Origin of the sequence: Clostridium sp. FP1 (assembly GCF_011065975.2) — a bacterium.
Lineage (GTDB): Bacteria > Bacillota > Clostridia > Clostridiales > Clostridiaceae > Clostridium_AD > Clostridium_AD tagluense.
The window spans coordinates 2,965,901-3,023,571 of sequence record NZ_JAAMNJ020000001.1; the positions used below are offsets into that span (position 1 = coordinate 2,965,901).

The following is a 57,671-nucleotide window of genomic DNA, read 5'->3' on the forward strand; positions in this document are numbered from 1 at the left end:
CCTTATAATAAATAGGTACAAAGGCTCTTGTTGCCGAAATCAAAACATTTCTGTCCCTAGCCACATAAGATTCACCCTTTGTTAGCACCTGCTCTTCTCCACCGTCAGCATATTTCCTGCCTAGAGAATTCCCATTTGGATAGGAATATTTTATTCCTTTCATATCCATAACAATAATATATTGAAATCTAGTTTTTTCTCTAAAACTTTCTATAGTTTTTTGAACAGTGTCATAATCTTTAGAAGTTGCTAAAGTTTTTTCGATTATATCAATAGATGCAATAGTTACGGCTAAATCCATAGCATTATTACCCATTTGAGTTTCCACAGAATTTTGCACTTGATAATAAGTAACAATTCCTATTCCACCAATGACCATAAATATTATAATGCTTATAAATATTGTTAATTTATACTGCAATTTCAATAGCACTTCACCTCATATTATGGTTATTCTATTTTTGCTTTATTTAACCCATCCTTAATAGCTTTAATAAGTCCATTGCTTGTATATGTAGCTCCTGCAACAACTTGAACCTCTGAACTATTAGCTTTTATTACTTTTGGTGGAATTTTTTTATATACTATTTCAGCTATCACTGGAGTTTCTTGTTGCGATAATATCACAATTTCCTTTATTTCATATTGATCCGTTACTATTTTAACCTTTATGGGTCCTATATGCCCTTCTGCGTTTCCCTCATAGGTTCCTTGCTTATAAATAACATTTTTGGAACCACAAGCCACCAGTCCAGTTGCTAAAACTATCCATAATGCTAATATAACTAATTTTCTCAAGTAAGTCTCCTCCTTGTCATTCGCGTTAGTTTTTCTGGAGTCAATAGCAATTAATATGATTATATCATTTTTCTACTTTTGTGTCATTTTAAGTATACATTTTAATAAAGTATTATAAAACTTTTAAAATCAGTGGGGGTATCTTATCTCCAGGGACAAAAAATCCCCTCTAAAATATCAGTTATAATAAAGAAAAATAGGCCGATTAAACTTAAGATTAAGATACCTGAATACATTTGAATATAGTTAACCCTCATCCAAGAGTCCATAATAAAATACCCCATACCATATTCTGTGCCAAAGTTTTCAGTAAAGAATAAAACAGATATGGCGGTACCTATACCTATTCGAAGAGATGTTAATAAGGCTTTAAGTATTCCTGGAAAAATAATCTCTTTCATTATTTGATAATTCGTTGCTCCTAATGAATACATAGGGTAAAAAACCTCTTCAGGGATATTTTTTACTTCATCTCGTATATTAACTACTACAGGAAAAAATGTAATTAAAAAAATCATAACTATTTTTGTTAAATCGCCTAAGCCAAAAATAAGCATTACCATAGGAAGTAATGCTATCTTAGGTATAGGATAATTAAAATATATAATTGGTGAAAATATTAAATCGATTTTTTTAAAATAGCCCATTAAAATACCTACAGGTACACCTATTACCAAAGTAAATAGCAGACCTACTATAATTCTATTAAAACTGTAAACAACATGGATTGCTATGTCACTTTTAAAAGTTGTAATTATATTTATTATTATTGCATAAGGGGGTGGAAACAATGGCTTATTAATAATCATTGCTATTATTTGCCACAAACCAAAAATAATAAAAAAAGCAATTGCGAAGTTAACTAGTTTATATTCTTTAAGTCTCATTCCAACTCGTCCCCTTTAAGAATTTTTCTAAGTTTATTGTTTATATGTATATACTCCAAATCAACTTCCCCATTTATTTTTCCAAATAAGGGATTGCTTATAACTTCAACTATTTTTCCTGGGGAGGAGGATATTACAGCTATGTTCTTTGCTAAATATATTGCTTCTTTAATATCATGGGTTACAAGTATAGTAGTAACCTTATTTGCCTGCCAAACCTCTAAAAACATTTTTTGAACGTCTTCCCTGGTCATAGCATCTAATGCAGAAAAAGATTCATCCATTAAAAGTACATTTGGTTTTAATAATAAAGCTCTAGCCATGGATACTCTTTGCATTTGTCCCCCACTTAGCTGACTCGGATATCTTTTAACAAAGTCTTTAAGCTTTAACTCCACTAGCAGTTTTTCATAAAATTCCATATCAATATGCTCTTTACCATCTTTGATTTTCGCGGATAGAAATATGTTCTGCTCTACTGTTTTCCATTTAACTAGTCCGTAATTTTGAGGTATTAATCCAATTCTATGTATTTTAGGATTCACTGCTTTTCCATCTATCAAAACTTCACCGGTATAGTCTACAATTATTCCTGCTAGAACCTTTAATAAAGTTGATTTTCCACCACCAGAGGGTCCAATTATAGCACAAATATCCCCTTTTTTTACTGTTAAATTTACATTTTCTATGACTTTGGCATGTTTGTCCACATTTTTATAACAAACACTTAAATCGCTTATTTCTATCATTTATTTATGCCCCACTCATGGTACATTTCATTATCTACATTTAAGCTTGAAAGAATTCTCCCTACTGTGATATTTACCATATCTTCAATAGTTTTTGGTTTTTCATAAAAAGCTGGCATAGGAGGTATTATCAAAACATTCAAATTGCTTAAAAAAAGCATGTTCTGAAGATGAATAGAACTAAGAGGAGTTTCCCTTGGAATCAAAATCAACTTTCTTTTTTCTTTAATCATTACGTCTGCAGCTCTTATTAGTAAATTATCGGAAGTTCCGCTACTTATTTTTGAAAGAGTTCCCATGGAACAGGGCACAATTACCATTCCATCAGTCTTAAAGGAACCACTTGCTATAGACGAAAACATATCATCTATATCACATAAATTAAGCCTTCCTTTAGAATTACTAAGATTTTTAAGCCATCCATCAAAATCAATTTCAAGCTCATATTCCAAAACCCTTCTACCGTTATTTGTAATAACTAAATAAACTTCATTATCACCTTTTATTAACTCTTCTATAAGCCGTACACCGTAGATACTTCCACTGGCTCCGGTAATCCCTACTATATATCTTCCCAAACAAATCACCTCTTAGTTATAATATAAAAAAATCTAATACAGTAAAAATAAATATACAAACACTTACAACTTGATTTATGTTATAAGAAGCGATTTTCATCTTCTTTGTGTTTGTTGGAGACACAATATAATGCTCTAAGATTAACAAAATGGCGCTGATAAATATGCCAAATAAATATATCCAGCCTCTATGCATGATAAAATATAAACTAATTAAAAGCAAAACCGTAATAAAGTGAAACAGAGAGGATATGTATAATGCACCCTTTAACCCAAATTTAGCGGGTATAGAAAACAAACCGGTTTTCCTATCAAATTCAATATCTTGAGTTGCATAAATTATATCAAAACCAGCTACCCACAATGTCACAACAGCACCTAAAACAATTGGTGCTATCGCAAATTTCCCTGTTACTGCAAGCCATGCTCCTACAGGAGCGCCACCACAGGTAATACCTAGAATGATATGACATACCCATGTAAATCTTTTAGTATAAGAGTAAATTATAAATAGAAAAAGTGCCACTGGCGATAACATAAAACATAGAGGATTTAATTTATAGGCTGCTATTATAAAAATAAAGAAACACAGTAGCACTATTCCTAATGCTTCATAACCCTTTACTAGACCCTTTGGCAAATGTCTATTTGCAGTCCTAGGATTCTTTTTATCAATATCCTTATCTACAATTCTATTAAGAGCATTAGCGCCATTTCGAGCTCCAACAAGTGCAATTAATATCCAAAATACTGTAGCAGTGGTCGGTAACCCATTAGCTGCCCAAATCATTGATATTAAAGCGAAAGGAAGAGAAAATAATGTATGGGAAAACATAACTAACTCTCCATAGCTTTTAAGTTTCTTTAATACCATATTCACTCCACCTCTTATCTACCATTTTTTTAATTTCCTCAGACATTTCTATATCATCTGGCCAAGGCCTTGAATGTCCTTCTGATGGCCATTTTTTTGTAGCATCTATACCTAGTCTTGAACCATAAAAAGGAGTATTTGATGCATGATCAAGTGCATCTAAAGGACCTTCTGAAATTACTATATCTCTACTGGGATCTATATTATTAAATACTTTCCAAGCTACGGTTGAGATATCCTGAGGATCAATATTTTCATCTACAACTATAATCATTTTTGTATACATCATCTGCCCAAGTCCCCATAGTGAATTCATAATTTTGTGAGCATGCTTTGGATAAGCCTTTTTAATTGAAACTATTACACAATTATGAAATACACCTTCTAGCGGAAAATTTATGTCTATTATTTCAGGACATTGAACCTTCATTAAGGGTAAAAAAATCCGTTCTGTAGCTTTTCCTAAGTAACAATCTTCCATAGGGGGCTTACCTACAATTGTTGTAGGATATACTGGATGCTTTTTCCTTGTAATCTTTTCAATGTGAAACACTGGGTACATATCTTCAAGAGAATAATATCCTGTATGGTCACCAAAGGGACCTTCTAATCTCTTTTCATCTAAGTCTACATATCCTTCTAGTATAAATTCAGCATTAGCAGGTACATAAATATCATTGGTTATTGATTTAACAATTTCTACAGGTGATTTTCTAAGAAATCCAGCAAAAATCATTTCATCTATCATTTTTGGTAGTGGTGCAGTGGCGGCATATATAGTTGCTGGGTCGCAGCCTAATGCTACTGATACAGGCATTTTCAATCCAAGCTTCCTATATTTTTCATATATCTCTTTTCCGTCTTTATGTAGATGCCAATGCATACCAGTAGTATTTTTATCATATACCTGAAGCCTGTACATTCCAACATTTTGCTGATTAGTTTCTGGATCTACTGTTATTACTAGGGGAAGTGTTATGTAGCGCCCTCCATCTTTAGGCCAACACTTTAATATTGGAAGCTTACTTAAGTCTGCATCTTCTATTACCTCTTGGCAAGGGGCGTTTTTTACTTTTTTAGGAAATACCCTTGCAAGTCTTGCAAGTTTGGGAATAGATTTAACCTTATTAATTAAGGTTATATAATTTGTTACATCCATAAAATCCATTATAGTTGCTGCAATATCATCAAGATCCTCTACTTCTAGCCCGTAATTCATTCGCTCGTAGGTTCCTAGTGAATTAATTAATACTGGGTATTCTGAATCTTTTACATTTTTAAAAAGCAAGGCATGACCATACTTTTTTGAAACTCTATCAGCTATTTCCGTAATTTCAAGCTCACTATCCACTTCGATTTCAATTTCATCTAAAAGTTTTTTATCTCTTAAATGATTTATAAAATCCTGCAAATCTTTATAAGCCATATAACCATCCCTTTCTATATTTTATTAGGAATTACGATTTAATAATTTTTGTGTTACAACTTTAATTATTTCTTTGCTTTCGCAGTCAGGTAATTTTTCAATATAATCAAAGGCTTTTTTTGTATATTTATCCGCTAAGTTTTGAGCTTTATCTATTCCATTATATTTTTTAATTAATATAGTTATTTGTTTTACATCTTCATCATTTAATGAAGTATTATCTAATATAATAGAAATTTTATTTTCTGGATCCTCTGCCATAGCATATATTAGTGGTAGTGTATAATAACCTTTTACTAAATCACTTTGAGCATTTTTACCTAGTTTACTAGCATCTCCACTGTAATCAAGCAAATCATCTATGATTTGAAAAGCCATTCCAATATAGTAACCAACCCTTGCTAATAATTTTGAAGTTTTCTCACTACATTTAGATTCCTTTGCACCAGTATAAAAGCTAATAGCAAATAGTGCTGCTGTTTTTCCAGATATAATTTTTATGTATTTTCTAAGGCTTGTGTTTCTTAGGTATCTAATATTATATTGCCTTATTTCTCCCATACATATTTTAGATATCGCTTTTGATATATCTCTTAAATTTTCAGTGGAATAATCAAATCCAGATAGCATTATAAAGCATTGACAAAATAAATAATCACCTATATACACTGCATATTCTTTGCTGTATTTGTGTTGCACCGTTTCCACACCACGTCTAAGTTTAGATTCATCTACAACGTCATCATGAACTAATGTTGCCATATGCATCATTTCAATGGCTGCACCTAAATTATGCATTTTGTCCTTATCATACTCTCCAAATTTTGCGGCCAGTAGTAAAAAGGCTGGCCTTAACATCTTTCCACCTGCATTAACCAGTGGAGAAATAGCTTCATCAAACTCTTTTTCACTAGATTTTACATTAGTTACAATTATCTTTTTTATACTTTCTAATTCATCTGCAATATCAGGATAACATTCCCAAAATTTACTCATTTTATCACCTTGTCCAATTATTTTTTGAGTTTCCAATAAATATTACTTATTAATTAATATTCCACTATAAAACCAAATGTCCTTTTAATTATTTTTAAAAGGACATTAGATTTAAAAAAATTCAGTTTTTAATTACAGAACTATTGTATAAATATATATTAATCAACATATAAATAAGATTTTTTAACCCATCCAATACTCTTCCAGTACTTTTTAAGTATTGGTAGCACATAGTAATCCATACCAAAAGTACTTCCAGATCCACCTATAAGAGCAATTCCTGCTGATAAGTACCATAACATTTCAGTAGGAGCCATTCCTGAAGTCCAAATCATAATACCCATAGCAACTGACATAATAGAAGCTAATGCGCTAAATAATCCAACGATAAGCATTATTCCTACTAATATTTCTGCAATCACCATACCGGTTTGGAAAATTGTAGCTAAAACTGTATATCCACCATCACCTGTATAAAAGAAAGTATCCATAGACCATTTAACTATTTTTTCTATAAACCCTGGTACTGGTAATGCAACCCATGTTGCTACTGGTGCTGCTCCCGCTGCTGGTGCTGCAGCTGTTGCTGCTGTTGCTCCATCAACTACTGGTGCAGGTATTAAGAAAATTTTTGAAGGATCAGCTATTATTTTAGGTAATTTTTCCAGTCCTTCTGTTAGCCATTTGTAGCCAACGAACATTCTAAGTACTAATAGCCAGAAGTTTGGAGATGATTTTGAAAAATAGCCACCTACAAAACTTCTATTATCTTTAACATGGAAAAATTCATGTAATAAGTATGACCAGCATTTATTAAACCCAGCGACCTGGATAAAGTAAACAATATTTATAAAGTGTTTAACAAATAGTGCAAAGAATCCAGATAATGCAAAAAAGTTTTTCCCAGCTCCAACATTTGCTACACCATATTTTCCGCCAACGCATACCATTGCACCATGGAATGAAGGTTTATAGGATTTCTTTTCTCCACCCTTTATCTCTGTATAAACATTATGCGCAATTAATGCAGCAGACTCTTCTGCATTTTCTACCATTTGCGGGAGAGGTCTTTCTTCACCTTCAGGAATAAAGAAAATGTTATCACCAACAACATAAACGTTTTTATAATCTAAAGACCGCAATTTATCGTCAGTTACTATTCTTTTTCTACCCTTTTGCTGAATGTCCATTTTACCAATAATATCAGAGCCTTCAACGCCAGCAGTCCAAATTACTGTATAGGTATTAACAATACCATTATTTCTTATTGTAGCAGTGTCCCCTGTAACTTCTGTAACACCAGCATTAGTTAGTACTGTAACCCCTAATTTATTAAGTCTTTTTTTAGTTTTTGCTATTAACTTATCAGGGAAATTAGGTAATATTTTAGGTAAGTCATCTACTAATATTAAAGTTACTTCCTCTTGTTCTATGTAAAAATCCTTACATAACCTCTCTTTCCACTCACCGAGTTCCCCCATCATTTCAACACCTGTGAATCCACCACCAACAACAATAAAGGTTAGAAGTTTTTTTCTTTCTTCTTTGTTTTTTTCTTTTACAGCTTTTCTAAACATTTTAAGAATATGTTCTTTAAGTGCTACAGCATCTTCAAAAGACCATAATTTATGGCAAAATTCTTCTGCTCCCTTTACGCCAAAGTAAGTGGGCTTACATCCAGCACCAATTACTAGATAATCATATTCATAGGTATTGTTTTCGGATTTTAGTACATTATTTTTAAAATCCAAATCAGTAATTTCATCAAGTACAACTTTTACTTTTCTTTTTGCAAATATTTTTTTGAAATCAATCCTAATAGCATCCTCCGAAACACGTCCTGCAGCTACTTCATGAAGTTCAGTAAGTAGTGTGTGGTATGGATTTTGGTCTATAAGAGTGATTTCAACTTCTTCATCTTTTTTGAATTTTTTAGCAAGCTTCTTTGCCGTTAATACTCCACCATACCCTCCGCCAAGTATAGCTATTCTTTTCTTTTCACTCATACTATATCCCCCTCAGTTTGAGAATTGTAATTATAGGACTATTTTTACCAAAAATATAGTTTATAATGCCTAAAATATAAAATTATTAACCTAGAATAAATTATATACGTTATTTACATATTTACTTAGTCTTTATTTCTTTCAACTTTACTAGTTAAAATTTTATCACAATACCTTTAGCTCTGCAAATAAAGAAGCGATTTGGTCATTAATAATATGTTTTGTTAATTTAGTTCATAGATATATTCCAAAGGTTGAGTTGCCAGTATTTACACTGAGTTAAATAAGTGTTATGATAACTGCGTTATTTACATTTCATTACAGGGCTTTATATTATTTTATCTACTTTCTTTCGACTTTTCAAAAAATATAATTGTTAGAAAGCTATTTGTGGACAAAATAAATTTTTATTGGAGGTACATATTGAAAAAAAAATTTTTAGCACTTACCTTAGTATTTATAATGGGTATAAGTATTGTTGGATGCACAAGCAAGGTGAAAGAAGATGCGGGACTAAAGTCAACAAAAACTCTAACTATTGGTGCTATGCCAGATTTAGACTCTGTTCCAGTTATTATAGCAGAGCACAATGGATATTTTAAAGAAGAAGGTATAGAGGTAAAAATAGAGCATTTTAAAAGTGCAACAGATAGGGATACAGCACTTCAAACGGGTAAAATTGATGGAGCAATATCTGATATGCTTGCGGCAGTATTTTTTAACGATAATAAATTTGATGTTAAAATCACTTCAAAAACAAATGGTAGCTATAAACTAATTTCTGGAGTGAATTCTAATATTTCTAAAATTGAACAATCTGCTGGAAAATCCATAGGGATTTCTAAAAATACTATTATTGAATATCTAACAGATAGAATTATGGAAAATTCAAACATAGATGTTAACTCACCAAAAAAAGTAGTAATACCGAAAATACCTACTAGACTTGAAATGCTAACCAATGGTAAATTAGATATGGCTACATTGCCAGAGCCTCTGGCAAGCACTGCAATTTCTTCTGGTGGAAAAGTTTTAAGTAGTTCTGATAAACTAGGTATAAACCCTGGTGTAATTCTATTCACAAAAGATGCAATAGCATCAAAATCCGACGAAATAAAAGCATTTTATAAAGCCTATAATAAATCTGTAAAGTTTTTAAAAGAAGCAAAACAGGAAAGTTATATTGATTTTGTAATTAAGGAAGCTGGTTTTCCTGAAATTGCGAAAAAAACATTGATTTTCCCAACTTATTCAAAGGCTACTATGCCCCCTGAAAAAGAGCTCCAGGAAGTTTTAATTTGGCTTAAAGCAAAAAAATTAACTACTAATAGCTATACACTAAAAGACCTATCAAATAGCTCCTTTATTAAATAATATTTAATAACAATAAAAAGAAACCACTACAATTCTTAATGATTGTAGTGGTTTCTTGCTTTTATGTAATATCTTATAAACTAACAACTTCCTTTGTATCTCTTGCTATCATTAACTCTTCATTGGTTGGTATTACAAAAACTTTTACTGTTGAATCTGATGTACTTATCTCTGCCGCAATGCCAGCAACATTATTTTTTTCACTATCTATTTTAACGCCTAAAAATTCTAATCCTGTGCAACAAGCTTCTCTAGCTTTTGCAGAGTTTTCGCCAACTCCAGCAGTAAATATGATACAATCTACGCCACCTAATGCACCTGCATAACTACAAATAAACTTTTTAACTTCATAATGAAAAACATCTAAAGCGAGTTGTGCTCTTTTATTGTTCTTAGCTACATCCCAAAGATCTCTAAAATCACTACTTATTCCAGAAATTCCTAGAACGCCTGATTTTTTATTCAATAGATCTGCTAGTTCTTCTGAAGACAAAGATAGTTCTTCCATCAAGAAAGTTATAATTGAAGGGTCTATATCTCCAGATCTTGTGCCCATAGCAAGCCCTGCAAGAGGTGTAAATCCCATACTTGTATCAATGGATTTACCTCCTTTAATGGCAGCAATACTTGCTCCATTTCCTAAATGGCAGGAAATGATTTTTAAATCTTTAATATCTTTGTTCATCATTTCTGCCGCTACTTGAGAGACATATTTATGAGAAGTTCCGTGGAATCCGTATTTTCTTATTTTGTGTTCTTGATATAATTCATATGGTAGTGCATAAATATATGCATGTTCTGGCATATTCTGATGAAAGGCTGTATCAAATACTGCCACCATTGGGGTGCTCGGCATAAGTGCCTTGCAGCTGTTAATTCCAATAATGTTTGGTGGATTATGAAGTGGTGCGAGTTTTGAACAATCCTCTAGAGCCTTCATTACTTTTTCATCGATTAATACAGATTTAGAATAGTATTCTCCACCATGAACAACTCTATGACCTACTGCTGAGATTTCATCTACACTTTTAATTACTCCATTAGTTCCATCTATAAGAGTTGAAAGAACTAATTTTATTGCATCTTTATGATCCTGCATAATTTGTTTTACTATATATTTTTCTCTGCCTTGTACCTTTTGAGTTAAAACAGATCCTTCGCTGCCAATCCTCTCAATCAATCCTTGAGCTAAACAAGTTTCATCCTCCATATTGATAAGTTGATATTTTAGAGAAGAACTACCACAGTTAATAACTAATATTTTCATAAAAAACTCTCCTTCCAGCATATTATTTACTTCTTTGAATTCTGACAAATATTACAGCTACAAGATTTATAATCTTGTTATTTTCTATTTCTTTTTACCATTTTTGTATAGCACATTTTCTATATAGTATATCATATAGTATATCATATACTATATATATTATATAAATAACTACATGTTTGCAAGTAGTTTTGAATTTTTAATGATATAACCACTATAAAAACTAAGTCTTAAAAGTTAATACTTAGTTTTTATAGTGGTTATGTGATTGTATCCATGAAAAACAAATTATAAAAATTACATATCTCTAGGGTCTATATCACTAATCATTTTCATAGTACCTGATATATACCATTTAGTTTCTTTTTTTTCTACTATATATACTTTTCCAAGTATTTTAAACTTAGACATAACTCCCGCAAGTGAACCTATAAATGAAGGTGTATTCAATTGGGCTTTCTTGTTTTTCTTCACATTATCTATGTTTTCAACAGTAAGCTCTTTAGGAAGATTACTGTTTATTTCCTTACTATTTTTAGCCGTCTCTTTATTTTTAGCTCCTAATGCCTCTAGTGTTTTATAAATCTCTTCCATCTTGCGTTTTTTTCTTTCAATACTTATACTAGGACTTTCAACTTGAGTGTATTCTACTAATTTTTTCATAATCATCTTTCCTTCCTTTAAATAACAATAATCTAATAAATGCATTTATATCTATTATATCATGATTTCTAGCATTTTTAAGAATAAATGTTGAAATATAAAAAAGTATTCATTATAAAACGGTGATCACTTTTTCACTTCAGTTAAATTATTCCAATATTTCTTTGGCATATGTTGCATTTGTAACCTTTCATTAGATCTTTCTTCTATGGATATACTTTTATGAAAGGCCTTCCAAAGATTTTGATAGAACAACTCTTCCTCCTCATGACTTTCTAATTTTTCAAATTTTAAATCCCTAAGTATCATTTCATTATTTTCATAAACTATGCCAATTTTTCTTTTTACATCATGAATTACCCACTTTTCATTTTTGAGTCTTAAACTAAAGTGACTTCCTATAAGTTCAACAATATTGTGAGTAGGCTCTATTGCTGCATACAATATTCCCTTAAATTCTTGAAATCTAACTAGTCCTAAAAATCTATGTGCTTCAAAACCTACTTTTCTAGAAATTTTCTGTACTTCATTCACAGTTTCCTCTGTTAGAAAGTCATTTACTTTACTACCCAGCTTAAATCCTAATTGTATATACCTAAATAAATTTAATTCTATGCCATGTTCCTCAGATAAAAAGGCCTGATACACATAAACTAGTGTATCTTGTGAAATCTTTTCTAATATAGCCCTGTATACCTTGCCCGATTTTGCCATATCAGTTCCAATAACTATGTCCTCGTATAATATATTGAAGTTATAATCACTTTCTCTCTCAATACTTTCAGGAACTCTACTATAATAGCAATCATATATAACAGATAAAAATCCATCAAAGCTTCCATCATAAATGTATCTAACCAAATAAATCGCCCCTTTGGGTAAATAAACTAAGTTGCTCCGGTTTATCAAAGCTTTCAAAGTCCAATAAATAATTTTTAAGCCTTCCTCTTTCCATTGTCTTATCTCCATAAAATTTACCGCTGCAGGTTAAAAAAAATCTAGCTCTTTTAAGCACAACTCCTATTTTTTTTAAATTGTCATAGGAAAGATTACAAAGTCTTCTTGTTCTTATGATTCTTAAAGCTGATGTTACTCCTATTCCTGGTACTCTAAGCAATATTTCATAGGTCGCACTATTTATCTCCACGGGGAACTTGTCTAAATTATTTAATGCCCAAAAAGCTTTAGGATCTAAATCTACATCAAAATTAGGATTTTTCTCATCTAATAATTCCTTTGCCTTAAAACCATAATACCTTAAAAGCCAATCTGCTTGATACATTCTATGTTCTTTTAGAAGTGGTGGTGTAGTTTGAATAGCTGGTAAATTTATGTTCTCTACCACTGGAACATAAGCTGAATAATAAACTCGCTTAAGTCCAAAGGTATTATATAATCCTTCTGTAAGACTAATTACTCTTAAGTCACTTTCATTGGTTGCACCAACCATTATCTGCGTACTTTGGCCACCAGGAATAAATTTTGGTGCTTTAAACCCTTTTTTCTTATATTCACTGGACTCAAGTATACTGTGCTTAATAAGTCCCATAGGTTTTAATATATCTTCCTTATTCTTTTGCGGTGCTAAGAGCTTTAAGCTTTTTTCAGAAGGCAGCTCAATATTTACACTCATTCTATCTGCATACAATCCTGCCTCATATATAAATTTTGGATCAGCACCTGGAATAGCCTTTACATGAATATAACCATTAAATTTGTGAATCAATCTTAAATCTTTTAAAATTCTAACTAAATTTTCCATTGTGTAATCTGGACTTCTCTCTACCCCAGAGCTTAAGAATAATCCTTCTATATAATTTCTTCTGTAGAAATTCATAGTTAAATCTACTACTTCACTAGGAGTAAAGCTTGTCCTTTCTAAATCATTGCTAGCTCTATTAATGCAATATTTACAATCATATATGCATTTATTAGTATATAAGATTTTAAGTAGTGAAATGCATCTACCATCCTGTGACCAAGAATGGCAAATGCCTGAGGTCGAAGCATTTCCTATACCCTCCGCCGTATTCTTTCTATTAGAACCACTAGAAGAGCAAGAAGCATCATACTTTGCTGAATTAGATAATATTTCAAGTTTTCTCATTACATCCACTTTTAACACCCCACAAACGTTTGTTCTCATTTTATCATATTTTGCACAAGATTGGAACACTTATTTACTGGAAATAGTCATTAAAATAAGCCACTTCTAAAGATATTTAACTATCTTTAGAAGTGGCTTATTTTTAAACTATATTTCTTATCCTAATATTTGTTTTAAATCATCCTGAGGTGTACTTATAGGTTTAATATCAAAATTATCAACTAGGAATTGTAATACATTAGGACTTACGAATGCTGGAAGTGTAGGTCCTAGATAAATTCCTTTTACTCCCAGTGAAAGTAATGCTAATAAGTCGGCAACAGCTTTTTGCTCATACCAAGTTATAATCATCGCTAGTGGTAAATCATTAATCCCACATTTAAATGCATCAGCTAGTGCTAGAGCTATTCTAACAGCGGAATATGCATCGTTACATTGACCTATATCGAGTAATCTTGGAAGTCCTGCTACTGTGCCAAACTCCAATTTATTAAAACGGTATTTTCCACAGGCTAAAGTAAGAATAATACAGTCTTCTGGAACTAATTGAGCGAATTCAGTGTAATAATTTCTTCCTGTCTTTGCTCCATCACATCCTCCAATTAAGAAAAAGTGCCTGATTTTTCCTTCTTTCACTGCATTAATTATTGTTTCAGCATGACTTAAAGTAGCTTTATGCCCAAACCCTACTAAAATTTCTTTAACTTCTTCATCTTTTTCGAAGCCGCCAAGTTCTAGAGCTTTGTTTATTATTTCAGAGAAATCCTTATGACCATTCTCACCCGCCGCTATATGTTTTATGCCATCCCACCCAACAACACTTGTTGAGTAGATTCTATCTTTATATGAATCTTTTGGTTTCATTAAACAGTTTGTTGTCATTAAAATGCAACCAGGGATACCATCAAATTCCTTTTGTTGATTTTGCCATGCCCCTCCAAAATTACCTACTAAATGAGCATATTTATTCAACTTAGGATATCCATGGGAAGGAAGCATTTCGCCGTGAGTATAAATATTTATGCCCTTACCTTCAGTTTGCTCTAGTAGCATTTCGAGATCTCTTAAATCATGACCAGAAATTACGATAAATGGTCCTTTTTTAATGTTTACATTAACCTTTTGAGGTGAAGGAGAGCTATATTTTTCATTATTAGCTGTATCTAATACCTCCATAACTTTAACACTCATCTCTCCAGTTTTAAGTAAGTACTTTATAAGATCTTGAAGATTTAAACTATCATCAGTTAATGCTGCAAGAGCTATAAAATAAAATTCATCTACTTCTTCACTATTATATTTTATAAATCTAGCTTGGTGTGCATAAGCTGCTATTCCTTTTAATCCGTATTTTATAGTTTCTCTTACAGAACGTATATCTGCATCTAATTCTTGGTCGTACATAACTCCTGCTTTTTTAGCATCTTCAAGCATTTGCTCCTTAGAATCGCTTAAATTATATAGAGCCTCTTCACCATTTATTTTTTCATTTCCTAATTTTTTTCTAACCTCTTCTTTGATTACTTGAGATTTTTTAAGCATATTAATATGAGATTCAGGATCAAAATTTACATTGGTTAACGTCATAAACAATGAATTTTCAACAAATGAAATCCATGACTTATCAAGTTTTTCACCTTTTTCTAAAAGTTTAGTAGCATAACAACTTATTCCTTTTAACTGGTAAATTAATAGATCCTGCATTGCTGCAATTTCTGGAGTTTTCCCACAGACTCCTATGTTAGTACAACCTTTTCCACCTGCAGTTTGTTCGCATTGAAAACAAAACATTTTTCCTTGCATATGTAACCCTCCCAAATTTTCAAAATATTCTAACACCATCTTACACTTATTATAGGTGAATATGCAAGAGAACAGATAACATTCGTGTACTTATATTGAGAACTTTATTTAATATAACAATAAAATGTATTTAAACTAGACAGGTTCGAAATCTTATGATACATTTTATTTACATAGGTAAATATATGATTGAGGAGGGATTTTGTGAAAATTGGTTATGATATTTATGATTCTCCTATTGGTCTTATCCATGTAGTTGTGGATGAAATAGGTGCTCGGAAAGTAGAAATTTTTGAGGAAGATTGGATAGAATACAAAAACAAACATGAATTTATTCTTAAAGATGTAGAGCTTTGCAAAGATGTTATACTTCAGCTAGATGAATATTTTAAAGGAAAAAGGAAAAATTTTAGCATACCCTTATCTATAGAAGGTACGCAGTTCAGAAAAAAAGTATGGGAAGCCCTTCAAGATATCCCTTACGGTGAAACCCGAAATTATTTGCAGATTGCAGAAGCCATAGGAAACCCTAAAGCTGTAAGGGCTGTAGGGCAAGCTAATAGATTTAATCAATTACCTATAATTATACCATGTCATAGAGTTATCGGTAAAAGTGGCAATTTGGTAGGTTTTGCAGGTAATAGAACTCCAACACAAAAACTACTATTGGAAATTGAAGGAGTAAATGTTGATAAATGATTTTCACTAATGATCATGGGCATGATGCATATCAGGAGTATGATTATGTTCATGTTCAGTGCTTTCATGAACATGAACATGGTTGTGTTCCCCATTCTCAAAGTTTTCATGTACATGATTATGATGACTATCATTATGATCATGGCGATGCTCATGTTTGACCATTTCGTGAATATGTTTATGATTGTGTTTTTCTACAGTAGCATAATAGGCTCCGAAAAGCATTAAAATAACTGCTATAACAAAGTTTACTGTTATTTGTTCGTTATACAATATTAGAGATAATCCTACACCTATAAAAGGAGCAACAGCATAATATGCACTTGTTCTTGCAGCCCCTAACTGCCTCTGTGCAGTTACATAAAAAAATATACTTAATCCGTATGCAAAGAACCCTAAAATCATAGCTATAAGTATATATCTTATATCACTTGCATATTCATTCATTAAAACTGCTATTAAAAGTGAACCTGCCCCAGACCCAAGTCCTTTAACAATCACTATCTGCATTGGGTCTTTTAAAGACATCATTCTTGTACAATTATTTTCAAAGCCCCAGCAAATGCATGCAAACAAAACAAAAATCGAACCTACAGAAAACGAAAAACTGCTAAAGTCACTTATGGACAAAGCAATGCTAGATGCCGTTATAAAAAAAATAGCTACCCATAACCTTTTTCCAATTGACTCTTTAAAAATTAGTAGTGCAACAAGAGCTGTAGCAACAATTTCAAAATTGTTTAGTAAAGAAGCATTAGATGCTGTAGTCATAGTAAGTCCAATCATTAAAAATATTGGCGCCGCAATGTCTAAAACTATCATACCTATAACAAATGGAAGTTCTGCTTTGCTAATCTTAGCTTCTTTTGCTTTAGTGTTCTTTGACCACTTTATAAGTCCTAAGAATAACATTCCAATGCCTGCTCCTAAATACAGGAGCGAAGCCATAAGCATAGGAGGTATCTTTTCTAATAATAACTTTGAAACTGGTGAACTTATTCCAAACAATGCAGCTGCAAGTATTGCTTGAAATACTGCCAAATGTTGCTTTGATTTTATCATAAAGTTTTCCTCCCTCTAAAATAGTAATTAGCGCCTATAATTAGAAATTTATTATTACTGATACTTCACAGCTTTAATTTAGAATTTTTATTAGATACAAGTCATGATCTAAAATGCTTTGTTCACAACTAAATTTAACACCCTCATCAATAAATTCAAAGCACACGTCTCTTGTACTATTTATATCAAATAGACACTTTCCCTTTTCATCTAAGGATTTTACAGCATCCTCATGAATTCCTTCTCTAAGTAAACTTTCTTTAATTTCGTTATTTAACACATCCATACCTCCATTATCATCTAGAATTCCCCTTGTATTGAAATCATTATTTACTCTATTATATTACCATACACTTTCTATTTTTTCTAATCCTTAAAAGATAAAGTCTTCACAAGTCTATCAAAGCCAATAATAGTATTTTTGAAAATGCTCTCTGCGTTATCTTTATATTCTTCAGGAATATGCATAGAAGGACTAAAATGTGTCAATAGGAGTTCTTGCACTTCACCCTTCAACGCAAGCTTCGCCGCCTCGCTAAAGGTCATATGTTTATTCTTTATGGCTTTTTCAATATCATTTCCATTACCATAAGTGCCCTCACAAATAAACAAGTCACTTTCTTTAATAAAACTCTCTATTTCAGGTATTGGCCTTGTATCTGTGGTGAAACTAAGCTTTATTCCAGTTCTTTCTTTTCCTAGCACCACACTAGGTAAATATGTTTTCCCCTGGTTAATTACAGTTTCATTTTTTTGAAGTCTACTCCAAAACATTTTTGGTATTTCATTTTTAGTCGCACTTTTAACATCGAATTTTGGTTTTCTTCTAAAATAAAAGCTATAACCCAAACAATTAGTTGAGTGCTCAAGTTCCAGTGTTGAAATTATTAAATCATGAAATTCTCCCACTGAAGCATTCATACAATTTATTGAAGTTTGTACTTTCACTGGCTTCTCTGGATTTTCTATAATATTAAGCTCATAAGGAAGGTAAGGTGCTACAACACACAGACCGTTTACAATATCAGCAATACCTTTGGGACCAATTATTGTAATAGGCTCAGTTCTACCACTGTTGCCAATGGTTAAAAGAATACCTGGAAGTCCCATAATATGATCCGCATGTCCATGAGTTATACAAATTATGTCTATTGTCTTAAATCCCCAGCCAAGTATTTTCATGGATACCTGGGTACCTTCACCACAATCAAGCAATATCTTTCTGCCTTTATAGCTTATGAGAAGTGACGAAAGATACCTTTCAGGAATAGGCATTCCGCCTCCACATCCCAGCAATGCTATGTCAACCAATTAAATCACCTCATCTATCAGTTTTTATTCACTCTATTTATCTATAGAGTAATCTACACAACAATATTTTATGCATACTTATTTACATTTAGCTCATTTTTGTATATCTTACCATTAATGCCAACGCACTCAAAAAAATACAAATAATAACAACTAAATATATTTATCAAAAATATTTCAAAAGTATTTGTAATATTTTGAGGTGTTTTTTAAAGCCAGGAAAAAACACCGGGTAAATAGTTGTTTAAACTATCTACTCGGTATTTATATGACTGAACTTGATATTCTTGAGTAATTTAAATGCCTTACTCTGCTCTGAACTTCTTAAGATATTCAGATGCTGATCTATTCATTTCTAGTGAAAAATCAGACATATACTTACGATTGCATAGAGCTTTAGTATCTTCGCTAATATTTTTATTTGGAAATCCTGCCTTTTCATTTCTTGTGCTTTGCATTTCTATATGTTCTTCCTTAGTTAATCTGCGATATTTATTTTCATAGACTATATATTGTTCTTCGAAACGCACAGGTTTTTTTCTATTCTTTTGAGCCTCCACAGGATAACCATAAACCACCATGGCAGCAGGTAAAACATAATCTGGAAGGTCCAATAACTCCCTAATAGTTTCACAATGCTCAATAATATCCCCAATGTAACACGAACCAATTCCTAAAGATTCTGCAGCTACTACTGTGTTTTGAGCAGCTATTATTGCATCAGCGCAGGCAAGAAGGATATCACCCTCCCCTGGTGTTCTTGGATTGCAATTTTGTGAGTCAAAAGCATCATACCACCTTTGATAATCTGCAAGGAATATAAGCACTAAAGTAGCTTTTGCAATAAAAGGCTGATTATCACATTCTACTGATAGTTCTTTCTTTAATTTTTCATCAGTAATATCAAGTATGCTATAAAGCATCATTGCACCACCAGTTGGAGCTTCAAAGGCAGCATTTAATATTTCTTTTTTTAACTCAGCTGCAATAGGCTTATTTTCAAATACCCTCATGGATTTTCTATCTTTTATTTGTTTTAAAATCTCGTTCATATCATAACCCCCTATTTTATTGCATACAAATCAATTTGCAAATAGTTTATTTTTTAATTTTGTTATTTCTTCTTCACTTAACTTAGAGTATTTTTTGATTTTTTCAATTGCTTCTCCATCTAACAGCATTTCTGTTGCTATTACTATTCTTCCCTCTTCTCTTCCTTCCTCTTTGTAGTGCAATTTTCTAATTTCATCTATTGTCATTTTAAATGCACCTCTTGCCTTTTTATATTCTTCATATTTCTTTTCTAACACAGGATTTTTTTTTAAAAGCTTCAATAAAAATAGACTAACCATAATTTACTTTTCATTTTTAATTTTTTTTATTATAATATATTCTATAACCTAATATGGAGGAATTAAATGAAGAAACGTAAGAATAAAAAGAAAAAATCTCATGTAGATAATGAATTTGATTTTGGAGTACGTGAATTTACATGCATTAAATGTGGACATGAATTTCAAGTTTCCTGGAGAGAAATATTTGACCTTCAGGAAATGACCCACGGATTTGTGGGTGATTTCTTGAATAATGAATGCATTGCTTGCCCTATGTGTTATGAAAATGCTAATGATGAATATTGTGATAATTGTACACATACTTTTCATGACATAGATAACCATAAAGATAATGAAAACAATATTTCATCTAAAAATCTTTATAATGACTGTATTTTAGAACTTGACAATGATAGTATACCATTTTAAATATTTGAAACTTTAGAAAAATAACCACCCTAGGGTCGTATGATTGTAAAATTTAGAAGCATATGCAGACAGATTTTGCTTGCTAATACTTATTTTCAAATAGCTTGCTATCTAGGCGTACATAACTTGCAATAATAAAATCACAACTACTGAATAGAAGAGGTCATAAATGAATGTACCTCATGTGCCAGTGGCTAATTTTTTGAGGAAGATATGAAGAAAAAAAGAGCTTCTTCTTTAATTATTATCTAATATTATTATACATCAATTACTTATAATCATCAAAGAAATCCATAAAATCACTTATTCATTTTAATTTCAAAAAATAACCTACTTATATTTTTCACACTAGAACGTAGTGGGATTTCTTGTTGCTAGCAATTGTTCCATTTTTGACATAAATTAAGGCTACTAATTAATTTAGTAGCCTTAATCTTTATATTTTTTTGTGGTTATCCTCTATAGTTTTATAGTTGACTTAAATACTATATCCCCATCAAGTACGTTTTTGATTTCATTAAAAATTGTTAAATTTATATTTCTAATGCCTTTATTAAATCCTCTGTTATATCATCAACATTTTCAACCCCAACTGATAATCTTATTAAATTATCAGTTATGCCAATTTCTTGTCTCATTTCAGAAGGAATTGCAGCATGTGTCATAGTGGCAGGATGGCAAATTAATGACTCCACGCCTCCTAAGCTTTCTCCAAAAGTTATTAACTCTAAATTTTCTAAGAATTTTTTATAATCATACCCTTCTTTAAGAAGGAAAGAAATAATACCACCATAGCCTTTAGCTTGCTTTGATTGTATTTTGTAGCCTGGGTGATCTTCAAACCCTGGATAATATACTTTTTCCACTTCTTTTCTATCTTTTAAAAGATTTGCAATAATGTTTGCGTTTGAGTTATGTCTATCCATTCTTAATGCTAGAGTTTTAATACCTCTTATCAATAAGAAGGAATCAAATGGAGACAAAACTCCCCCTGTTGAATTTTGTATAAAACCTATTTTTTCTGCTAACTCATTATTATTCACTATCACAAGACCAGCAATTAAATCACTATGTCCACCTAGATATTTTGTACCACTATGAATAACTATATCTGCACCAAGGGTGATTGGCTTTTGTAGGTAGGGTGTCATAAACGTATTGTCTACAATGGTAATCAAATTGTTTTTCTTTGCTATTTTTGCAACCTCTTCAATATCTGTAATACCCATCAATGGGTTAGTTGGGGTTTCTATAAAAATAGCCTTTACACTGTCATCAATATTATTTTTTAGTTCTTCTATGTTTGATGAATTAAATACACTGTAATTTATACCAAAGTTATTAAAATATTTGTCTAAAACCCTAAAGGTTCCACCATAAATATTGTTTGATATAAGAATCTTATCTCCTGTTTTAAACTGAGATAGTACCGCAGTTGTAGCCGCCATTCCTGAAGCAAAGGCAAAACCTGCATAGCCTTCCTCAAGCTCTGCAATAAGTTTTTCGAGAGCTGCCCTTGTAGGATTTCCTGATCTTGAATACTCATAAGTATTATCAGCATCAAATTTTCCTTTTTTAAAGGTAGATGTTTGGTAGATAGGTACATTTACTGCCCCAGTACTAGCATCCCCATCTATTCCACCATGTATTAATAATGATTCAAATTTCATATTTTTTTCCTCCTCAATAATCTATTATCTAATCTGAAACTAAATTTAAGAATTGTTTTATTCGTGCATTATTTGTTTCACTTAATATTTGCTTCGGTGTGCCCTTATCAATAATAAGTCCATTATCCATAAATATTATATTATCACCTACTTCTCTTGCAAAACTCATATTATGAGTAACAACTACCATTGTCATCCCTTCAAGAGATAGCTCCTTCATAACTTTAAGTACCTCCGCTGCAAGTTCGGGGTCCAGTGCAGAGGTTGGTTCGTCAAATAGCAACACTAATGGTTCTATAGCCATAGCGCGTGCTATAGCAACTCTCTGCTGTTGTCCTCCTGAAAGCTCATGAGGATAACTATCGCATTTTTCTAAAAGACCAACCTTTTCGAGTAGACTAAGAGCCTTATCATGAGCTACTTTTTTAGATTGCTTAAGCACAGTTACAAGACCCTCCATAATATTTTCTACCACTGTCATATGGGGAAATAAATGAAAACCTTGAAATACCATTCCTGTGTTCTTTCTCAAAGTTAATATTTCTTTCTCAGTTGGCTTTTTATTTTCACCAAATGTAAGTTCATTGTCACCAATTCTTATGGTTCCACTGCTTGGCATTTCTAACAAATTCATACACCTAAGAAGAGTTGTTTTACCTGAACCTGAAGGGCCTATTACAATTGTTGTTTCACCTCTTACAATTTTTAAATCTATACCTTTTAAAATTTCAATATTTCCAAAACTCTTGTGTAAATTTTGTATATTAATCATGAATTTCCTCCAATTACCTAGCCACATATCTTTCAAGCTTTTTCTCTATCTTCTTTTGAGCTGTGGATAGTATAGTACAAAATAATAGGTATATAAATGCTGCTTCACAGTACAATACAAGTGGTTCATATGTTGCTGCAGTTATTCTTTGAGCAATCTGAAACATTTCAGTTAAAGTAATTGCAGCAGCCAGGGATGTATCTTTTACAAGACTTATAAAGGAGTTTGAAAGCGGCGGTACAGATACCCTAGCTGCCTGTGGCAAAATTATACGAATCAAGCTTTGCGTATGTGTCATACCAATGGAAGATGCTGCTTCCCACTGTCCCTTAGGTATAGATAAAATAGCTGCTCTAATTACTTCTGAATTATAAGCCCCCACATTTAATGTAAAACCTATAATTGCTGCAGTTAGTGGTCCCATTGTTATACCAGCCATTGGTAATCCGTAAAATACTATAAATAGCTGTACAAGAAGTGGTGTACCCCTTATTATCCAAACATAAAAACTTGATATTAAAACTAATGATTTATATTTTGATATACGTGCAAGAGCTGTTGACATAGCCAAAATTGAACCAAGTATGAAAGAAATTATTGCCAGTGGAATAGTAAACTTCACGCCTGCTATTAATAAAGGAAAGAAAGAATCTTTAATTATGTTTAATATTCTTATTGTTTCTACATCAAAATTCATATTATCACCATCTTATTTTGATACATCCGTGCCAAACCACTTGTTTGATATTTTTGAATAAGTACCATCTGATTTCATATCAGCAAGTGCTTTATTAGTTGCATCTACTAATTCTTTATTTCCCTTATTAAACATAATTGCACTTGGCTGTGCATTTCCTTCTTGATCAACAACTTTTATAGCAAGCTCTGGCTTTTGCTTTTTAATATCAAGGTAAGATAAGCTATCATTAACTGTGGCATCTACTCTTTTAGAAACTAGAAGGTCAATTGATTGATTAAAACTATCAACTGGCTGAAGTAGCGCGCCATTCGCTTCTGCAATTTTAGCTAAGTTACTAGTTAAGGATTGAGCAGATTTCTTGCCCTTCAAATCGGCAAACTTTTTAATAGTATTATCAGCACTATTTACTATAAGTACTGCTTTTGAAACTATATAGGGATTTGAAAAATCATATTTCAATTGTCTATCAGGTTTAATTCCAACTTGATTCACTACCATGTCAAATCTCTTTGCAGCTAGCCCAGCAACCATACCATCCCACTTTGTTTCCACAAATTCTGGTTTTACTCCGATACGCTTAGATACTTCCTCTGCAATTTCAACATCAAAGCCAGTTAACTTTCCTGTCTTATCATGGAATGTATATGGTGCGTAGGTACCTTCAGTACCAATCCGAATTTTGCCTTCGCTCTTTATTTTTGATAATAGATCTTTTGATCCAGTATTTTTATTGCTGCTTGTCCCACATCCTACAAGTCCTACCGATGCTATTAATAGTGTACTAATTAATATAGATAATTTTTTCATTTGAGTTCCTCCTAGTATTCCTACCGATTTAGTAAGGTATTGTTTATATAATACCACAGGTCTTCTTTTGTTGTCAATGTAGATTTTATAAAATCATTTTCATTTTTATTAGTTCATGGTATATTATTTATATAAATGTTAACTACAGAGGGAGGATTCTCAGTGCAAAAGGATTTTACTAGTATAAATAATTCAGAATATATAAATAGCTATAACTTAAATGATGATAAAAAAGCAACTAGAGATATAAATGAAGAATCATGGAATAAGGAGGCCTATGATGCTTGGGTTCAGAGATTTGGAAAGCCTAGTGAAGCAATCAAAAGAATTAGCAAGGAACCAATAATAACTCTCCCTATACTATATGATAAATTTGGTAATGTAAAAGGCAAAAAAATTATGAATTTAATGGGTTCTAATGGAAATAAGGCTGTAGCATTAGCATTACTCGGGGCAGATGTCACTATAGTTGATTTTTCAGAAGGAAATAAACGTTATGCTATGGAACTAGCCAGTGAAGCAGGAGTAAAAATAGAATATATTTTAGCTGATGTGCTTAGTCTATCTGAAAAAGAGCTTACCGGTGATTATGATATAGTATTTGCAGAAATGGGTATATTACACTATTTTACGGATTTAAAACCTTTTATAAATGTAATCTATAAGCTTTTAGGTAATAAAGGCTTGCTTGTAATTAGAGATTTCCATCCAGTCTCCACTAAACTAATTACATCAAAGGGTACAACAGCTAAAATCCGTAAACATAAGGTTACAGGAGATTATTTTGATAATTCACTAGAAGAAAAAAATGTATCTTATTCAAAATATTTAACTAATGATGGAGAACCTAAAAAAGTACTGCTCCGTGAATGGAATCTTGGGGAGATAGTTACTGCTGTTGCCAAAGAGGGATTAGTTATTAAAAGTTTAGATGAAGAGGCAAATTTATCTTGTGAGGCTTTTGACAAGGGTATCCCAAAGACTTTTACTTTAGTAGCAGAAAAGAATACTAATATATAAGAAGGTTGATTTAGCTTTGTTTTAAGGAATATTATTAAATTTCTAAAGGACTATGGAATATAGGATTAACGCCTTAATTTCATAGCCCTTATTTGTATATATTTATCTATATTTTTATAGATTTTTTAACTTTTCTCTACACTCTCAATATACTCAGTATTATCCAATTCCTCTAGTGCATCTTCTATTGAGATATCGTCTATGATTCTTCCAGTAAGAATTAGGCCTCTTTTTATATCTTCATCCCACTGAAAATCAGTCATCACGGCATCAATACCTAAATTTTCAGCCATGTCTTTTGCACTAATAGTATCACGCTTATAATTATCAAGTCCATCTTCTGTGATTGTAACTTCATAAATTGTATTTTTCATTGACATTATCTATTCCTCCCTAAAACATAATATAGTAATTTTAATCTACTATATATAATGTTCTACAAAAATTTAAAAATATCCCTGTATTTTGGTTTTTAGGAGCTCGAAAAAGATCATAAACGCCCACTGAAGTTTTCTTTTTGCTATAGTATGTGACCTCCACTTATAGAAGTAGGAGACTTTCCTTCTGAAATGTCGTTAAAATCCAGGATAAAACCACTTCGTTGGCAATAAGAATGTCCTGAACTCCTTAATTTATTTTACATAGATTCAACAAAAAACAAACTTAAAAACTCTTCTTTAGTTACATTTCCAAAATATTCTTTCATGCTAATTTTATCTAATACACTATCAATTTCTTCCGTATTATGTTTTTTATCTGTAAGAGCTTTTTCAATATCTTTAATATTTTCAACACCAAAGAAATCACCAAAAATTCTTACCTGTTTCATCACACCTTTTTCAACATCAATACTTAACTCTATAGCGCCGCAGGAAAATTTCTTCTCATTATAGAAATTATATTTTGGAGATTCTCCAAAGTTCCACTGCCAGGTTTCATATTTAGTTTTAACCATATTCTCAACCTCTACAATTTCCTGCTTATTTAAAGTAGTTATAGTCTTATCTTGCTGCGTCTTCGTTATATATTCGAATATTTTGTCCTTAAAATTAATAACATTAAGAGGTTCCTTTAGATATTCATTTATATTTGTAATTCTGCTAGCTACAGACTTAACTGCCTTATCTGAAAACTTTAGAGGCTTTGAAATTAAAGCCTCACTTAAATTAACTATGTCAGAAGCAAATAATAAAGTACCATGATGCATTACTCTGTTTTTATACTTGCATTGAGCATTTCCTGAGAATTTTTTACCTTCTATTAAAAGGTCATTTCTTCCAGAAAACTCTGCTTTTATACCTAATTCCTTTAACACACCTATTATTGGGATAACAAAGGTTTCAAAATCATTAAACTTTTTTCCATCATCTTGAACTATAAATGTAAAGTTTAAATTTCCAAGATCATGAAAAACAGCCCCACCGCCACTTTGTCTTCTTACTACTTTTATACTATGTTTTTTAATATATTCTTCATTAATTTCTGATAGTGTATTTTGATTTTTTCCAACTACAATGCAAGGTTCATTTCTCCAAAGCACAAAATACTCATCATTCTTTTGTCTTAATAAATACTCCTCTAAAGCTAAATTAAAATAAGGGTTTGTACAATCATTATCTAAGTAGATCATCTTTTTCTCCTTTTTATTTCATATGTCTAAGTATTTATTATTTGTTTATACTGTGTATAGCTTCTTTGTTTAATCCTAAAACTGCTTCATGCAATGCCTCTCCCAAAGTAGGATGACTATGAACTACTTCTTTCAAGTCTGAAACCCTCATTCCCTTTTCTACCATTATAGTGCCTTCTAGTATTAAATCTGAAGCATGAGGGCCAAGAATATGAACACCTAGGATTTTATTATTTTCATCACTTATAACTTTTACCAGGCCTTCGCCTTCTCCCAGTGCTAAAGCTTTTCCGTTAGCACCAAATAAAAATTTATTCTTTTTATAACTTAGTCCACTATTTTTTGCTTCTTCCTCCGTAATTCCTACCACCGCAATTTCAGGGAAAGTAAAAATACAATAAGGAATCACTGATTTATGACAAGTTTTATTTAATATTATACCTTCTGCCGTTACCACTCCTTGATGAGAGGCAGCATGAGCAAGAAGTGAAATGCCATTTACATCACCTATAGCATATACTCCTTTTAAAGAAGTTTCATAATTCTCATCAACCTTTATCCCTTTTTTATAAATCTCTATTCCTAATTTTTCTACATTGATACCTTCATAATTGGGATTTCTTCCTTTTGCAAGGAGTACTTGTTCTCCTTTTACTTCAAATTCACCTTTTTTGCCTTGGCATTTTATAATAACTTCCTCTTCACCGCTAAAACTCATTACTTTAGCCTTGGTAAGAATTTCTATTCCAGCTTTTTTTGCCATAACAACATATCTCTTTGAAATATCTTTATCTATATCATACAGTATAGAATCTCTTGCAACTATAACAGTTACTTTACTTCCCATAGCATTAAAGATGCTGGCAAATTCCATGCCAATTACTCCACCACCTATAATTACTAGAGATTTTGGTATATGATCAAAATCTAAAAGCTCAGTACTTGTTATAACTTTTTTATTATTTACTCCTTCAATGGAGGGAATTTCAGATTTAGAACCTGTAGCTATAATTATGCTTTTAGCTTCAATAGTCATTTCTTCATCTTTTGTAGATACTACTACAGTATTTTTATCAACTAAGGAGGCCTCGCCCTTTATAAACTCTATGTTATTTCCTTTTAAAAGAGTTTCTATACCAGTTACTAAGGTTTTTATAATATTTCTTTTTCTTTCTTGAATTTTATTTACATCTATTTCAGGATTGGATACACTAATACCAAAAGCTTCAATGTGACTTAAATTATTTAGAAGTTCTGCTGTTCTATATATAGTTTTAGTTGGAATACAACCACGGTTAAGGCATGTACCACCTAAGCTTTCTTTTTCTATAAGACATACTTTGGCTCCTAATTGAGCAGCTCTAATGGCTGCTACATACCCACCCGGACCTCCACCTATTACAATTATATCTTTCATAGATCTGCCTCCTACTTTAAATATACTTTATTATAATAACTATTCAGATATAAGACACATTCAAATAACAATTGGTATATAAGTATTTCTGACTTGCTATTTATTTCATGTATCTAAGATATAACCCCAGTATTTTGCATCACAAAACGCTGAGGTTATAAATTAATTAACTAAACAGTTACCTACATAATTATTTGCTCCACTTTAATATTGGTGTTCTAGCTGCTTTAACTTGATCTAATCGTCTTACTGGTGCCGCGTGTGGTGCTTCATGTAAAACTTCTGGATTTTCTTTAGCTTCTAAAGCTATTTTTTTCATAATTTCAACAAACTCATTGATAGATTCTAAACTTTCACTTTCAGTTGGTTCTATCATAAGAGCATTTTCAACTATTAAAGGAAAATACACTGTTGGTGGATGAACTCCATAATCCATTAGTCTCTTAGCTACATCCAAAGTTGATATATGATTTGGATTATCTTTTAATCCAGCAAAAATGATTTCATGCTTACATATATCTTCTATAGCCACATTATAATGGTCTTTTAATGCTTCCTTTATATAATTGGCATTTAGCACTGCAATCTCTGACGCAGCTTTTAAGCCTTCTTTACCCATACTTAGTATATAGGTATGAGCCCTAACTAATACCCCAAAATTACCATAAAAGCTTCTAACTTTTCCAATGGATTCAGGTCTATCATAATCAAATACAAATTTCCCTTGTTCCTTTTTTATAATTGGAACTGGAAGGAACTGCGATATTCTCTTACAAACGCCTACAGGGCCAGCTCCTGGTCCACCACCACCATGTGGTGTCGAAAAGGTCTTATGAAGATTTAAATGACACACATCAAAGCCCATATCCCCAGGACGTGCCTTTCCCATAATAGCATTTAAATTTGCTCCATCATAATATAAAAGGCCCCCTGCTTCATGAACTAACTTACTTATGCTCTCTATGTCTTTTTCAAACAAACCTAAAGTATTAGGATTAGTAAGCATAAGTCCTGCAATTTCATCGTTCAAAACTTTTTTAAGCTCTTCTATTGAAACTAAACCATCTTTATCAGATTTGATTTCAACTACATCAAATCCTGCACATTTAGCACTGGCTGGATTTGTTCCATGAGCCGAATCTGGAACTATTATTTTTGTTCGTTTAAAATCTTTTCTACTTTCATGATATGCCTTTATTAATAGAAGTCCTGTAAGTTCTCCATGTGCTCCTGCTGCAGGCTGCAAGGTAAAATCATTCATACCTGTAATTTCAGATAGTTCTAAAGAAAGATCATGCATAAGTTCTAAAGCACCTTGTACATCTTCTGCAGATTCTTTAGGATGAATTTTACTAAAACCAGGAAAAGCAGCAATATCCTCATTAATTTTAGGGTTATATTTCATAGTACATGAACCTAGTGGATAGAAACCTTTCTCCAAATAATAATTTTTATTAGAAAGAGCGGTGTAATGTCTAACCACCTCAACTTCACTTACCTCAGGAAGAAAAGCCTCCTTTCCCCTTAACATATTTTTAGGTATAACCGATTCTATATTTATATCCTCTACATCTAATACCGGAAGTTTATACCCTATTTTGCCCTCACATGATAGTTCAAAGATAACTTTATCATAATTTTTCATTATATCTCCCCCATCACTTTAACTAACTCATCAATTTCTTCTTTTGATCTTTTTTCTGTTACACATAAAAGCACTGAATCCTTATACTGAGGGTAATCTTTTTCTAAAATATATCCACCTAAAATATCATTCTCTAATAGATTTTTATTTAGTTCATATGCGGATGACTTTGATTCAACTGCAAATTCCTTGAAAAATGGTTTATTAAATAGTGGTTTATATTTTCCACTGTCTATTAATTTTTTAAAAGCATAATGAGATTTCTTAATGCATTGGTTTCCTATCTCTTTTATACCTTCTTTCCCAAGAGTTGACATATAAACAGCAGCACCAATAGCCATTAATGTTTGATCTGAGCATATATTAGAGGTAGCTTTTTCTCTTCTTATATGTTGTTCTCTTGCTTGCAGAGTTAGTACATAGCCTTTATTACCATGCCCATCATCCGTTTCGCCAACTATCCTCCCAGGCATTTTCCTCATAAGCTTTGTAGTCGTATTCAAAAAACCGAAACCTGGCCCACCAAAACTCATATTACCACCAAGACTTTGACCATCACCTATAGCTATATCTGCCCCTAATTCTCTAGGACTTTTTAAAACACCTAAAGATAATGGGTCTACACTCATTATAAATAGTGACTTGTTTGTATGAATCATTTTTTCTAAGTCTTCTACTTCTTCTATAATCCCAAAGAAATTTGGACTTTGTACAATAACAGCTGCTATATCTTTACTTAATTCTGATTTCACTTTTTCTATATCTGTAACTCCATCTTTCTCATCAATTTCTATTAAACTATATCCTTTATATTTTAGATAAGTCTTTAAAACTTGTCTTGTATCTGGATGTACAGTTTTAGAAACTATTATAGTATTTCGTTTTGTATTTTCTAAAGCCATTACAGAAGCTTCTACTGCTGCCGTAGCACCATCATACATAGAAGAATTAGATACATCCATACCCGTTAAGTTACAAATCATAGTTTGATATTCAAAAATTGATTGCAAAGTACCTTGGCTAATCTCTGGTTGGTATGGTGTGTAGGCTGTATAAAATTCAGTTCTTCCAATTAAATGTTTTACAATTGAAGGAATATAGTGATCATATATACCTGCACCTAAAAAGCAAACTAAATCTTCTGTAGATTTATTCTTTTTTGCCAAACTAGTCATGATTTTCTCAACTTCTACTTCTGATAATCCCTTAGGAATATTTAATTCTCTATTTAATTTTAAATTATCTGGGATATCTTTAAATAAATCATCTATGGATTTCACACAAACAAAATCAAGCATTTCCTTTTTTTCTTTTTCTGTAATAGGAATATAGGGAGACATATTATTCCTCCTTTTCACTTAGTTCACTACATAATTCTTCGTATTCTTTAGCTTTTAGTAAATCTTTTAATTCATCTTTATTAGATAATTCTATACTAATCATCCAAGCATCATAAGCATTTTCATTTATTAAAACTGGGCTATCAGATAGTGCTTCATTTATTTCTAAAACCTTTCCACTAGCAGGCATAAAAATATCTTCAGCAGCTTTAACAGATTCAATTGTTGAAAAAGCACCACCTTTAGAAATTTCATCATCCTCTGATGGTAAATCTACAAAAACTATATCTCCTAATAATTTTTGTGCATAATCTGTAATTCCTATATAAGCTTTGTCCTCATCTACCCTTATCCATTCATGGTTTTTTGTGTATAATAAATTTTCTAATACTAACATAACTATTCCTCCTTATTGTTGAGTTTTTTTACTATAAAATTTTTTATTTACAACTATAGCTTTTAATTCTTTATTTCTAACTTTTATATAAATTTCAGTTCCAAGTACTGCATATTTACCTTCGATTAAAGCAAATCCTATAGTTTTATTTAAAGTAGGCGACATATATCCAGTGGTAACATGTCCTATTTCTTTACCATCTTTAACTACTGTATAGCCATGTCTTCCTATTCCTTTATCTAACAATTCAAAACCTACCAATTTTCTAGTTACACCATTTTCCTTTTGTTTTAACAAAGCATCTCTACCAACAAAGTCTTCGGTATTAAGTTTAACAAAATAACCAAAGCCCATTTCTAATGGAGTGATATTTGCGTCCATTTCATTTCCATATAACGGAAGAGTTGCTTCAAACCTTAAAGTATCCCTAGCCCCAAGTCCAATAGGTTCAACCCCTTGTGCTTGTCCAACTCTAAGTATTTCTTCCCACAAAAATGCTGCATCCTGAGGTGTGGTATATATTTCAAAACCGTCCTCACCAGTATACCCTGTTCTTGATACCATAACTTTTTTACCACATATTTCTATATCATTTTTAAATTTGAAAAATTTTATTTCAGATAAATCAACTGATGTTAATTTTTGTAATACATCTTCAGCTTTTGGGCCTTGAAGTGCCAATTGAGCAACTTTTTCTGAAATATCTTCAATGTTAACTTCAAATTTACTCTTATTATCTAATATCCATTGTAAATCTTTATCTTTATTGCTAGCATTTACAACTAAATAGTAAAAATCTTCAGAAAATTTATAAGCTAATAAATCATCTACAACACCGCCACTTGGATAACACATAAAGCTATAAATAACTTCTCCAGTCGTAAGCGTTTTCACATCATTGGTTAAAAGATAGTTAACAAAGTTTTCAGCATCTTTTCCTTTTACAAGTATTTCTCCCATGTGAGAAACATCAAATAGACCTGCTCTTTGTCTTACAGTTTCATGCTCATGCAAAATCCCTTTAAACTGCATTGGCATTTCATACCCACAAAATTCTACAACTTTTCCACCACTTTTTTCATATTCTCCTCTTAAAGGAGTGACTTTAAAATTATTCATATTCAATTAACTCCCTCCTAATTTACAAAATACTCTTTATAACTGTATTATAAATCTATTGTGATTTTTTGTAAAGATTTATGATAAAAAATATAATATTGTAAGAAAATACAATATATATCTGATTTTCAATAACTATTATATGTTAGCTTAAATCTCATTAGTACAAATATAAGATTTAAAAATGGTGTTATTGAACAAACTAAAATATTAATAATTTAATAAGCTATATTTTAAGGAACATAATTAGAGGTTAGAGAATATATTGACTTTATCAATATTTAAAATGCATATTATTTGATTTTATTACTTACGGGGGCGGTCATTATAAAAAAGAATATAATTATAATAATTTCCATTACTGCGTTAATCATATTAAGTTTAATATTATATAGTTCAAAAGTGAAAATAAAAATTCTTAAAACTTCACTTAGTTATGAAATTAACACAAATAAACAATTAGAGATTAGCACCAAGATTCTTAAATTATCAATAATTGAGTTACAAACAAATGTAAATGATTTGAATAAAACTATTGATACATTGGTAGTAGGTACTAATCCTCTAGCTAATAACCTTATCAAGGCAGGTGAAAAAGAAGTCTATCTTACATTCGATGACGGTCCTTCTGAGAACACGTCCAAAGTGCTGAAAATTTTAAAGGATAATGATGTAAATGCAACATTTTTTGTTAACGGGCATCCTGGATATGAAGACATATACAAACAAATTATAAATCAAGGAAATGTTATAGGTAATCATACTTATTCACATGATTACAAAACAGCATATTCATCTATATCTAACTATAATCAAGACGTAAATAAATTGAATTCTTTTTTGGAAGGTATTGGTATTCCTAGACCTACACTTATGAGGTTTCCTGGTGGCTCAAATAATACAATAAGTAATAACTATGGTGGCAAAGATATTATGAACAAATTAACTAAAGAAGAAATAAAAAAAGGCTACCAATATATTGACTGGAATGTTTCTTCGGGAGATGCAGAAAAAATGACAGAAAGTAAAGATATTATTATAGATAATGTTATGAGAGGGACTAAGGGGATGAAATCTATTGTGATTTTATTTCACGATTCAAAAACAAAAATAACTACCACCCAGGCTTTGCCTATAATAATTAAAAACTTAAAAGAGCTAGGATATGTGTTTAAGACTTTGTCAATCAACAGTCCTATTATTCACTTTAAATAAAACCTATTATTTAGATATTGTAGTTACTTCGATTTATATTCATTAAATGTTACAAAAAGAGTCATTTAAGATTCAATAGTTTTACATGTGCATAAGCATTCCTAAAATATAAGAAACCATCCAGACAATCCATGAAAATAAACTAAATTTATAGAATTTAGCTAATAAATTGTTATGTTTTTTACTTAATATAAAAATAGCCCCAATTGCATTAATTAGCATTAGTAATAAAGCAATATACCCTAAAATACCATGTAACCCAGCTGGCAACTTATTTCCACCAAGCTTATACATTATAAAAGTACCAGATACATCAAAAATAAAACCTATACAAAACATAATAGCATGCCAAGGAAGCAATGTCTTTCGTCTGTATTCATTTAAGATAGAAATTGTGTAAATAATCAATGCTAAACTCACTAAAATTATTGAAAAAACTAGCATTTTCCACTCCCCCTAAAAAATATTATAGAATGTTACATCATTCCTACTTAATAGTACCATAGATATAGTATTAAAAGAAAGATTGGGATATAGAGTTTTCCCATTTTTTAAACTGGATAATGTATTTCTTTGAAGGGCAATATATTGATAGATAAAATATTAGTTTATGGAGGTATTTATATATGAAAATACTTGAAGGATTTATAAATGGCGATGGTGCTAGAAAGGAAACTAGTGATAAGGATGCAAAGATTCGTCTCCGCAAAGAAGAACTTGATATCGCCAAAAGTAGCGTTCATAAAGGCGATGTAGAATTTGGCAAGGAAATTATTGAAGAACAAAAGTCTGTTGATGTTCCTGTAATGCGCGAAGAAATAGTAATTGAAAGAAAAAGCTTAAACAATGAAGCAAGTGATTCACCAATTACTAAGGAACAAACTATTCGAATTCCTGTTAATGAAGAAAAAGTTAATATAGATAAACATACAGTAATAACAAGCGAAATTTCAGCCCACAAACGTGCCATAGAAGATACAGAGCATATAGATGAAACCCTTAAACGAGAAGAAGTACTGATAAATAAAACTGGCAACCCTGATATAGTTGATATCGAGACCCATCAATAATAAATAAAGTAAAAAACACCTCAGAATTTTCATGATTCGTGAGGTGTTTTCTAACAAATGGAGGTTTAACGTATGGCAACATTTCACATTAAGAAAGAAGAACTTAATGTAGCAAAAGAATGGATGCAGACCGGCGAAGTAAATATTTATAGGGAAATTTTTACTGTAGAAAAAAACTTTACTGTACCAATTAAACGAGAAGAGCTTGTAATAAAGAAAAAGGTTCTTACTTCAACTACACCCAAGCACAAAGATACGCCCACAGAGGTCATCCGTATACTCCTTAATGAAGAACATGTTGAATTCACAAAGCACAGAGTTAATTTAGAGGATGTATCCATTTATAAGCAGCAGATACAAGATATAAAACATATTGAAGAGACATTAAAAAGGGAGGAGCCTATAGTTAAAATCTCAGAATCCCTAAAGTATAGCAATGATTCAAATTATTAATTACTATCCATTTTTGCCAATATATCCATTAATTCCATTGCTATTTAATAGGAAATAAACTACTAACAAAAAGAGCATTATAAAGATGCTCTTTTTAGATTTTATATAACTTTTGTAAATATTTTCAATAAACGCAAATAATGATTTGCTTCACGTAAAGTATGATCACCTAATAATGGTATTATTATGGACTTGATTTTACATTCTACCAATCCCTGAGTGCCTTGCGCTTTAAATTTAGCTATTTCCATAGTTGCTTTAAGGCTGTCGTCCGTAACTTTTGAAATTGGAATTGTCTTATTCATTGCTTCCTTTGACTCGCTTGTCAACTTATCAAACTCATTTCCAAAGTTATTTGCGGTATTTATAAGCTCGTTTTCAGTTGGATCAAGAAGTCCACGAATAAATTTTGAATGTTCAGCCATAATTCTATTCCAAAAAGATTCTTGCTCATACATATCTCTCTCCAAGTTGATTTCCTCACGATTTTGCAGTCTTTGAATTATCTGAAAATAAAATTTTGCTTCTCTTAAAATATGGTCTATAAGTAAAGGGTAGTTACTTGTAAATATCCTACAGGATATAACCCCCGACAAAATCATACTCTTAAACTGAGCTAAGCCTTTAATTAATCCCATCGCTCTCTGATTAAGCACAAATATTCTTTGTTCAAGCATAGGATTACCTATCATTAATGCATCACTACCCATTAACCCCGCTTCTGATTTTGTCAAATGAATTGGAATATTCACTCCTGTAAAATATGCGGTCGCTATCTCAGCTTTTAGTGTAAAAGGTGTTATTACTTCACCAGACTGTAATACACTTGGGCTAACGACCCCGTTAGAAAGTGATATAGCATCAGCTAGAAGTCTGTCAAACTCTATTCGGAAGTTATCCGCCTGTTGGATATAATTTGAGTCCTTTTGTGTAAAACCTACTTCTAAAAAGAATGAGTGCTCCTTCATAATCCTTGCAAAAAAAAGATGTAATTCCAGCGATTGTCTTATGAATTCAGTACTAGATAACATATATATTCTCCTTATTATAAAAATTATTCTTCACTATTATTGTATTAAGTGAATACATAAAAAATTACTTTTTAATATTAAGTTATAAGTGTAAACTTTAGTCACAAATTGTATGAAACTAATTATTTTTACATATATACGTTTTTATTTATATTGTCACCGTTAGTGTCATTTTCAATTAAGCTACATATAGTATATTGTTTAAAGACAAGGAGTGATGTTAATGTCAAAAAACGAAAACCAATTACACGACCATGAATTTGAAGGAAGCACTAGATCAGCTGAGTTAGAGGATGATCCTCATAATCATAGATTTGTTGGAGTATCAATTCCTGCAATACCAATTCCATGTGGACATGCTCATAAGGTTAAAGGAAGAACAGATTTTTTCGATTACTTTCATGAATTTAAAGCAACTTCTTGCCTACAGATACCTGTTGGCAATGGCAAGCATGTCCATTTTGTAAAAGCTAAAGCTTCTGTTAATGATAAAATGGTAACTAAAAATACTGCACTAGGTTACTCCTTAAGTGCAGTATTTTTTAAAGTATAGTTAAACGACTGCTTAACTCATATTTAATTTCATATAGCATTTCTGCTCTATTAATTACACTCTGGCACCACTTAAACACTATCCTATTTTTACCCGCCAACTTTTCTTTATCTACACAAATAATTTTATCTATTTTGACAACAGAATTACCTTCATCTTCATTATTTTTTTTAAATCTCACAGGATTTATATTGCCTTTAATATCATTTCAAGCAACCACTTCTATCTGTTTTACTACAAGTTTCATGCTACCACCGTCAAAACATATGCCAGTATACATTATACAACATCTTACGAAATGGCAATTGGTGAATTTTTTCTTTAAAATCAATATTTGAAGAAAAGCCTAGTATAAAAGCAGAGTTGATGTTTCTGAACAACTCTGCTCTTTAGTATATTCCATACCATCACTCCTCTTTTATATTTATTTTCTACAATACCATTACAATCATTATCCTATGAATTATACATAAATAAACCATAGGGGAGGGGCGTATAGTTCTCATTCTATATTATTTTAGCCGTATATAACCCTATCTCTTTATAAAGTAGCACTACCTCAATTATAAAAACAGTTGAGATAAATAATTTAATGTCGTAAGCGGCGTATTATTTATAATAAATAATAGTAAAAAATGATTAATGGACCCTTGTGGTGATAGAAACTATTGCTGCAATTGCTATTGCTATCTTTGCTAAACTTCCTTTGTCAATTTTCATTCCTTCTCTATTTACATATTTTTAGACATTAAAAAGAGGACTTTAGTAGTCCTCTCAGTTACTGTGCAATTTTGATTTGATACGATAAATTATTAACTTCCGTTTATTAATCTATCATATTCGTTTAGTAGATCATCTAGCTTTTGGCTAAGCACTACTAATTCTGGGTCAGTTAACTTTTCTTTTTCATTCATTAACTGATGCATTAAAGCTCTGAGTTCTTCGATTTTTTGTGCTATTTCTTTCAATTGTGTCATAATATCCCTCCTCCCACTAACAATTGTAGCGAAAGTAGGAATATGATTGTATATAGATTCAAGACATCTCCATTTTAATGTAATATAAAAGACACCCTTCCGAGTGCCCTTAATGTGCCACAAACTTTTATTGTTTGCGATATTTAATAAGAAAATTGTGTATTAATATAAACATGCCACTTAGCATTGATTACATAGATATTCTTATGAATACCTAAATCATAGAAAGTAAAAAGGGTACCAGATTACTGCTGCCAATCTTTTTATCTTTTTAATTAAACTTCTCCTTGTTAGGGTTAATACTCATTACTATTTAATATATTAGCTAATTTGCCTACATATAAGGTTATAGCAGAAACTTCCGTTATTTGTAATATCCATGACTTATGTTAGCGAATGCATGACCTTTCAAATTAAAGATCCTAATTTTTAACATGAAGTACATTTATTTTCTTTTGTGTTAACTCCATAGATTCATCTTTCCACTGGCATTCTCCTAACCCCTTTACTAGCCTTATTAATTCACTAATAATAAATTCAACTAATCCCTCGTCTCCATAGTCCCTAACTCCTCGAACTTCAATATTGTTCTCTCTAGCCGTTTTAATATCAACATTAGCTGGATTTTCATTGTAAAGACCACCGCACATTCCAATATACTTGATCTGGATACATTTTCCAATTACCTCTTTATCTATCTGTGTATTCCAAGATACAAGCACACATCAGCATCTTTAATTCTCCTATTGCCCAAGGTTCCAATCATACCTTACCATTACACACCATTTTATTAAATTTGATCCATTTTCACTCTTTAATTTAATTATGATTTTATATTATCTTCTATTATTGTTGATAAAATAAATGTAGTAGCCGTATCTATAGTAGATTTCACCTAATTTAGCCCAATCAATAATATTTCTATAACCTTTTATTGCTCCATCTTCTTTTAGTTTTTTTATTCTTTGATGAATTGCTTGCCTTTGGATGTGTAAAATTCTACTTATTTCTTCAGGTGGTACTCTTGCATTCAGAACTAAAATATTAATTTCTATAACTTTTTAATACAATGTTTTACTTTGTTATGCTTAAATAAAAACTTGCTAATAAAAATACCCCTGGCATTATAGCCAAGGGTATTTACTATTCAGCTCTCTAGCACTTTAACAATAGTACTGGAATCATTATATATGTGTTTTCATGCAACTTAAAAATACATGCCATTACCTCATTTGAAGTATTGACATGCCTTGTTTTTATTATGCTTTTATTTGTCTTTATTGACAAACATTTTATTTATATTCGGAAGGATAAGGTATCATTTACCTCCTCTTACTTTTTCATCAATTCACAAAAAATATTTAAATTTGTTATTTCCTTTTCAAGTACTTTTTACCTTCTAATCTAGAAAAATCATTAAGCACTTTTGCGTTTTTATCATCTAATAGGTGTGAACATACAAATTCTAAAGATATGACCATAATACTTATAAAAACCACTAGTATCGTTAAACTCACCTCGAATACACTTGTATGATTATTAACAGCAGTTTAGATTAACTCTTTCAAATGATTTTTCAAGAATGTTAATCGACTTTAAAACATCTTCAACCTGACATTTTTGAATCTTTGCGATAACTTTTTTATAATATACCTTAACAGTTATATCAAAAATTTCTACTACTTTCTTTCCATTATTAGTAAGCCTTACGAATGTTTACTGCTATTCTCTTAACTTCCCTATAAGTTATGCAAATTAAACTGAAACGTTACATACAATAAATACGAAACTATCTATGAATACATTTATCAAACTGAAATCTATGTGAAATCAAAGCAGTTAGGAGATAACTTCATATTTTTATGGTAAAGTCACCTCACATAGCCTTAAATAACTAAATATAGTAATAGGCAATGTAACAAAAATCATTTAGAATAACACGATTATCCAACTAGGTGTACATCCATCGAAATGCATACTTTTTAATGTCCACAATACCATGGTACAGTACAGTTATAGATATAAATTGTTGCACACTTTTTTTGAGGTACGACGTAAAAATACCATAAATTCACATTTAAATAATACGGTATTAAAAATTTTCTTGTATATATTATATTTTCATTCTGTATTTCATATAATTTTCTCTATATTAATTAGGGTTAATGAAGCATTGGCAACATAAACCGAAAGTACTTTCCAAATCTCTTTTGATAGTTGATAATTAAAATATCCATCAATTTGTCCTACTAAAAATGGAATACTTATCTTAACATCAAAGCTTTGGACTTTATAAAACTCATTCTGACCCCATAGCAGTCTTCGACAGTTTCTAACGAGCATGTTAATATAAGAACATACGATGGAGCTTAGAAATATGGCAAGAAGAAAATTTACATTAGATTATAAAATAAGAATTATTGAGGAATTGAATGCTGGGTTTACTCATGCCCTGGTTTGTAAAAAATACAAATTATCCTCATCCACACTATCTACTTTTAAGCGACAACTTGATATAATCAATGCTACAGAGCCAAAAGATTATCAGGCAAGTGCTAAGGAAAGAGCCCTTGAAGAAGAAAATCGTAAGCTGAGAGAACTCGTTGGCAAGAAATAATTAGAACTTAATATGCTTCAGTACCTACTAAAAAAAAGAATTACCTACAGTAGAGGATAAAGTAGCTTTAGCTAAGGAATATACTCAAAATGGCCTTAAAATATCTAGAGCATACATGCTGCTTTAAATATCAAAATCAGCTTTTTATCCAAAGAAAAAGGCTCTAAAAAATGCTGGCGATGATGCGAATTCTAAGGTCGGTAGACCTTTTCCTGGATTTTCATATGAAATAAATAATTGAATTGTGCACGATTCTGCCATTGGAATTCTTTTGCATGGAGCATGTGAAAAAAACCTATTCTATGGTTATAAAAAATCACTAAAATTCTTCGCCGAGACCACGGGTTACGTATAAATGCTAAAAAGGTATATAGAACCTTTTCATTCCTTACTTTCTAAGGAATGTATAGCTTGGAATGAAGTTAAGAACTTCACTGATGGCTACAGACTTATTGATGAATATGTAAAATTCTATAATGAAGATAGTATCCACAGGAGTTTAAACTATATAAGTCCAAATCAGTTTATAAGAAAATCTATGAATTAGTTAGCATTCGTTAGGGGATGTCCAGAATAAGGGGATCAATGCGCATTCAACATATTGCACCCCTCCGATTATGTAAATAAACTTCAATTCACAATTTCTTACAATATTTCATGTATCGTGGTTTTAGAATATGCATAATCCTCAATGAAATCATAACATATTTTCTATATTTTTCAAATAACATGTCTTGCTGAAATAAAGAAAGTTGAGTTTTCTCACCTTATGAATTATCCAATTAATAGGCTTGTAACTTTGTTAATAGACTTATTTGCAATTATAACTATTAGCAACTCTTTACTATTTTAAATAATATTAAAACTACAGCTATTGAGGTATAACCATTTATTTTGCTTAATGTCTAAAATCATCTGGGCATATCCTATTGCATTAAATTTGTAAGTCTTATCTTTTTTATAAATTTCTAGTTTCTTTTTACTAAGATGAAAGACAAGGAACTTCGTCAGAACTATAATAAAAGTGTAGCTGCTATATTATACCAGAGTACTGCAAATCTCCAACTGAAAAAAGAGGTTCAAAAACTAGCGAATTCGAAAGCGTAAATTAATCCCCATCTTGGGAATAAGGTGGGTGTTAAGTATATATGGAGGCAAAGAGAGGTTTTACTTGCAAATCAAAAAAATATGATATAGTATCAGTTTATACCACATACAATAAGCATAAAAGCTATTTAAGATGCACTACAGATCCATATGAGAGGTTTTGAGATGGGTATAGTAGTAAAATAAAGTGGTTAAATCCATCTAGAAATCCTGTTATAATTGAAGGGCCGATGTCAAAAGTATTAAAGATATAGTCAATTAAAACCCCTAATAATTCAACAGTTATATCAAAAACGAAAAACCCTCCAGCCAAGCCAGAGGAGTATGATTAACTTTATTGACATTTAAACTTCACATAAATAATATTGAAAAATAAGCTTATCCAATTCCTGACTTACAGAAATGATTTCACTATCAACAAGGCTATCAGTAACTGCTACTAACTTTTCTAATTTGTTTCTAAGTAATTCTACTTGTTCATTCATAATTTCCACCCTTTTCTTAAAAATTCACAAATTTAATAATAATACATTATAAACCCATTTGCAACATATAATTCAAAATTATAACTAAATTCTAAATGAACAAAAGTAAAAAAGCCCCAAGTCATCCCTCAGAGCTCCATTATATAAAATATCATTCAATTATTGTACATCAACTCTTAAATAATATCTACCTGCAGGTTTATCTGTATTAAATACAGATAACCTATCGATAATACTAAGTATCTACATTAAGTAAGTAAAAATAATATGCATGCTAAATATTAATTTCATTATATGCTTTAGTTGACCAATTATACTTCAATGTAACACAATACCAATTGAGTTATATTTACTTTAAAATCTTTTTAATATACTGTTTATTGTAAATAATACATAATATTACTTTTAGCATTGTATAAATAATCCCTGCAAGAATAGAATATTTTACACCATAGCTAGTATTTATATCTGCTGATAAAAATTTTAAACATACACAATACATTCCAATTGCAATTCCAAAAACGCATGGTAGTAAAAAGATAATCCTTAATTCTTTTAAAATAGTATTTGATAATTCTTTTTCTGTAATTCCCATTTTGTTCAGTTTTTTGTATTTTATTTTTTCTCCTTCGAATTCTGTTAAAATTTTAAAATGTATCATTAAATTTGATGCAACAAAAAATAAAATAAAGATAAAGCAAAATAGAAATAATAGAAATGTACCTGATCTATTAGCTAAAATATAGTCATCAATTTTTGACCCTGTTTTAAAGTTGTATTTATCTGCTGATTTTCCAAAAAACTCCCTTGTGTTTTTATTATACATTTCCAATTGTTTATTTAATTCACTTGTTATTTTCCCTGTTTTGGTCCAATCACTAAAATTCATTAAATTAATAGTACCTATATCATCATTATTGACTTTTACTTTTGATTTTATATTATTATAATCATCATTATTAAATATTAAACAGTAGCGATATCTTATAACAGGACTACTATTAAATAAAATTTTCACTAGTTTTTCTTGCGAATAATAGGTTTTGCCATTTATGTCGTAATTTTTAATTTCCACATCATCATGACTATATCCATCATTTATATCTGTTTGAAAAATAGATACAAATTTTCCCTTTTCTACTTTTAAATTACATCCAACTATATCATTTAATATCTTGTTTGACATTACAATCATTTTATCTTTTTCCACAAATTCTAATTTTTTTATTGCAGTCAATTGAACATCATTGCTTTTAATTACCTTATTCAATAGTTCATCTGAAATACCATTTTTACCATAAAGATTACAATATGCTATATCATATGGATTGTATGATATAACATTATTACTCATTACCTCATTGGATGTCAAAGCAAAGCTTATAAAAAAGATTATTGTTATAACTAGTAGTGTTATTGAAAATATAATATTTTTGCAACTACCTATCTTATATTTTAAATTACTTATAAAAAGTAAATTATTAATATACCTATTTTTACCTAACTTTAATATTTTCAGTATAAACCAATCTAAATTTGCTGTAACTAAGTATATACCTATTAGTATAGTTACTATATTAATTAAAACGAATTTCGATGATATTTTATTAGGTAACATTGGTATTATAATTGAACTAATTATAAGGACAACGCCTAAAATTGCAAAAATGCAATTCTCTGTAACATTTTTGTCTGCTTATTTTCCATTTTTAAGTAATTTAATTATTTTATAATGTGCCAATGAGATATAACTTTTTAAAATTAAAATCATATTAATTCCAACAAAAAAAATCATTGTATATATATAACTTTTAAAATTTATTGAAAGATCTATATTACCAATTATTTTTGCAATAATAAAATAAAATCCTTCAGAAAATATAGTTCCTAAAATAAGCCCAGAAAAAATAGAAACAATTGCAATTAAAGCATTTTCAAATACCATTATTTTTCTTACGTTGTTATTAGTCATTCCTATTACCATAAAAAGTGCATAATCTTTTTTTCTGAATTTAATAAAACTATTATGTGCATAAACTATAAAAACAAATGCAAATATCGCCAGAACCAAACTTGGTGCATACAAATTACTTGATATCATAGAATCTACCTTGATTTTAACAAAATAGCAATTACAATGAATTAAATTATGAGTTTGATAAAAATGATGAAAAATATATAAAACAAGCACCGCTTTATAATGACTATTTTACTAGATTTTAATTCTTACTTTGCACTTTACAGCAGCTATGCTGGTATTAGGCCAATATCACCCAATAACTACGAATATCTCAATAATTTTGCTGTAGAATAAGAAGTTATATTTCTACCTGCAATAAGAATGGGCAAGATATAATGGAATCACTTAAAAACTCAATAAAAAGCGTCCCATTCATACCTTAAAATTTATAAATATATTTAAGCCAACGCTTTTTTATAAAGTGTATACTCTTTACATAATTCATCACATTTTTCTAAATATTCTTCTACTGTTTCTATGTAATACATAACCTTAATTTTTTTTAATAACTCCATTAACAATCGACCGTCTTTTATATTATTTTATTTTAATGAACAATCACTCATCTATGAAAGGTATTTTTTTTAATTTATTGTAAAATAATTACAATAAAACACTTGCATTTCAATTGGACAAGCACAATAATTAAATTGTAACAATTTTACAATTATTTTGTTGCAAATATACAAATATTAGGGAGGTAATTATCGTGAAAAAGAAATTATTAGGTCTAACTCTATCTGCATTACTACTATGCTCTACAGGGGTAATCGCTTCGGCGAAAACAATATCTCAACAAAATAATCAACCAAATACTACAATTGCACAAGCTCAACATGCGCATAATTGGGTAGAAATAAGGGTGGATAAAGGTTGTCACACGTATAAATGTACTATTTGTAATATACGTGAAACTATGTGCGAATACTAAAATTTAACAGTTTAAAGCCTATAATGTTTAATTCATAGGCTTTTTTTTATATAGTTCTTACGAAATCTATGTAATTTAAATCTTTGTCTACTATGGCATATGGATTTGATTTTCTAATAGGGCATATAAAAGTTATGTGAGTAATTTATACAATGTTATGAATGTATTATGTCCTACTTGGAAGATAGAGGATATTAATGATCAGAAAAGATGATGTATTTAGAAAATTACATAATAAAGTGAAAATATTGGGAGAGGTGTGTAAATGGGTAACGAGCTAAAAGTTATTATTAAATTGTTTTTGGTAACTTTCTCGAAGTACATATTTTTTAATCCATCTTTAATAACGATATCTTCCATGAACCTATCCTCACTTGTTATATAATATGGGAATATTATTTATTAGCATTATTAAATATTTAGTAATGCATTTGAAATTTCCTCAAATCTTTCATCCGTTATACCAAGTTTTTTCTTAAATTTTTCATCGTCCATTCTCGCAATAATTACCTTATCAGGAGATATTTCCTTAATAATATTTTTTGTCTTCAGAATTGATTCTTCATCATCGTTATAGCCCTTAATGATAGTAATTTCAAATATAAATTTCCCTTTGTATTGCTTATTAAAAGAAACCATATTTGAAATATGCTCCTTCATTGTATATCCGTTAATTGGTCTTTGAATTTTTTGAAAATGTTCTTCAGATATTACTTTTAGTTCACCAATGACTTCATCACACATATTGGCAATTTTAATATATTCATCTTTGCCCAGTAGGTATCCATTTGAAAGCAATCTTACAGATAATCCCTTACCTTTAATTAAATTAATAACATTAACAATTTTATCATTTACTAAAGCTTCACCTTTAGAGTTAATAAAAACTAAGTCTACATTACTATTTTCTAAGATACTTTCTAGTTCTCTTAATGAATTCTCCATTTCATCAAAGGACTGTGGCGTATCTATTTTATTGTTTGACCTTCCAATTGGACAGAATATGCAATCGAAGTTGCAATATTTCTCTGGTAGAATATTAACTTCAAGAACCCTTAGGCCATCCTCTAAATAAACATCCTTGTAATTGAAAATACTCATTTATCATCCCTCCAAACTAAATTAATCAATTGATATCTTCTTATTATTAATATCTAAAATTGAAATTTGAGTTGTTCCTCCTAAATCGTTTTGTACTGTTTTTGCCAGTTCTTTTAAGGCATTCTCAAATTCCACATATCTTTTTTCATCCGCCAATTCAATACATAAAAAAGCGTTATTTGTATTTTCAGTAAGCATTGTTCTTACTGCTTCACGCCAATTCCAACACCTGCAAATTGCTCCTTCATTATCTTTATAAACTATTTCACCTTCATATGGTGGCGCATTTTCATCCGTTCCTAATGTAACAAAACTTTCATTTCCAACTGCTTTAGTTAATCTTATATCGGAAGCAAATGTATCGATATCCTCACCACCGCAGGGCAATCCATATCTTAATGAAATAGAGTTGTAAATATCAACTAAAGGATTAATAGTTCCTAAATGGTTTCCATTATGCACTCGCTTTAGTAATGCCTCAATCGATGACCTTGCACCTTTCTTTGTTTTAAATTTTTGAAACGCCCCTCTCCATACTTTTATAACTTCGTTACTGCTGAATTCTGCATTCTTCAAATGTTTTAAGGCTTCCTTTTCTGAATTTAAAATCATTTCCTTATATTTTTCTTTATCTTTTATAGTGTTATCTATTCCATAACAAACAACAACTCCGATCCGTGCACTAGGAAATAGGTTCCAAAAAACATCTTCAATAACAAACTTTTTCATTGAAATTCCTCCTTCATATTAAAATGAGATAGCTACATATTCTACCCTTATCACTTCTCTTTCGGTAATATTATACTTATTTTTTGCTATTTCTAAACTATATACGATTATTAGTCTATTGATATTAATTTTAGACCAACAATTCCAATAACTATAAATACAATACAAATCATACGCATCACATTAAACGGTTCTTTAAATAAAATAATACCTAAGACTACAGTACCAACAGTTCCTATACCTGTCCAAATTGCATATGCATTGCCTAGTGGTAAGCTTTTTAAAGACAATGATAAAAAATAGAAACTTGCAACCATTCCTATAACAGTTAATATACTAGGTAATATTTTTGTAAATCCTTGTGAATACCTCAGCCCCATTGCCCAGCCTACTTCGAAAAAACCTGCTATAACTAAATAAATCCATTCCATAAACTTTACCTCCCTAAATTAGTAATTAAGATTAGTATAGTAATATCTCATGGCTTATTTAAAAGAAAATAAAAATATAAAAAAAGCCATAAGAAATATTATTAAAATATCTCCCAGGCTTTTATCCTTCCGTGTACACAGTTACCTGTGCGCCTTCTCTCGGACCAGCCAGTTATAAACTGCGGAACCCTAGAAAGCTAAACTATATAATTTTTTTTGTAATTTCTAATTTGTAAGTTGCAACTTATAAATCCAGATTAGCATATCAGTCGATTTATGTCAACTTAATATTTTTTCTTCGACTATATAAATCAAAAGTGAAAAACAACCTTCAAATGTATCTGATATTAGTGTTTCCTTCCATTTATATTCTCCATGCACTGCAGTAAAAACAGATTGCACTATGCACTATTTACAACTACATCTGTATTATATTGTGTAAGTGTTATAGGTGCTTCTCCTAAATGTCTACCATCTATAGCTAAATCCAAATGATAAACTCGACACTCTATTTAAAACTAAATTTTAAGTCATGGCGTCAAACCGCCGCCAACTTTAGTTTTTACTTTTTATCATAAAAATAAAAAGCTCATAACCTATTGAGTTATAAGCCTTTCTATGGTCTGAGTGACAAGAGTCGAACTTGCGACCTCATGAACCCCATTCATGCGCGCTACCAACTGCGCTACAAATCGCATGGTTGAGCCATTCCTTCATAAAATATTTAAAATAGACCACATGAGTCTTTTTATTTTTCATTTAATTATATACATAATAAACCATTCCTTTTTAAAAAGCAACCTTTAATTTTATAAATGTAATACCTGTATAAAAAAGATTTTTGTATTTGTATATCTACATTAATATCTACATCAATTTTAAGCATTATAATTTTACTTATTTCTACTATTATATCTAAATACAAAAAAGAAAAATAGGGCATAAGGAAAAAATCCTCACACCCTAATTTTATTTATCTATGTACCCATTTCCATCATTTGGATTGCTTAATATTCCACCTAAAACAAGTATTCCTAAAAGTCCATTTACCACTTCTGTATAATTAACTGGTAATATATTTAGTCCAAATGCTTGTAGCAAAATTGGAATAAAAGCAAATATGCTCACCCAAAGTCCGTAATTTTTAAATCTTGATTTATCCATTTATAAAAACCTCCTAAATTTTCTTTTACTTTATTTATGCTTTAACTAATTCATTCATAGTTATGAAAGCTTTTTCTGTATTTGTACCCCAATAACCATCTTCGGCAATCTTTAGTTTTGTGTCTGTAATTTTATTAAACCAACACTGGAACTCATAACAATACTTGAATTTTTTCCCTTGCTTAATATATGTAAGAAGAAAATCCAACGATTTTTGTGTATTAGTACCATAAAAACCATCTTCACTAATTTTTGCTTTTGTGCCTGTGATATTATTATAAAAAATCTGCCATGCCCCACAATATCTTGATTTCTTTTGTGGAGTAGTAATTGTATTATTTGGATAGAATATAAAACATTGTCCACATTCATTTCTAAATATATTGGGATTCCATGTTTGATTAGTTCTTGATGTTGATGCAGGGTCATTAACACTTACAACATTACCATCAAAATTCCACGCAACTATGAAATGTCCATATCTCGTAAAAGTAGGTGGTTGCATACTCAAAACTGCATAAGCACCATTTTTAACTGCTTCAAGCATTTCATTAACACTCTCTGCTTGCTTAAATCTTAAATTATATTTCTTAGCAACATGGGCAAAATAACTCCAATCAGTACCTTCATTATTAGTTCTATATCCATTCGCCAAAGCATCTGCTGAAGTTTCTTTTGGTGTTATATTTTTATCTACAAGAGTTGCAAGTACCATAGCCATACTTGTAGTTCCACATCCACTTGAACCAATAGTTTGACTAGAATCTCCCCTTGAAGAATAGTTTATCCAACCCCATCGGTCATCATTTTGTAAATACATTACTGGTCTTTTATTACTCATTTTATATTTTCCCTCCTTAACCCATTATTTTTGAGCATAAAAAAAAGATTATCGGCATCAAAATTGCACCAATAATCCATTTATAATCTCCAGTTTTATCTAGTTTTTTTTCTATCATGTCTGTTAATTTTTCTATACTTTTACATAGTTGCGTTATTTGAGTGTCTTGTTTGGTTGTGTCTTTCTCTAAACTCATAATTCTACAATCATGCTTATCTATCTTCTCCTCATGTTCTACAATTTTAATTTCTATAGTTTCACTGTTCATAAATTTCACCTGCCTTCTAATTTTATTAAGTTGTGTCACGATATTTTCCTAAATCGTAGCAAAACAAAACACTTTAAACTTTTATTGCTTGCAGCGCTTAATAGAAAGATTTTGCCTTAAATTAGTTTTCATATGAAATCTATTATTATTTTTCTCTTAGATTAAGATATTGCAATGAAGATACCTATAGAATACTCCATAGGTATCTTCATTAACTTATTTTAAACTTTAAGCTCATCTGCTACTTTTTTGCGAAAACTAATGGCTTGTCTACCTACACCTATTACAACGGTTACATCTATTGCGTCTATTGCATCTATTGCATTGGTTACATCTATTACAACCGCCGAATAAACCATCAAAACCATCATTAAAACTATTGGCACAACCAGGACACCAATCAGTATTATCAAAAAATCTATCATCTTCAAACCTATCTTCACATCTACATCTATTGTGACACCTACATCTATTATTATCTATATTATCTCTATTAATTATATTAAGCAATTCTTCAATTAATTCATCAGGAATTTCATTTGACTCTCTACATTTAGACATATATAAAACCTCCTATATTGTATTTACCATATATTATGAGGGCTTGTCTAGATGTGTGCAGAATAATTACTAAGTAAGAGCACACTTTCTAATAAGTACTTTACAACATTTTTTATCGCAGTATTTTCCTAAAGAGTAGCTAATTTTTTTCTAACTTGTTCTCTCACTTCTGCAACTTTAATTTGTTCCACAGTTATCATTTCTAACCTTATCATTCTTACTAAATCATCAATCATCTTATATCATCCCCTTGTCCTTATAATAAAGATAATTTATTTTATCCTCTAAAGATAGTTGTGGAACTACAGGTGTTTCTACAGGTATCGGAAATTCTTCCCTACCAATTAACACCCCATCTTGTGTAATTTCTCTTATTCTCATTCCTTTTGAATCATATTCTTTAATTTCCATTAATAAATACCTCCTTATGGTAAAGTTCTATAAGTGCAAGTTATCTTGGGATAAGAAGAGTAAACGCTCATAGAAGAAGAACATCTAATTCCCATTCCGGAAAGATTAGTAACCGCATTCATTGCAATAAGTATTTTTTTTCTATTGGTTGCACCATCAATACGAATACTAATAGAGCCAGCGGTTGTTGTATCATAGTTACATAAACTTAATAATTCATACTTTCCCAATAAATTTACAACTAAATTGCTTTGGTCAGATTGTTGTGTCTCGAAATTATCACTATATATACTTCCTATTCCCGTTGAGGCTTTTAGTGCTATAGTATCAGCTTTTAATATGCTGATATCTCCTTTGATATTTGTTGTGTCAGCCTTGATTAGCGAAGTTTCTGATTTAACATCTGCAATGTTTGTTATTATCGTACTAGCGTTAGCCTTTAAAGTAGCAGTATCCGTTTTAACTGTAGCTATCTGCGCAGTAACTGAATTGTAATGAGCTGTTTCATTTGAATTAGTGGACACTACTGTTGTTTTTACCGAAGCCATATTAGTTTGTAAATCATCTGTGTCAGCATTTACTATCGCCAAACTTGCCTTTAATGCATTGGTATCCGCTTTTACAGAATCTAAAGTAGCTTTATCTGCAATAAATATTTCTCCTGCCACTATAACACCTCCCTGTAGTATAAAAGACCACCTTTTATACCCATTTCATATTTTTTAGTTGTAGAATCATCTTTAATTTGTTTCTCCATTTTAGTAGCAAGTTGTTGAGTATTATCCGCCAAAGACGAAGCAACTGTTCCACCATCTCCTGTTTTTATATCTGTTGCACTTAATACAACTGTACCTGTTTTGTTATTTACAGATGTAACCGGCACAGTAATATTACCTGCTTTATCTTCTATTAATTTTAGCTTTTGGTCAATTATATCTGCATTAAAATTAAAATCATCATTATTTATTGAATCATTCCCATCAGGTTTTTTAAAACCATAATTTGCTGTTGTTTTCATTTTTATTAATACCTCCTATTCATAAACTCTTAATTCGTCCCAAGTTTTGGTTTTAGCTTGTTCCCATGTAATTTTTTTGATGGAATCCCATACAGTATAAGTATAAGCAAAATCGTATCCCAAATGTGCTGGCTTTATAGTTTCTAGCATTTCTTTAAAGCTTGCCATGTTTTTAGGAATACCTCTAACCCCTATAAATTTAACTATAAAACAAGAGTTTTCGTTATCCTCAATTACATTTACCTCTCCACCGCTAAAAGCTTCAGCAGTATTTTTTATCATTTTTTTAGTAGCAGTTCCAGTCCCTCTCTTTTTAGCATAAATTATTTCTCTTCTATCTTCATAACTTTTATTTAAATCCGTCACAATTCCCAAATTTTTTTCGTACCTATTTAATCCCCAAGTTGCAGTATCTACATAAAATTGGTTAAGTAAATCTTTTTTAGAATAATTAAACCTACCAATTTCCTTCGCATTAGATTCTTGAATATTTATCATTGCCTTTGAGGGTTTATAATAAGGTGGCAAATATTTCATTAAATCAGGGATATAAGGTTTTATTTTTTCGTCTTCTGCACTTACATCTGAATCATATTTATTTGTTCCATATTCTACAGACCCATACATTTATTACACCCCCTTTAGGTCATTCCATGTAACCCCTTTTTTAAGATAGTTGGCATCATTTTGTAACTGTGATAATTTTGTTGGTACATCATTAGCTGTAGCAATTAGTTTAGTACCATCTATAGTTACCGTCCTTAATGTTCCATCACTTGTTTTAAACGGAATATTTAAAGTGTTTCCGCTTAAGTAAAGCCCCACTTGATTAGAAGACATATGGGTAGTATAAAACTGTGAAGCATCCACAGCACCCAATTTTGTTTCGCCAGTTGTATTAATATTAGTAGCAGAAGCAAATTCACCAGCATGTTTTGAATCCATTGCATCTGCATATTCTTTAGCTGTTTTAAGCACAATATTAGCTTTACTTTGAGCACTTTCAGGAGTTTCTTTATTGCCCCACACTTGTTTTTCTATATCACTTGTGAATCTTCTATTCTCATTTTCTACAACAATATCTGCTGAGTGACTGCTAGGGTGGATATATTTATTAGCATTAGTTTCTATGCCTGCAAGTTTCTGCTTTTCTCCTGTCGAATAATCCTCTGAACTTAGTTGTTTACCTGCTACTTTATCTACTTTGGTTGCTAATCCTTTAGTAATAGTGCCTGCAAAATCAGCATCATTATTAAGTGATTTTGCTATTTCTTGTAGAGTATCTAATGCATCAGGTGCAACTCCTATCACATCTTTTATTTTTTGTAGAACTTCTTCTCTAGTAAATACTTGTTCTTTTAAATATCTTTTATTTAATTCAATATCCACATAAGTTTTTTCTGCTTTATTATTTTCTAAATTTGTAGCTCTGACTTTTAAATTGCCTACTTCTAAATTGTTGCTAGCCTTGTATTTGTCAACTTCCACTTGTGTGATTACTATGCTTTCTTGAACCTTATTAATGTCATCTGCCTCTACTGTATCTCCATTTGTTTGATAAGTTATATATACTTTATCCATATTAGAAAATATCTTAATTTCCTTTTTCCAAGGAGTTTTTGAAGGTGTAGATAAGATAAAGTTTTCTATTTTGTTGCCTGTTAATTTACTTCCAGTATAAACAGAAATAGAAGGTAAACTCACATTGTCATGTTCAAGTTCACCTTCATATATTCCATTTGCAAGAGTTACTTCTTCCTCGATTACATAAGTATTATTTTCAAGTTTATTAAGCTTTTCTGTAAATTTATCTACATTTTCTGGGTACAATTATCACACCCCCAATTCCACAATACCTATTATTGGTATTTCTTCATCTTTCAATCCAATGTTAGATATTTCACTGTTTATTTTTAAGTCTGAATAGTCTAACACCCCTGGAGTATTAAGAAGTATATTACCTAATTTTGCATAACTTAAGTAAGTATCTACAAAAGTGATATCTTTTAAATAACCACCTAGTGTTTTTAAAAACTCTTGTTGAATATTGGATATACTATAGCCAGTAGCAAGGGTAACTTTAGCTGTTATATTTATAGTTTTTCCAGTAGCACCTATAACTGTTACTGTTGCACCAAGTGGTCTTTCTTCTTCTATATGTTCATAAACTTTATTTGTTAAAGTTGTATCGACTAAACTTTTGTTACTGTTTACAATAACTACCTTTACTGTTCCTGCTCCATTTTTGCCATTACTTTTGTCCCATAAAGGAAATACTTTTGCATCACCCACCCCAACAACTTCCTTTGCCCAATTTCTATAGTGCCACTTATTTCCACTAGTTGCAGGAGTTCTAATGTACTCATAATATCTTGTCCTTAAATCTTTGTCTGTTTCTGCATCATAGCCATTATTAATATTGTTAGGATTTGTTACGCTTACTAACCCTGCTAATGTTATTGGGAAATTTTTAATAGCAGCCATAGGTATATTCCCAATAATACCCTCGATTTCACATTCTACATTTACAGATACTTGTAAAGTAGCATCTATTATTTTATTCTCCATGAATACAAATTCGATTGAATCACTTGCTACTTTATCACCTTTTGTAATTATCGAACCTATTGTCCCTGTAATAATAACTACATCTGTTGCCTTTGTAGCAATTTTTCTAGTAATACCATAATCTCCCACTATCCTTTCTAAATCTACACCTGTAGCTGTGTCTGCATAACCCCTATCCCATTGTTTTTCTTGTTCTTTGTAAGATTTTTCTAATTCAATCGCAATTGGAATTTCAGCATCATGGAAAAATGACCCCTCTGATTTATCAAAAGAGTCATCTATATTTGCTAATAATCTAGCTTGTATAACATCTTTATTATCTGCCATTTATAATCACCTCCTGCTCTACTCCTGTACCATCTTTTAAAATAACTGTAAAACTAATAGTTAGCATATTTTTATTTTTATTTAATGAGAACATGTCTATATCTAATATTTGTGGATGTATTAAAAGTGCCTCTGTGACCTCTCGCCTTATTTCAGATTCTTTATAAATGTTAATTTTATTACCTAAAACTAAATCCTCTAAAGTTATTCCATATTGTTTATAAATTTGAAACTTAAATTTTTCTGTCCTTATGACTTTTTCTATCCAATTTTTTAATGCTTCTGCTTCTGTCGCTATTACTAATCTTCCATTTTGTGTTACGAAATCACCTTTTTTAAAATCAAATAAAAAGGTCTTTCCTAATGTAATAACTTCTGTTTCTACATTATCTATTTGTTGTTGCAAATCCACATTCATTTCTGGGAATATACTATCTGACATTTATATCACCACCTTATCCAGTACAAAGAATGTTTGTCCTGAAGAATCTGGTATTAGTAATACTATATCCCCTGTTTTTAAAATGTCTTTAAAGGTTATAACCGTATCATAATCTGTTTTTGTGCTTATATGTATATTACTTATTGTATCTCCTCTACCATCTGTAGCGGAACACTCTACACTATAATCCTTAATTTCCATAACTGCATTTCTCTTGTAATTTTCTATTAAATTACTACATAAAAAACAATTAGAACTATCTAATATTACTTCATTTAGCAATATTCCAATCTTAAGAGGTGTAATACTAAGTATAGTTCCTAAAACATTTCCTACCATATTAGGATTATCTCTTTTCTTAAATTCGCTTACCAATTCTGTTATTTTACTCATATTATCCCTCCTAGAATTCGATTGAAATACTGACTTTGTGATTATTTTTTGCAAGAGTATGAGATGCTGATTTGATCCTATACCAACCATCAACCCCCATAGTCGGAATACTAATATTAATCATTCTATTTGCAATAATGTCTTCTCCTAAATTTCCAACCACAAGTGGAATAGTTACGTCTTTAGCAACTTTATTGTTTTCTTTTAAAAAGTTATTCGCCATATTTTTTGCTTTACTTTCATCTTTTTTTTCTGCTACTGTAATTATTTCTTGTAACATTCCAAATTTTAAAATATTATTTTTATCTTCAACACTTGCTAAAACTCTATTATTCTTTTCATCCGAACTTACAACTATAACTTTAGTAAACATATTTTCTATTGTACTATTTACCGTAATATCTTTACCTATTAAAATCTTAGGCTTTATTTTTAAATCACTTAGTTTTCTAATGTATAGAGTATCACTTATCATTTCTTTTATATAAATATTATTTGTTTCTAAATGCGATTGTTCTAAAATGTCCTCTATAATTTTACTAGCTTCACTATCTTTGTGTATTTTAGTTATTAGAGTATTTATCTGCACTATGTTGGATTTTATACCTAGCTTAGAACATAACTGTTTAATTGCATTTGTACCATTAACTTTATTAAACTGTATAATTAATTTGTTCTTATTTAAGTAAAAAGCATAATCCATACAAGTATAGGAGTTTTTAAATTTACCTTTATTTTTACTAATAACCAATCCTAAAAATACAACTTTACTATCTTTTTTTAGAGTAATATGTGTTCCCTCTTCTAAGTTATAAAGGCTTTCAAAACTTAAACTTACTGCTAGGGTGTCCTTATCACTTCCCCAACCTATGTTATTACTCTTACTTAATATGTCTACCCATTTGCTATTATATAAAGCATACAAATGCCACATTATTCAAATACCTTCCATTGCTTAAGCGTGGCAGTATAAATTACATTACCAACCTTATCATAACTATGGGTAAATCCACCAACTTCCATAACTAAATTCATTACCTCTTTATTATTTACACTACTTACAAATCTAATTGCAAAATTTTTCCTTCTTGCTCTTGTTAATAAAGATATAATTTTATCTGTATTAACAAAACTTGATTTATTAAAAGCATATTCTCTTTGTGGTAATTTTCCAGTTAATTCAAATCCAAAATTATTAACTGCTCCTTGTAGTAAATAAGTTCCATTATTAAAAGTTTCAAATTCTTCATCATTACCAACTTGTTCATAGCTTGGTAATTGTGGTGGTAGCCAAGGAAATTGTAATACTTCTTTTCTATCTAACGTGCTAATCCATATATCGTTCATATAACTACATCCTTTCTTAAATTAAAATAAGAGTGATTATATAAACCACTCTTAAGTATTTGCTAATGTTAATAAAATTTTATCACTTACTTTTTCCGCTACATCTGTAAAAAACTCATCTGTTCCTACATTCCCATTAAAATTAAAATTAAATACATGCCCACCACTAGATTTTTCTATTAATTTTTTTGATTTATCAGCAGGAATTATCATTTCTCCACTAGATGCCTTTCTAATTTCTCCACCTTTTTCGTGCATAAGTGTCAGCCCAGCTTGTGCATATGCTGTGCCACTTGCTTTTTTAGGTATAGTATTAAAAATGTTTTTAGGTTTACTTGGAGTTGTTGTTTTTTTAGGATTTCCTAATCCAAAATTGTCCTCTTTTGTATATACCATGTTAGTAGTTACTGTAGAGTTTTTATCTTCTGCTTTTGTTCCATTCCATTTTGTTAGCCAATTCCACGCTTTCTCTATCCATCCACAAATATCTTTCCAGTGTGTTATTGCTCCATAAATTGCGAGTCCTAACAATGCTAACCCTGCAACTACTAATACTATTGGATTAGCAAGCATAATAGTATTAAATGCTCCTTGTGCTATTATTGCTAGATTCAAGGCAGTAGTAGAACTTATCAACCCTAGCTTTTGTGCTAAAATTAATGCTGTTTGTGCAACTATTGCTAATCCACTTAACCAAAGTTTAGCAGTATATTCCACAATAGATACTATCA

At 30.6% G+C, this 57,671-nt stretch carries 69 protein-coding genes and 1 riboswitch (2 of these 70 running past the window's edge); of the genes, 11 read left to right on the forward strand and 58 right to left on the reverse strand.

Translation table 11 applies throughout. From position 1 onward, the window contains the following. The 9 genes from G9F70_RS14320 to G9F70_RS14360 all read right to left on the reverse strand — a co-directional run. Positions 1–427 carry the 5' end (the start) of a sensor histidine kinase gene (locus G9F70_RS14320; RefSeq protein ID WP_164943626.1) on the reverse strand. It extends 1,157 nt beyond the left edge of the window, so only the first 427 of its 1,584 coding nucleotides appear in the window; it begins with the start codon at positions 425–427; the stop codon falls past the left edge of the window. Positions 428–450: 23 nt separating this feature from the next. Beyond that, positions 451–798, reverse strand: a complete 348-nt coding sequence (locus G9F70_RS14325; protein WP_164943627.1) for an FMN-binding protein — start codon at positions 796–798, stop codon at positions 451–453. A 143-nt stretch (positions 799–941) separates the two neighbouring features. Continuing rightward, positions 942–1,685 (reverse strand): ABC transporter permease, encoded by a 744-nt coding sequence (locus G9F70_RS14330; protein WP_164943628.1) that lies wholly within the window; start codon positions 1,683–1,685, stop codon positions 942–944. Further along, positions 1,682–2,434, reverse strand: a complete 753-nt coding sequence (locus G9F70_RS14335) for an ABC transporter ATP-binding protein (RefSeq protein ID WP_164943629.1) — start codon at positions 2,432–2,434, stop codon at positions 1,682–1,684. The genes G9F70_RS14330 and G9F70_RS14335 overlap by 4 nt, the downstream gene beginning before the upstream one ends. Further along, positions 2,431–3,012, reverse strand: coding sequence for a flavin prenyltransferase UbiX (locus G9F70_RS14340; protein ID WP_164943630.1), 582 nt, complete (start codon positions 3,010–3,012; stop codon positions 2,431–2,433). Before G9F70_RS14340 ends, G9F70_RS14335 begins: the two co-directional genes overlap by 4 nt. A 16-nt stretch (positions 3,013–3,028) precedes the next feature. Continuing rightward, entirely contained in the window at positions 3,029–3,886 is an 858-nt protein-coding gene (locus G9F70_RS14345; protein WP_164943631.1) for a UbiA-like polyprenyltransferase, read from the reverse strand. After that, the gene (locus G9F70_RS14350) at positions 3,867–5,312 is read right to left on the reverse strand and encodes a menaquinone biosynthesis decarboxylase (protein WP_164943632.1); all 1,446 of its coding nucleotides are present in this window, start codon (positions 5,310–5,312) and stop codon (positions 3,867–3,869) included. Before G9F70_RS14350 ends, G9F70_RS14345 begins: the two co-directional genes overlap by 20 nt. A gap of 24 nt (positions 5,313–5,336) precedes the next feature. Beyond that, positions 5,337–6,308: a polyprenyl synthetase family protein gene (locus G9F70_RS14355; protein WP_164943633.1), complete on the reverse strand. Its 972-nt coding sequence runs from the start codon at positions 6,306–6,308 to the stop codon at positions 5,337–5,339. 158 nt (positions 6,309–6,466) lie between these two features. Beyond that, complete coding sequence (locus G9F70_RS14360) at positions 6,467–8,314, reverse strand: FAD-dependent oxidoreductase (protein WP_164943634.1); 1,848 nt, start codon at positions 8,312–8,314, stop codon at positions 6,467–6,469. Between the two features lie 423 nt (positions 8,315–8,737). Here G9F70_RS14360 and G9F70_RS14365 point away from each other — a divergent pair, with 423 nt between their 5' ends. Then, entirely contained in the window at positions 8,738–9,688 is a 951-nt protein-coding gene (locus G9F70_RS14365; protein WP_164943635.1) for an ABC transporter substrate-binding protein, read from the forward strand. 73 nt (positions 9,689–9,761) lie between these two features. Here the strand turns inward: G9F70_RS14365 and G9F70_RS14370 are convergent, their stop codons facing one another. The 5 genes from G9F70_RS14370 to hcp all read right to left on the reverse strand — a co-directional run bounded on the left by G9F70_RS14370 (position 9,762) and on the right by hcp (position 15,528). Continuing rightward, entirely contained in the window at positions 9,762–10,955 is a 1,194-nt protein-coding gene (locus G9F70_RS14370; protein ID WP_164943636.1) for an acetate kinase, read from the reverse strand. Positions 10,956–11,252: 297 nt separating this feature from the next. Continuing rightward, the gene (locus tag G9F70_RS14375) at positions 11,253–11,618 is read right to left on the reverse strand and encodes a hypothetical protein (RefSeq protein WP_164943637.1); all 366 of its coding nucleotides are present in this window, start codon (positions 11,616–11,618) and stop codon (positions 11,253–11,255) included. A 126-nt stretch (positions 11,619–11,744) separates the two neighbouring features. Beyond that, a complete protein-coding gene (locus G9F70_RS14380; protein WP_164943638.1) occupies positions 11,745–12,479 on the reverse strand; it encodes a TIGR03915 family putative DNA repair protein in 735 nt (244 codons plus the stop codon). Next, a complete protein-coding gene (locus G9F70_RS14385; RefSeq protein WP_164943639.1) occupies positions 12,472–13,734 on the reverse strand; it encodes a putative DNA modification/repair radical SAM protein in 1,263 nt (420 codons plus the stop codon). The genes G9F70_RS14380 and G9F70_RS14385 overlap by 8 nt, the downstream gene beginning before the upstream one ends. A gap of 147 nt (positions 13,735–13,881) precedes the next feature. Continuing rightward, positions 13,882–15,528 carry a hydroxylamine reductase gene (gene hcp / locus G9F70_RS14390; RefSeq protein WP_164943640.1) on the reverse strand — a complete coding sequence of 549 codons (1,647 nt, stop codon included), beginning with the start codon at positions 15,526–15,528 and terminating at the stop codon, positions 13,882–13,884. Positions 15,529–15,717: 189 nt separating this feature from the next. On the opposite strand from hcp, the gene G9F70_RS14395 reads away from it, so the two are divergent. Beyond that, a complete protein-coding gene (locus G9F70_RS14395) occupies positions 15,718–16,227 on the forward strand; it encodes a methylated-DNA--[protein]-cysteine S-methyltransferase (protein ID WP_202882610.1) in 510 nt (169 codons plus the stop codon). 6 nt (positions 16,228–16,233) lie between these two features. Here G9F70_RS14395 and G9F70_RS14400 read toward each other — a convergent pair whose 3' ends face one another. The 5 genes from G9F70_RS14400 to G9F70_RS14420 all read right to left on the reverse strand — a co-directional run bounded on the left by G9F70_RS14400 (position 16,234) and on the right by G9F70_RS14420 (position 19,934). Then, the gene (locus G9F70_RS14400; protein WP_411956020.1) at positions 16,234–17,286 is read right to left on the reverse strand and encodes a DMT family transporter; all 1,053 of its coding nucleotides are present in this window, start codon (positions 17,284–17,286) and stop codon (positions 16,234–16,236) included. Positions 17,287–17,362: 76 nt separating this feature from the next. Further along, positions 17,363–17,569, reverse strand: a complete 207-nt coding sequence (locus G9F70_RS14405; protein WP_125001610.1) for a hypothetical protein — start codon at positions 17,567–17,569, stop codon at positions 17,363–17,365. A gap of 86 nt (positions 17,570–17,655) precedes the next feature. Continuing rightward, positions 17,656–18,600 (reverse strand): ribonuclease Z, encoded by a 945-nt coding sequence (locus tag G9F70_RS14410; RefSeq protein WP_164943643.1) that lies wholly within the window; start codon positions 18,598–18,600, stop codon positions 17,656–17,658. Between the two features lie 305 nt (positions 18,601–18,905). Beyond that, a complete protein-coding gene (locus G9F70_RS14415) occupies positions 18,906–19,652 on the reverse strand; it encodes a nitroreductase family protein (RefSeq protein ID WP_125001604.1) in 747 nt (248 codons plus the stop codon). Between the two features lie 30 nt (positions 19,653–19,682). Continuing rightward, positions 19,683–19,934: a hypothetical protein gene (locus G9F70_RS14420; protein WP_164949702.1), complete on the reverse strand. Its 252-nt coding sequence runs from the start codon at positions 19,932–19,934 to the stop codon at positions 19,683–19,685. Between the two features lie 84 nt (positions 19,935–20,018). Between G9F70_RS14420 and G9F70_RS14425 the strand changes: the two genes are divergently transcribed. After that, positions 20,019–20,363, forward strand: coding sequence for a hypothetical protein (locus tag G9F70_RS14425; protein ID WP_164943644.1), 345 nt, complete (start codon positions 20,019–20,021; stop codon positions 20,361–20,363). A 533-nt stretch (positions 20,364–20,896) separates the two neighbouring features. On the opposite strand, the gene G9F70_RS14430 is transcribed toward G9F70_RS14425, so the two are convergent. From G9F70_RS14430 to G9F70_RS14445, 4 genes are read right to left on the reverse strand one after another with little or no spacing between them, the layout of a single operon-like run. Further along, on the reverse strand, positions 20,897–22,033 hold the full coding sequence (locus G9F70_RS14430; protein WP_125001599.1) for a trans-sulfuration enzyme family protein: 1,137 nt from the start codon (positions 22,031–22,033) through the stop codon (positions 20,897–20,899). Between the two features lie 28 nt (positions 22,034–22,061). Then, the gene (locus tag G9F70_RS14435) at positions 22,062–22,805 is read right to left on the reverse strand and encodes an amino acid ABC transporter ATP-binding protein (RefSeq protein ID WP_164943645.1); all 744 of its coding nucleotides are present in this window, start codon (positions 22,803–22,805) and stop codon (positions 22,062–22,064) included. A gap of 13 nt (positions 22,806–22,818) precedes the next feature. After that, entirely contained in the window at positions 22,819–23,502 is a 684-nt protein-coding gene (locus G9F70_RS14440; protein ID WP_164943646.1) for an amino acid ABC transporter permease, read from the reverse strand. 12 nt (positions 23,503–23,514) lie between these two features. Continuing rightward, entirely contained in the window at positions 23,515–24,312 is a 798-nt protein-coding gene (locus G9F70_RS14445) for an amino acid ABC transporter substrate-binding protein (RefSeq protein WP_125001590.1), read from the reverse strand. A 162-nt stretch (positions 24,313–24,474) separates the two neighbouring features. On the opposite strand from G9F70_RS14445, the gene G9F70_RS14450 reads away from it, so the two are divergent. Further along, a complete protein-coding gene (locus G9F70_RS14450) occupies positions 24,475–25,332 on the forward strand; it encodes a class I SAM-dependent methyltransferase (protein WP_224617585.1) in 858 nt (285 codons plus the stop codon). Between the two features lie 125 nt (positions 25,333–25,457). Here the strand turns inward: G9F70_RS14450 and G9F70_RS14455 are convergent, their stop codons facing one another. The 7 genes from G9F70_RS14455 to gcvT all read right to left on the reverse strand — a co-directional run bounded on the left by G9F70_RS14455 (position 25,458) and on the right by gcvT (position 32,880). Continuing rightward, positions 25,458–25,712, reverse strand: a complete 255-nt coding sequence (locus tag G9F70_RS14455; RefSeq protein WP_125001584.1) for a hypothetical protein — start codon at positions 25,710–25,712, stop codon at positions 25,458–25,460. 257 nt (positions 25,713–25,969) lie between these two features. Continuing rightward, positions 25,970–26,962 (reverse strand): lipoate--protein ligase, encoded by a 993-nt coding sequence (locus tag G9F70_RS14460; protein ID WP_164943648.1) that lies wholly within the window; start codon positions 26,960–26,962, stop codon positions 25,970–25,972. 37 nt (positions 26,963–26,999) lie between these two features. Next, positions 27,000–28,379, reverse strand: a complete 1,380-nt coding sequence (gene lpdA / locus G9F70_RS14465) for a dihydrolipoyl dehydrogenase (protein WP_164943649.1) — start codon at positions 28,377–28,379, stop codon at positions 27,000–27,002. 190 nt (positions 28,380–28,569) lie between these two features. Next, complete coding sequence (gene gcvPB / locus G9F70_RS14470) at positions 28,570–30,024, reverse strand: aminomethyl-transferring glycine dehydrogenase subunit GcvPB (protein ID WP_164943650.1); 1,455 nt, start codon at positions 30,022–30,024, stop codon at positions 28,570–28,572. Next, positions 30,024–31,364 carry an aminomethyl-transferring glycine dehydrogenase subunit GcvPA gene (gene gcvPA, locus G9F70_RS14475; RefSeq protein WP_164943651.1) on the reverse strand — a complete coding sequence of 447 codons (1,341 nt, stop codon included), beginning with the start codon at positions 31,362–31,364 and terminating at the stop codon, positions 30,024–30,026. The genes gcvPB and gcvPA overlap by 1 nt, the downstream gene beginning before the upstream one ends. Before the next feature lies 1 nt (position 31,365). Further along, positions 31,366–31,761: a glycine cleavage system protein GcvH gene (gene gcvH / locus G9F70_RS14480; RefSeq protein WP_164943652.1), complete on the reverse strand. Its 396-nt coding sequence runs from the start codon at positions 31,759–31,761 to the stop codon at positions 31,366–31,368. Between the two features lie 12 nt (positions 31,762–31,773). After that, a complete protein-coding gene (gcvT, locus tag G9F70_RS14485; protein WP_164943924.1) occupies positions 31,774–32,880 on the reverse strand; it encodes a glycine cleavage system aminomethyltransferase GcvT in 1,107 nt (368 codons plus the stop codon). A gap of 402 nt (positions 32,881–33,282) precedes the next feature. On the opposite strand from gcvT, the gene G9F70_RS14490 reads away from it, so the two are divergent. After that, positions 33,283–34,095 carry a polysaccharide deacetylase family protein gene (locus G9F70_RS14490; protein ID WP_164943653.1) on the forward strand — a complete coding sequence of 271 codons (813 nt, stop codon included), beginning with the start codon at positions 33,283–33,285 and terminating at the stop codon, positions 34,093–34,095. Positions 34,096–34,176: 81 nt separating this feature from the next. Here the strand turns inward: G9F70_RS14490 and G9F70_RS14495 are convergent, their stop codons facing one another. Continuing rightward, the gene (locus G9F70_RS14495; protein WP_164943654.1) at positions 34,177–34,539 is read right to left on the reverse strand and encodes an HsmA family protein; all 363 of its coding nucleotides are present in this window, start codon (positions 34,537–34,539) and stop codon (positions 34,177–34,179) included. A gap of 182 nt (positions 34,540–34,721) precedes the next feature. Between G9F70_RS14495 and G9F70_RS14500 the strand changes: the two genes are divergently transcribed. Then, entirely contained in the window at positions 34,722–35,165 is a 444-nt protein-coding gene (locus tag G9F70_RS14500; protein WP_164943655.1) for a YsnF/AvaK domain-containing protein, read from the forward strand. Between the two features lie 72 nt (positions 35,166–35,237). Then, positions 35,238–35,618, forward strand: coding sequence for a YsnF/AvaK domain-containing protein (locus G9F70_RS14505; RefSeq protein WP_164943656.1), 381 nt, complete (start codon positions 35,238–35,240; stop codon positions 35,616–35,618). Between the two features lie 101 nt (positions 35,619–35,719). Here G9F70_RS14505 and G9F70_RS14510 read toward each other — a convergent pair whose 3' ends face one another. Then, the gene (locus tag G9F70_RS14510; RefSeq protein WP_164943657.1) at positions 35,720–36,649 is read right to left on the reverse strand and encodes a DUF2935 domain-containing protein; all 930 of its coding nucleotides are present in this window, start codon (positions 36,647–36,649) and stop codon (positions 35,720–35,722) included. A 223-nt stretch (positions 36,650–36,872) separates the two neighbouring features. On the opposite strand from G9F70_RS14510, the gene G9F70_RS14515 reads away from it, so the two are divergent. Then, a complete protein-coding gene (locus G9F70_RS14515) occupies positions 36,873–37,202 on the forward strand; it encodes a YmaF family protein (RefSeq protein WP_164943658.1) in 330 nt (109 codons plus the stop codon). Here G9F70_RS14515 and G9F70_RS14520 read toward each other — a convergent pair. From G9F70_RS14520 to G9F70_RS14540, 5 genes are all read right to left on the reverse strand, one after another. Next, entirely contained in the window at positions 37,192–37,383 is a 192-nt protein-coding gene (locus G9F70_RS14520) for a hypothetical protein (RefSeq protein ID WP_164943659.1), read from the reverse strand. The two genes, G9F70_RS14515 and G9F70_RS14520, sit on opposite strands and share 11 nt — an antisense overlap. Positions 37,384–38,014: 631 nt before the next feature. Further along, the gene (locus tag G9F70_RS14525) at positions 38,015–38,179 is read right to left on the reverse strand and encodes an aspartyl-phosphate phosphatase Spo0E family protein (RefSeq protein ID WP_164943660.1); all 165 of its coding nucleotides are present in this window, start codon (positions 38,177–38,179) and stop codon (positions 38,015–38,017) included. A 422-nt stretch (positions 38,180–38,601) separates the two neighbouring features. Continuing rightward, positions 38,602–38,901 carry a hypothetical protein gene (locus tag G9F70_RS14530; RefSeq protein ID WP_164943661.1) on the reverse strand — a complete coding sequence of 100 codons (300 nt, stop codon included), beginning with the start codon at positions 38,899–38,901 and terminating at the stop codon, positions 38,602–38,604. A 114-nt stretch (positions 38,902–39,015) separates the two neighbouring features. Continuing rightward, entirely contained in the window at positions 39,016–39,234 is a 219-nt protein-coding gene (locus G9F70_RS27515) for a winged helix-turn-helix transcriptional regulator (RefSeq protein ID WP_164943925.1), read from the reverse strand. 1,078 nt (positions 39,235–40,312) lie between these two features. Beyond that, positions 40,313–40,522, reverse strand: coding sequence for a hypothetical protein (locus G9F70_RS14540; protein WP_224617587.1), 210 nt, complete (start codon positions 40,520–40,522; stop codon positions 40,313–40,315). A gap of 34 nt (positions 40,523–40,556) precedes the next feature. Here G9F70_RS14540 and G9F70_RS14545 point away from each other — a divergent pair, with 34 nt between their 5' ends. Together G9F70_RS14545 and G9F70_RS14550 are read left to right on the forward strand one after the other, a co-directional pair. Next, complete coding sequence (locus tag G9F70_RS14545) at positions 40,557–40,796, forward strand: transposase (RefSeq protein WP_164943662.1); 240 nt, start codon at positions 40,557–40,559, stop codon at positions 40,794–40,796. Between the two features lie 355 nt (positions 40,797–41,151). Beyond that, positions 41,152–41,343, forward strand: a complete 192-nt coding sequence (locus tag G9F70_RS14550; RefSeq protein ID WP_164943663.1) for an IS3 family transposase — start codon at positions 41,152–41,154, stop codon at positions 41,341–41,343. Between the two features lie 904 nt (positions 41,344–42,247). Here G9F70_RS14550 and G9F70_RS14555 read toward each other — a convergent pair. From G9F70_RS14555 to G9F70_RS14565, 3 genes are all read right to left on the reverse strand, one after another. After that, complete coding sequence (locus G9F70_RS14555) at positions 42,248–42,388, reverse strand: aspartyl-phosphate phosphatase Spo0E family protein (protein ID WP_125001549.1); 141 nt, start codon at positions 42,386–42,388, stop codon at positions 42,248–42,250. A gap of 349 nt (positions 42,389–42,737) precedes the next feature. Then, positions 42,738–44,006 carry a hypothetical protein gene (locus G9F70_RS14560; RefSeq protein ID WP_224617590.1) on the reverse strand — a complete coding sequence of 423 codons (1,269 nt, stop codon included), beginning with the start codon at positions 44,004–44,006 and terminating at the stop codon, positions 42,738–42,740. A 78-nt stretch (positions 44,007–44,084) separates the two neighbouring features. Beyond that, positions 44,085–44,489, reverse strand: coding sequence for an FtsX-like permease family protein (locus G9F70_RS14565; RefSeq protein WP_164943665.1), 405 nt, complete (start codon positions 44,487–44,489; stop codon positions 44,085–44,087). Between the two features lie 628 nt (positions 44,490–45,117). Between G9F70_RS14565 and G9F70_RS14570 the strand changes: the two genes are divergently transcribed. Continuing rightward, positions 45,118–45,339: a hypothetical protein gene (locus tag G9F70_RS14570; RefSeq protein ID WP_164943666.1), complete on the forward strand. Its 222-nt coding sequence runs from the start codon at positions 45,118–45,120 to the stop codon at positions 45,337–45,339. Positions 45,340–45,750: 411 nt separating this feature from the next. On the opposite strand, the gene G9F70_RS14575 is transcribed toward G9F70_RS14570, so the two are convergent. From G9F70_RS14575 to G9F70_RS14660, 18 genes are all read right to left on the reverse strand, one after another. Further along, complete coding sequence (locus tag G9F70_RS14575; protein ID WP_164943667.1) at positions 45,751–46,440, reverse strand: radical SAM protein; 690 nt, start codon at positions 46,438–46,440, stop codon at positions 45,751–45,753. A 21-nt stretch (positions 46,441–46,461) separates the two neighbouring features. Further along, positions 46,462–47,169: a B3/4 domain-containing protein gene (locus G9F70_RS14580; RefSeq protein WP_164943668.1), complete on the reverse strand. Its 708-nt coding sequence runs from the start codon at positions 47,167–47,169 to the stop codon at positions 46,462–46,464. A 110-nt stretch (positions 47,170–47,279) separates the two neighbouring features. Next, the gene (locus tag G9F70_RS14585; RefSeq protein WP_164943669.1) at positions 47,280–47,600 is read right to left on the reverse strand and encodes a DMT family transporter; all 321 of its coding nucleotides are present in this window, start codon (positions 47,598–47,600) and stop codon (positions 47,280–47,282) included. Positions 47,601–47,708: 108 nt separating this feature from the next. Next, a riboswitch (guanidine-I (ykkC/yxkD leader) is annotated at positions 47,709–47,804 on the reverse strand. 765 nt (positions 47,805–48,569) lie between these two features. Further along, entirely contained in the window at positions 48,570–48,764 is a 195-nt protein-coding gene (locus tag G9F70_RS14590) for a holin (RefSeq protein WP_164943670.1), read from the reverse strand. 34 nt (positions 48,765–48,798) lie between these two features. After that, positions 48,799–49,605: a C39 family peptidase gene (locus G9F70_RS14595; protein ID WP_164943671.1), complete on the reverse strand. Its 807-nt coding sequence runs from the start codon at positions 49,603–49,605 to the stop codon at positions 48,799–48,801. A 16-nt stretch (positions 49,606–49,621) separates the two neighbouring features. Further along, positions 49,622–49,873 carry a hemolysin XhlA family protein gene (locus G9F70_RS14600; RefSeq protein WP_164943672.1) on the reverse strand — a complete coding sequence of 84 codons (252 nt, stop codon included), beginning with the start codon at positions 49,871–49,873 and terminating at the stop codon, positions 49,622–49,624. Between the two features lie 270 nt (positions 49,874–50,143). Beyond that, positions 50,144–50,434 (reverse strand): hypothetical protein, encoded by a 291-nt coding sequence (locus G9F70_RS14605; RefSeq protein ID WP_164943673.1) that lies wholly within the window; start codon positions 50,432–50,434, stop codon positions 50,144–50,146. A 237-nt stretch (positions 50,435–50,671) separates the two neighbouring features. Continuing rightward, a complete protein-coding gene (locus G9F70_RS14610) occupies positions 50,672–50,845 on the reverse strand; it encodes a hypothetical protein (RefSeq protein WP_164943674.1) in 174 nt (57 codons plus the stop codon). 14 nt (positions 50,846–50,859) lie between these two features. Beyond that, positions 50,860–51,513 carry a hypothetical protein gene (locus G9F70_RS14615; protein WP_164943675.1) on the reverse strand — a complete coding sequence of 218 codons (654 nt, stop codon included), beginning with the start codon at positions 51,511–51,513 and terminating at the stop codon, positions 50,860–50,862. Beyond that, positions 51,513–51,863, reverse strand: a complete 351-nt coding sequence (locus tag G9F70_RS14620) for a hypothetical protein (RefSeq protein ID WP_164943499.1) — start codon at positions 51,861–51,863, stop codon at positions 51,513–51,515. Before G9F70_RS14620 ends, G9F70_RS14615 begins: the two co-directional genes overlap by 1 nt. A gap of 15 nt (positions 51,864–51,878) precedes the next feature. Continuing rightward, positions 51,879–52,490 carry a YmfQ family protein gene (locus G9F70_RS14625; protein WP_164943676.1) on the reverse strand — a complete coding sequence of 204 codons (612 nt, stop codon included), beginning with the start codon at positions 52,488–52,490 and terminating at the stop codon, positions 51,879–51,881. Between the two features lie 3 nt (positions 52,491–52,493). Further along, positions 52,494–53,693 carry a hypothetical protein gene (locus G9F70_RS14630; RefSeq protein WP_187352948.1) on the reverse strand — a complete coding sequence of 400 codons (1,200 nt, stop codon included), beginning with the start codon at positions 53,691–53,693 and terminating at the stop codon, positions 52,494–52,496. Positions 53,694–53,696: 3 nt separating this feature from the next. Then, complete coding sequence (locus G9F70_RS14635; protein ID WP_164943677.1) at positions 53,697–54,758, reverse strand: baseplate J/gp47 family protein; 1,062 nt, start codon at positions 54,756–54,758, stop codon at positions 53,697–53,699. After that, positions 54,748–55,200 (reverse strand): DUF2634 domain-containing protein, encoded by a 453-nt coding sequence (locus G9F70_RS14640; protein ID WP_164943678.1) that lies wholly within the window; start codon positions 55,198–55,200, stop codon positions 54,748–54,750. The genes G9F70_RS14635 and G9F70_RS14640 overlap by 11 nt, the downstream gene beginning before the upstream one ends. Beyond that, positions 55,201–55,593 (reverse strand): DUF2577 family protein, encoded by a 393-nt coding sequence (locus tag G9F70_RS14645; RefSeq protein WP_164943679.1) that lies wholly within the window; start codon positions 55,591–55,593, stop codon positions 55,201–55,203. Between the two features lie 10 nt (positions 55,594–55,603). Further along, positions 55,604–56,518, reverse strand: a complete 915-nt coding sequence (locus tag G9F70_RS14650; protein WP_224617591.1) for a hypothetical protein — start codon at positions 56,516–56,518, stop codon at positions 55,604–55,606. Between the two features lie 8 nt (positions 56,519–56,526). After that, a complete protein-coding gene (locus G9F70_RS14655; RefSeq protein WP_164943681.1) occupies positions 56,527–56,940 on the reverse strand; it encodes a hypothetical protein in 414 nt (137 codons plus the stop codon). Between the two features lie 51 nt (positions 56,941–56,991). Next, positions 56,992–57,671, reverse strand: partial view of a phage tail tape measure protein gene (locus tag G9F70_RS14660; RefSeq protein WP_164943682.1) — the final stretch only. The gene runs 1,684 nt beyond the window's last position; 680 of the gene's 2,364 nt are visible here — the last part of the coding sequence; its start codon lies off the right edge, out of view; the stop codon is at positions 56,992–56,994.

Coding starts and splice junctions, on each gene's coding strand:
- G9F70_RS14330 (WP_164943628.1), bottom strand. CDS start 1,685: ATGAGACTTAAAGAATATAAACTAGTTAACTTCGCAATTGCTTTTTTT.
- G9F70_RS14335 (WP_164943629.1), bottom strand. CDS start 2,434: ATGATAGAAATAAGCGATTTAAGTGTTTGTTATAAAAATGTGGACAAA.
- G9F70_RS14345 (WP_164943631.1), bottom strand. CDS start 3,886: ATGGTATTAAAGAAACTTAAAAGCTATGGAGAGTTAGTTATGTTTTCC.
- G9F70_RS14350 (WP_164943632.1), bottom strand. CDS start 5,312: ATGGCTTATAAAGATTTGCAGGATTTTATAAATCATTTAAGAGATAAA.
- G9F70_RS14355 (WP_164943633.1), bottom strand. CDS start 6,308: ATGAGTAAATTTTGGGAATGTTATCCTGATATTGCAGATGAATTAGAA.
- G9F70_RS14360 (WP_164943634.1), bottom strand. CDS start 8,314: ATGAGTGAAAAGAAAAGAATAGCTATACTTGGCGGAGGGTATGGTGGA.
- G9F70_RS14370 (WP_164943636.1), bottom strand. CDS start 10,955: ATGAAAATATTAGTTATTAACTGTGGTAGTTCTTCTCTAAAATATCAA.
- G9F70_RS14375 (WP_164943637.1), bottom strand. CDS start 11,618: ATGAAAAAATTAGTAGAATACACTCAAGTTGAAAGTCCTAGTATAAGT.
- hcp (WP_164943640.1), bottom strand. CDS start 15,528: ATGCAAGGAAAAATGTTTTGTTTTCAATGCGAACAAACTGCAGGTGGA.
- G9F70_RS14415 (WP_125001604.1), bottom strand. CDS start 19,652: ATGAACGAGATTTTAAAACAAATAAAAGATAGAAAATCCATGAGGGTA.
- G9F70_RS14425 (WP_164943644.1), top strand. CDS start 20,019: ATGAAGAAACGTAAGAATAAAAAGAAAAAATCTCATGTAGATAATGAA.
- G9F70_RS14430 (WP_125001599.1), bottom strand. CDS start 22,033: ATGAAATTTGAATCATTATTAATACATGGTGGAATAGATGGGGATGCT.
- G9F70_RS14435 (WP_164943645.1), bottom strand. CDS start 22,805: ATGATTAATATACAAAATTTACACAAGAGTTTTGGAAATATTGAAATT.
- G9F70_RS14440 (WP_164943646.1), bottom strand. CDS start 23,502: ATGAATTTTGATGTAGAAACAATAAGAATATTAAACATAATTAAAGAT.
- G9F70_RS14445 (WP_125001590.1), bottom strand. CDS start 24,312: ATGAAAAAATTATCTATATTAATTAGTACACTATTAATAGCATCGGTA.
- G9F70_RS14455 (WP_125001584.1), bottom strand. CDS start 25,712: ATGTCAATGAAAAATACAATTTATGAAGTTACAATCACAGAAGATGGA.
- G9F70_RS14460 (WP_164943648.1), bottom strand. CDS start 26,962: ATGATCTACTTAGATAATGATTGTACAAACCCTTATTTTAATTTAGCT.
- lpdA (WP_164943649.1), bottom strand. CDS start 28,379: ATGAAAGATATAATTGTAATAGGTGGAGGTCCGGGTGGGTATGTAGCA.
- gcvPB (WP_164943650.1), bottom strand. CDS start 30,024: ATGAAAAATTATGATAAAGTTATCTTTGAACTATCATGTGAGGGCAAA.
- gcvPA (WP_164943651.1), bottom strand. CDS start 31,364: ATGTCTCCCTATATTCCTATTACAGAAAAAGAAAAAAAGGAAATGCTT.
- gcvH (WP_164943652.1), bottom strand. CDS start 31,761: ATGTTAGTATTAGAAAATTTATTATACACAAAAAACCATGAATGGATA.
- gcvT (WP_164943924.1), bottom strand. CDS start 32,880: ATGAATAATTTTAAAGTCACTCCTTTAAGAGGAGAATATGAAAAAAGT.
- G9F70_RS14495 (WP_164943654.1), bottom strand. CDS start 34,539: ATGCTAGTTTTTTCAATAATTTTAGTGAGTTTAGCATTGATTATTTAC.
- G9F70_RS14500 (WP_164943655.1), top strand. CDS start 34,722: ATGAAAATACTTGAAGGATTTATAAATGGCGATGGTGCTAGAAAGGAA.
- G9F70_RS14505 (WP_164943656.1), top strand. CDS start 35,238: ATGGCAACATTTCACATTAAGAAAGAAGAACTTAATGTAGCAAAAGAA.
- G9F70_RS14510 (WP_164943657.1), bottom strand. CDS start 36,649: ATGTTATCTAGTACTGAATTCATAAGACAATCGCTGGAATTACATCTT.
- G9F70_RS14515 (WP_164943658.1), top strand. CDS start 36,873: ATGTCAAAAAACGAAAACCAATTACACGACCATGAATTTGAAGGAAGC.
- G9F70_RS14525 (WP_164943660.1), bottom strand. CDS start 38,179: ATGACACAATTGAAAGAAATAGCACAAAAAATCGAAGAACTCAGAGCT.
- G9F70_RS14540 (WP_224617587.1), bottom strand. CDS start 40,522: ATGCTCGTTAGAAACTGTCGAAGACTGCTATGGGGTCAGAATGAGTTT.
- G9F70_RS14545 (WP_164943662.1), top strand. CDS start 40,557: ATGGCAAGAAGAAAATTTACATTAGATTATAAAATAAGAATTATTGAG.
- G9F70_RS14550 (WP_164943663.1), top strand. CDS start 41,152: ATGCTAAAAAGGTATATAGAACCTTTTCATTCCTTACTTTCTAAGGAA.
- G9F70_RS14555 (WP_125001549.1), bottom strand. CDS start 42,388: ATGAATGAACAAGTAGAATTACTTAGAAACAAATTAGAAAAGTTAGTA.
- G9F70_RS14560 (WP_224617590.1), bottom strand. CDS start 44,006: ATGTTACCTAATAAAATATCATCGAAATTCGTTTTAATTAATATAGTA.
- G9F70_RS14565 (WP_164943665.1), bottom strand. CDS start 44,489: ATGATATCAAGTAATTTGTATGCACCAAGTTTGGTTCTGGCGATATTT.
- G9F70_RS14575 (WP_164943667.1), bottom strand. CDS start 46,440: ATGAGTATTTTCAATTACAAGGATGTTTATTTAGAGGATGGCCTAAGG.
- G9F70_RS14580 (WP_164943668.1), bottom strand. CDS start 47,169: ATGAAAAAGTTTGTTATTGAAGATGTTTTTTGGAACCTATTTCCTAGT.
- G9F70_RS14585 (WP_164943669.1), bottom strand. CDS start 47,600: ATGGAATGGATTTATTTAGTTATAGCAGGTTTTTTCGAAGTAGGCTGG.
- G9F70_RS14590 (WP_164943670.1), bottom strand. CDS start 48,764: ATGGATAAATCAAGATTTAAAAATTACGGACTTTGGGTGAGCATATTT.
- G9F70_RS14595 (WP_164943671.1), bottom strand. CDS start 49,605: ATGAGTAATAAAAGACCAGTAATGTATTTACAAAATGATGACCGATGG.
- G9F70_RS14600 (WP_164943672.1), bottom strand. CDS start 49,873: ATGAACAGTGAAACTATAGAAATTAAAATTGTAGAACATGAGGAGAAG.
- G9F70_RS14605 (WP_164943673.1), bottom strand. CDS start 50,434: ATGTCTAAATGTAGAGAGTCAAATGAAATTCCTGATGAATTAATTGAA.
- G9F70_RS14610 (WP_164943674.1), bottom strand. CDS start 50,845: ATGGAAATTAAAGAATATGATTCAAAAGGAATGAGAATAAGAGAAATT.
- G9F70_RS14620 (WP_164943499.1), bottom strand. CDS start 51,863: ATGAAAACAACAGCAAATTATGGTTTTAAAAAACCTGATGGGAATGAT.
- G9F70_RS14625 (WP_164943676.1), bottom strand. CDS start 52,490: ATGTATGGGTCTGTAGAATATGGAACAAATAAATATGATTCAGATGTA.
- G9F70_RS14635 (WP_164943677.1), bottom strand. CDS start 54,758: ATGGCAGATAATAAAGATGTTATACAAGCTAGATTATTAGCAAATATA.
- G9F70_RS14640 (WP_164943678.1), bottom strand. CDS start 55,200: ATGTCAGATAGTATATTCCCAGAAATGAATGTGGATTTGCAACAACAA.
- G9F70_RS14645 (WP_164943679.1), bottom strand. CDS start 55,593: ATGAGTAAAATAACAGAATTGGTAAGCGAATTTAAGAAAAGAGATAAT.
- G9F70_RS14655 (WP_164943681.1), bottom strand. CDS start 56,940: ATGAACGATATATGGATTAGCACGTTAGATAGAAAAGAAGTATTACAA.